General features: G+C 68.1%; 54 protein-coding genes (2 of these 54 only partly in view). 16 read left to right on the top strand and 38 right to left on the bottom strand.

Translation table 11 applies throughout. The annotated features are described in order from the left end of the window. The 4 genes in view from pstB to pstS are tightly spaced (at most 30 nt apart) and all read right to left on the bottom strand, a layout consistent with a single transcriptional unit that may run on beyond the window. Positions 1-251 carry the 5' end (the start) of a phosphate ABC transporter ATP-binding protein PstB gene (pstB, locus tag DMB86_RS03090; protein ID WP_113716500.1) on the bottom strand. 529 nt of this gene lie to the left of the window's left edge, so 251 of the gene's 780 nt are visible here — the first part of the coding sequence; the start codon lies at positions 249-251; its stop codon lies beyond the left edge, outside the window. Between the two features lie 26 nt (positions 252-277). Next, positions 278-1,372, bottom strand: coding sequence for a phosphate ABC transporter permease PstA (pstA, locus tag DMB86_RS03085; protein ID WP_418202299.1), 1,095 nt, complete (start codon positions 1,370-1,372; stop codon positions 278-280). Between the two features lie 11 nt (positions 1,373-1,383). Beyond that, on the bottom strand, positions 1,384-2,331 hold the full coding sequence (pstC, locus tag DMB86_RS03080; protein WP_227878568.1) for a phosphate ABC transporter permease subunit PstC: 948 nt from the start codon (positions 2,329-2,331) through the stop codon (positions 1,384-1,386). A 30-nt stretch (positions 2,332-2,361) separates the two neighbouring features. Beyond that, the gene (gene pstS, locus DMB86_RS03075) at positions 2,362-3,477 is read right to left on the bottom strand and encodes a phosphate ABC transporter substrate-binding protein PstS (RefSeq protein ID WP_113716498.1); all 1,116 of its coding nucleotides are present in this window, start codon (positions 3,475-3,477) and stop codon (positions 2,362-2,364) included. A gap of 291 nt (positions 3,478-3,768) precedes the next feature. Between pstS and DMB86_RS03070 the strand changes: the two genes are divergently transcribed. The 6 genes from DMB86_RS03070 to disA all read left to right on the top strand — a co-directional run bounded on the left by DMB86_RS03070 (position 3,769) and on the right by disA (position 12,423). Beyond that, entirely contained in the window at positions 3,769-5,430 is a 1,662-nt protein-coding gene (locus DMB86_RS03070; protein ID WP_113719304.1) for an MDR family MFS transporter, read from the top strand. Between the two features lie 10 nt (positions 5,431-5,440). After that, positions 5,441-5,917 (top strand): MarR family winged helix-turn-helix transcriptional regulator, encoded by a 477-nt coding sequence (locus tag DMB86_RS03065; RefSeq protein ID WP_171814346.1) that lies wholly within the window; start codon positions 5,441-5,443, stop codon positions 5,915-5,917. Between the two features lie 103 nt (positions 5,918-6,020). Beyond that, positions 6,021-7,148: an FUSC family protein gene (locus DMB86_RS03060; protein ID WP_113716496.1), complete on the top strand. Its 1,128-nt coding sequence runs from the start codon at positions 6,021-6,023 to the stop codon at positions 7,146-7,148. Positions 7,149-7,211: 63 nt separating this feature from the next. Next, positions 7,212-8,609, top strand: coding sequence for a DNA repair protein RadA (gene radA, locus DMB86_RS03055; protein WP_113716495.1), 1,398 nt, complete (start codon positions 7,212-7,214; stop codon positions 8,607-8,609). A 165-nt stretch (positions 8,610-8,774) separates the two neighbouring features. After that, the gene (locus DMB86_RS21415; protein WP_129545451.1) at positions 8,775-11,165 is read left to right on the top strand and encodes a DUF222 domain-containing protein; all 2,391 of its coding nucleotides are present in this window, start codon (positions 8,775-8,777) and stop codon (positions 11,163-11,165) included. A 190-nt stretch (positions 11,166-11,355) separates the two neighbouring features. Next, positions 11,356-12,423 carry a DNA integrity scanning diadenylate cyclase DisA gene (disA, locus tag DMB86_RS03045; RefSeq protein ID WP_113716493.1) on the top strand — a complete coding sequence of 356 codons (1,068 nt, stop codon included), beginning with the start codon at positions 11,356-11,358 and terminating at the stop codon, positions 12,421-12,423. Positions 12,424-12,480: 57 nt separating this feature from the next. Here disA and DMB86_RS03040 read toward each other — a convergent pair whose 3' ends face one another. Then, positions 12,481-13,251: a DUF4232 domain-containing protein gene (locus DMB86_RS03040; RefSeq protein WP_113716492.1), complete on the bottom strand. Its 771-nt coding sequence runs from the start codon at positions 13,249-13,251 to the stop codon at positions 12,481-12,483. Between the two features lie 32 nt (positions 13,252-13,283). Here DMB86_RS03040 and DMB86_RS03035 point away from each other — a divergent pair, with 32 nt between their 5' ends. Further along, positions 13,284-14,273 (top strand): HhH-GPD family protein, encoded by a 990-nt coding sequence (locus tag DMB86_RS03035; protein WP_113716491.1) that lies wholly within the window; start codon positions 13,284-13,286, stop codon positions 14,271-14,273. A gap of 92 nt (positions 14,274-14,365) precedes the next feature. On the opposite strand, the gene dhaM is transcribed toward DMB86_RS03035, so the two are convergent. The 9 genes from dhaM to DMB86_RS02995 form a co-directional block, all read right to left on the bottom strand. Then, the gene (gene dhaM, locus DMB86_RS03030; RefSeq protein ID WP_113716490.1) at positions 14,366-15,118 is read right to left on the bottom strand and encodes a dihydroxyacetone kinase phosphoryl donor subunit DhaM; all 753 of its coding nucleotides are present in this window, start codon (positions 15,116-15,118) and stop codon (positions 14,366-14,368) included. Continuing rightward, positions 15,115-15,822 carry a dihydroxyacetone kinase subunit DhaL gene (gene dhaL, locus DMB86_RS03025; protein WP_227878567.1) on the bottom strand — a complete coding sequence of 236 codons (708 nt, stop codon included), beginning with the start codon at positions 15,820-15,822 and terminating at the stop codon, positions 15,115-15,117. The genes dhaM and dhaL overlap by 4 nt, the downstream gene beginning before the upstream one ends. Then, complete coding sequence (gene dhaK, locus DMB86_RS03020; protein WP_113719302.1) at positions 15,823-16,821, bottom strand: dihydroxyacetone kinase subunit DhaK; 999 nt, start codon at positions 16,819-16,821, stop codon at positions 15,823-15,825. A 138-nt stretch (positions 16,822-16,959) separates the two neighbouring features. Continuing rightward, complete coding sequence (locus tag DMB86_RS03015; protein WP_227878566.1) at positions 16,960-17,481, bottom strand: amino-acid N-acetyltransferase; 522 nt, start codon at positions 17,479-17,481, stop codon at positions 16,960-16,962. Between the two features lie 149 nt (positions 17,482-17,630). Beyond that, positions 17,631-20,120 carry an ATP-dependent Clp protease ATP-binding subunit gene (locus DMB86_RS03010; protein ID WP_113716489.1) on the bottom strand — a complete coding sequence of 830 codons (2,490 nt, stop codon included), beginning with the start codon at positions 20,118-20,120 and terminating at the stop codon, positions 17,631-17,633. A 209-nt stretch (positions 20,121-20,329) separates the two neighbouring features. Continuing rightward, complete coding sequence (locus tag DMB86_RS03005) at positions 20,330-20,665, bottom strand: histone-like nucleoid-structuring protein Lsr2 (protein WP_113716488.1); 336 nt, start codon at positions 20,663-20,665, stop codon at positions 20,330-20,332. A gap of 85 nt (positions 20,666-20,750) precedes the next feature. Then, positions 20,751-20,912, bottom strand: coding sequence for a hypothetical protein (locus tag DMB86_RS20485; RefSeq protein ID WP_171814345.1), 162 nt, complete (start codon positions 20,910-20,912; stop codon positions 20,751-20,753). Positions 20,913-20,925: 13 nt separating this feature from the next. Next, positions 20,926-22,374: a lysine--tRNA ligase gene (gene lysS, locus DMB86_RS03000; protein ID WP_113719300.1), complete on the bottom strand. Its 1,449-nt coding sequence runs from the start codon at positions 22,372-22,374 to the stop codon at positions 20,926-20,928. 129 nt (positions 22,375-22,503) lie between these two features. Next, positions 22,504-23,520: a LacI family DNA-binding transcriptional regulator gene (locus DMB86_RS02995; protein ID WP_113719299.1), complete on the bottom strand. Its 1,017-nt coding sequence runs from the start codon at positions 23,518-23,520 to the stop codon at positions 22,504-22,506. A gap of 234 nt (positions 23,521-23,754) precedes the next feature. On the opposite strand from DMB86_RS02995, the gene uriH reads away from it, so the two are divergent. Genes uriH through DMB86_RS02980 form a run of 3 tightly spaced genes read left to right on the top strand, consistent with a single transcriptional unit; the run spans position 23,755 to position 27,127 of the window. Beyond that, complete coding sequence (uriH, locus tag DMB86_RS02990; protein WP_227878565.1) at positions 23,755-24,738, top strand: uridine-preferring nucleoside hydrolase UriH; 984 nt, start codon at positions 23,755-23,757, stop codon at positions 24,736-24,738. After that, positions 24,735-26,165 carry a uridine transporter UriT gene (uriT, locus tag DMB86_RS02985; RefSeq protein WP_227878564.1) on the top strand — a complete coding sequence of 477 codons (1,431 nt, stop codon included), beginning with the start codon at positions 24,735-24,737 and terminating at the stop codon, positions 26,163-26,165. Before uriH ends, uriT begins: the two co-directional genes overlap by 4 nt. Beyond that, entirely contained in the window at positions 26,162-27,127 is a 966-nt protein-coding gene (locus tag DMB86_RS02980; RefSeq protein ID WP_113716487.1) for a ribokinase, read from the top strand. Before uriT ends, DMB86_RS02980 begins: the two co-directional genes overlap by 4 nt. A gap of 60 nt (positions 27,128-27,187) precedes the next feature. On the opposite strand, the gene panC is transcribed toward DMB86_RS02980, so the two are convergent. From panC to dacB, 14 genes are all read right to left on the bottom strand, one after another. Next, positions 27,188-28,108, bottom strand: a complete 921-nt coding sequence (panC, locus tag DMB86_RS02975) for a pantoate--beta-alanine ligase (protein WP_113716486.1) — start codon at positions 28,106-28,108, stop codon at positions 27,188-27,190. A gap of 94 nt (positions 28,109-28,202) precedes the next feature. Further along, entirely contained in the window at positions 28,203-29,126 is a 924-nt protein-coding gene (locus tag DMB86_RS02970; RefSeq protein ID WP_113716485.1) for a Rossmann-like and DUF2520 domain-containing protein, read from the bottom strand. Then, complete coding sequence (locus DMB86_RS02965) at positions 29,116-30,813, bottom strand: PH domain-containing protein (RefSeq protein WP_113716484.1); 1,698 nt, start codon at positions 30,811-30,813, stop codon at positions 29,116-29,118. Before DMB86_RS02965 ends, DMB86_RS02970 begins: the two co-directional genes overlap by 11 nt. Beyond that, the gene (locus DMB86_RS02960) at positions 30,810-31,307 is read right to left on the bottom strand and encodes a PH domain-containing protein (RefSeq protein ID WP_171814577.1); all 498 of its coding nucleotides are present in this window, start codon (positions 31,305-31,307) and stop codon (positions 30,810-30,812) included. Before DMB86_RS02960 ends, DMB86_RS02965 begins: the two co-directional genes overlap by 4 nt. An 88-nt stretch (positions 31,308-31,395) precedes the next feature. Next, the gene (locus DMB86_RS02955; protein WP_113716482.1) at positions 31,396-31,899 is read right to left on the bottom strand and encodes a DUF3180 domain-containing protein; all 504 of its coding nucleotides are present in this window, start codon (positions 31,897-31,899) and stop codon (positions 31,396-31,398) included. 100 nt (positions 31,900-31,999) lie between these two features. Then, positions 32,000-32,533 (bottom strand): 2-amino-4-hydroxy-6-hydroxymethyldihydropteridine diphosphokinase, encoded by a 534-nt coding sequence (gene folK / locus DMB86_RS02950; protein WP_113716481.1) that lies wholly within the window; start codon positions 32,531-32,533, stop codon positions 32,000-32,002. After that, positions 32,530-32,892 carry a dihydroneopterin aldolase gene (gene folB / locus DMB86_RS02945; protein WP_113719296.1) on the bottom strand — a complete coding sequence of 121 codons (363 nt, stop codon included), beginning with the start codon at positions 32,890-32,892 and terminating at the stop codon, positions 32,530-32,532. Before folB ends, folK begins: the two co-directional genes overlap by 4 nt. 5 nt (positions 32,893-32,897) lie before the next feature. Further along, complete coding sequence (folP, locus tag DMB86_RS02940) at positions 32,898-33,923, bottom strand: dihydropteroate synthase (protein WP_113716480.1); 1,026 nt, start codon at positions 33,921-33,923, stop codon at positions 32,898-32,900. 6 nt (positions 33,924-33,929) lie between these two features. Further along, entirely contained in the window at positions 33,930-34,490 is a 561-nt protein-coding gene (gene folE, locus DMB86_RS02935) for a GTP cyclohydrolase I FolE (RefSeq protein WP_113719295.1), read from the bottom strand. A 110-nt stretch (positions 34,491-34,600) separates the two neighbouring features. Continuing rightward, the gene (gene ftsH / locus DMB86_RS02930; protein WP_113716479.1) at positions 34,601-36,676 is read right to left on the bottom strand and encodes an ATP-dependent zinc metalloprotease FtsH; all 2,076 of its coding nucleotides are present in this window, start codon (positions 36,674-36,676) and stop codon (positions 34,601-34,603) included. Between the two features lie 176 nt (positions 36,677-36,852). After that, on the bottom strand, positions 36,853-37,404 hold the full coding sequence (gene hpt, locus DMB86_RS02925) for a hypoxanthine phosphoribosyltransferase (RefSeq protein WP_113716478.1): 552 nt from the start codon (positions 37,402-37,404) through the stop codon (positions 36,853-36,855). 74 nt (positions 37,405-37,478) lie between these two features. Then, positions 37,479-38,501, bottom strand: a complete 1,023-nt coding sequence (tilS, locus tag DMB86_RS02920) for a tRNA lysidine(34) synthetase TilS (protein WP_113719294.1) — start codon at positions 38,499-38,501, stop codon at positions 37,479-37,481. Positions 38,502-38,564: 63 nt separating this feature from the next. Further along, the gene (locus DMB86_RS02915; protein ID WP_113719293.1) at positions 38,565-39,776 is read right to left on the bottom strand and encodes a zinc-dependent metalloprotease; all 1,212 of its coding nucleotides are present in this window, start codon (positions 39,774-39,776) and stop codon (positions 38,565-38,567) included. A 117-nt stretch (positions 39,777-39,893) separates the two neighbouring features. Then, the gene (gene dacB / locus DMB86_RS02910; protein ID WP_113716477.1) at positions 39,894-41,300 is read right to left on the bottom strand and encodes a D-alanyl-D-alanine carboxypeptidase/D-alanyl-D-alanine endopeptidase; all 1,407 of its coding nucleotides are present in this window, start codon (positions 41,298-41,300) and stop codon (positions 39,894-39,896) included. A 194-nt stretch (positions 41,301-41,494) separates the two neighbouring features. On the opposite strand from dacB, the gene DMB86_RS02905 reads away from it, so the two are divergent. Continuing rightward, positions 41,495-41,983: an inorganic diphosphatase gene (locus tag DMB86_RS02905; RefSeq protein WP_113716476.1), complete on the top strand. Its 489-nt coding sequence runs from the start codon at positions 41,495-41,497 to the stop codon at positions 41,981-41,983. Between the two features lie 157 nt (positions 41,984-42,140). Here DMB86_RS02905 and DMB86_RS02900 read toward each other — a convergent pair whose 3' ends face one another. Together DMB86_RS02900 and serS are read right to left on the bottom strand one after the other, a co-directional pair. Further along, positions 42,141-43,007, bottom strand: a complete 867-nt coding sequence (locus DMB86_RS02900) for an HAD family hydrolase (RefSeq protein WP_113716475.1) — start codon at positions 43,005-43,007, stop codon at positions 42,141-42,143. A gap of 108 nt (positions 43,008-43,115) precedes the next feature. Continuing rightward, complete coding sequence (gene serS, locus DMB86_RS02895) at positions 43,116-44,393, bottom strand: serine--tRNA ligase (RefSeq protein WP_113716474.1); 1,278 nt, start codon at positions 44,391-44,393, stop codon at positions 43,116-43,118. 51 nt (positions 44,394-44,444) lie between these two features. Here serS and DMB86_RS02890 point away from each other — a divergent pair, with 51 nt between their 5' ends. Then, positions 44,445-45,512: a diacylglycerol/lipid kinase family protein gene (locus DMB86_RS02890; protein WP_113716473.1), complete on the top strand. Its 1,068-nt coding sequence runs from the start codon at positions 44,445-44,447 to the stop codon at positions 45,510-45,512. A gap of 75 nt (positions 45,513-45,587) precedes the next feature. On the opposite strand, the gene DMB86_RS20480 is transcribed toward DMB86_RS02890, so the two are convergent. From DMB86_RS20480 to DMB86_RS02880, 3 genes are all read right to left on the bottom strand, one after another. After that, a complete protein-coding gene (locus DMB86_RS20480; protein WP_171814344.1) occupies positions 45,588-45,761 on the bottom strand; it encodes a hypothetical protein in 174 nt (57 codons plus the stop codon). A gap of 107 nt (positions 45,762-45,868) precedes the next feature. Beyond that, entirely contained in the window at positions 45,869-46,810 is a 942-nt protein-coding gene (gene pheA / locus DMB86_RS02885; RefSeq protein ID WP_113716472.1) for a prephenate dehydratase, read from the bottom strand. 43 nt (positions 46,811-46,853) lie between these two features. Further along, positions 46,854-47,180 (bottom strand): rhodanese-like domain-containing protein, encoded by a 327-nt coding sequence (locus DMB86_RS02880; RefSeq protein WP_113716471.1) that lies wholly within the window; start codon positions 47,178-47,180, stop codon positions 46,854-46,856. 182 nt (positions 47,181-47,362) lie between these two features. Here DMB86_RS02880 and DMB86_RS02875 point away from each other — a divergent pair, with 182 nt between their 5' ends. Then, entirely contained in the window at positions 47,363-48,760 is a 1,398-nt protein-coding gene (locus DMB86_RS02875; RefSeq protein WP_113719292.1) for a peptide MFS transporter, read from the top strand. 80 nt (positions 48,761-48,840) lie between these two features. Here DMB86_RS02875 and DMB86_RS02870 read toward each other — a convergent pair whose 3' ends face one another. After that, positions 48,841-49,356: a DUF4190 domain-containing protein gene (locus DMB86_RS02870; RefSeq protein ID WP_113716470.1), complete on the bottom strand. Its 516-nt coding sequence runs from the start codon at positions 49,354-49,356 to the stop codon at positions 48,841-48,843. 186 nt (positions 49,357-49,542) lie between these two features. On the opposite strand from DMB86_RS02870, the gene pgm reads away from it, so the two are divergent. Continuing rightward, positions 49,543-51,186 (top strand): phosphoglucomutase (alpha-D-glucose-1,6-bisphosphate-dependent), encoded by a 1,644-nt coding sequence (pgm, locus tag DMB86_RS02865; RefSeq protein ID WP_113716469.1) that lies wholly within the window; start codon positions 49,543-49,545, stop codon positions 51,184-51,186. 164 nt (positions 51,187-51,350) lie between these two features. On the opposite strand, the gene DMB86_RS02860 is transcribed toward pgm, so the two are convergent. Beyond that, a complete protein-coding gene (locus tag DMB86_RS02860) occupies positions 51,351-52,286 on the bottom strand; it encodes a cation diffusion facilitator family transporter (protein WP_113719291.1) in 936 nt (311 codons plus the stop codon). A 44-nt stretch (positions 52,287-52,330) separates the two neighbouring features. Between DMB86_RS02860 and DMB86_RS02855 the strand changes: the two genes are divergently transcribed. Then, complete coding sequence (locus tag DMB86_RS02855) at positions 52,331-52,651, top strand: ArsR/SmtB family transcription factor (protein WP_418202298.1); 321 nt, start codon at positions 52,331-52,333, stop codon at positions 52,649-52,651. Between the two features lie 102 nt (positions 52,652-52,753). Then, positions 52,754-54,058 carry a uracil-xanthine permease family protein gene (locus tag DMB86_RS02850; protein ID WP_113716467.1) on the top strand — a complete coding sequence of 435 codons (1,305 nt, stop codon included), beginning with the start codon at positions 52,754-52,756 and terminating at the stop codon, positions 54,056-54,058. A 99-nt stretch (positions 54,059-54,157) separates the two neighbouring features. On the opposite strand, the gene DMB86_RS02845 is transcribed toward DMB86_RS02850, so the two are convergent. The 3 genes in view from DMB86_RS02845 to DMB86_RS02835 are tightly spaced (at most 29 nt apart) and all read right to left on the bottom strand, a layout consistent with a single transcriptional unit that may run on beyond the window. Then, on the bottom strand, positions 54,158-55,273 hold the full coding sequence (locus DMB86_RS02845) for a glycerate kinase (protein ID WP_113716466.1): 1,116 nt from the start codon (positions 55,271-55,273) through the stop codon (positions 54,158-54,160). 29 nt (positions 55,274-55,302) lie between these two features. Next, positions 55,303-56,109 carry a glycerophosphodiester phosphodiesterase family protein gene (locus DMB86_RS02840; RefSeq protein WP_113716465.1) on the bottom strand — a complete coding sequence of 269 codons (807 nt, stop codon included), beginning with the start codon at positions 56,107-56,109 and terminating at the stop codon, positions 55,303-55,305. A gap of 9 nt (positions 56,110-56,118) precedes the next feature. Further along, positions 56,119-56,421, bottom strand: partial view of an HAD family hydrolase gene (locus DMB86_RS02835; protein ID WP_113716464.1) — the end only. 507 nt of this gene lie beyond the right edge of the window; only the last 303 of its 810 coding nucleotides appear in the window; its start codon lies off the right edge, out of view — the gene reads right to left on this strand; the stop codon is at positions 56,119-56,121.

Below are 56,421 nucleotides of genomic sequence, written 5' to 3'. Positions count from 1 at the left end.
CGCACGGTCACGGGGTCCACGCCGTCCGCATAGAGGTTGTCGCCGTCCAGCAGCACTTGGCCTTCGACGCGGGCGCCGGGGATGACCTCGTGCATGCGGTTCAGGGTGCGCAGGAAGGTGGACTTGCCACAGCCCGAGGGGCCGATGAAGGCGGTGACGGACTTGGCGTCAAGGGTGATGTTGACGTCTTCCACGGCGAGGAAGTCGCTGTAGTAGACATTCAGCCCGCTGACGTCGATGCGTTTGGACATGTTGGTGAAGTTCCGTTTCTTAGGTTCTAGCGGCCGGTCTTGGGAGCGAAGATGCGCGCCACGAGGCGGGCGCCGAGGTTCAGGAGCATGACGAGCAGGATCAGCAGGAGGGCCGCGGCCCAGGCGCGCTGCGCGGACGGGTCGGGGTTGGACGGCGAGGTGGGGGTCATGATCTGCGTGTAGATGAACGTGGGCAGGGACGCCATCCACCCGGCAAAAACGTTTGAGTTGATTTGGGACGCAAAGCCTGCGGTGACCAGTAGCGGCGCGGTCTCGCCGATGACCCGGGCGATCGCCAAGGTGACGCCGGAGGCTATGCCGGAGATCGCCGTCGGAATGACCACCTTCAGGATGGTGCGCCACTTGCGCACGCCGAGCGCGTAAGCGGCCTCGCGGAGTTCGTTGGGCACGATCTTGAGCATTTCCTCGCTGGAGCGCACCACCACCGGGATCATCAGCACCGAAAGGGCGACGGCGGCAACGAAACCGGTCTTGGTCCCCGGCCCCATGACCAGGCCAAAGAACGCCGCCGCGAACAGGCCGGCCACGATCGAGGGTATGCCGGTCATGACGTCCACCAGGAAGGTGATGACCTTGGAAAACTTGTTGTCCGCACTGTATTCGACCAGGTAGATGGCCGTCAGCAGGCCCACGGGCACGGAAATCACCGACGCCCACAAGGTGATCAGCACAGAGCCCAGCAGCGCGTGGTAGACGCCGCCCAGGACGGGCGTGTGGTTGGCCACCGAGGCGTTGTCAATGGCGCCGGTGACGCCCTTCATGGACGTGCCGAGGAAACCGGGGCTCAACAGACCGGGTATGCCGTTGACCAAAACCGTCCAGATCACGGAGACCAGCGGCAGCAGGGCCACCAGGAACGCGCCCACCACCAGGGAGGTGGCCAGCCTGTCCGTGGCCTTGCGGCGTCCTTCGACGACGGCGGTGCCCGCCACATTGCCCGCGGCAAACAGCACCGCGGAGAGCACAGCCCAGCCAAAGACGTTGAAGCCGACGAGGGCCATGAGGGCTGCGGCCACCACAATGGCTGACCCGGCAATCACGTAGGGCGTGTACTTGGGCAGCCGCCCGCGGGTCAGGGCGGAATGTTTCCGTTCGGTCATGAGCGTCGCCATCAGTTGGCTCCCGAGAATTCTTTGTGGCGGCTGATGATCCAGCGGGCCACCATGTTCACCAGCAGGGTGATGAGGAACAGGACCAGACCCGCTGCGATGAGTTCATGCAGGCGCAGCCCAAACGCCTCGGGGAAATTAAGGGCGATCTCGGCGGCGATGGTCTGGTTGCCGGAGCGGATCAACGACGCGATCAACGGCCCGGAGGAGAGCACCAGGGCCACGGCCATGGTTTCGCCCAGGGCCCGTCCCAGGCCCAGCATGACGGCGCTGATAATGCCGCCGCGGGCAAAGGGAAGCACGGCCATCCGAATCATTTCCCACCGGGTGGCTCCCAGTGCCAACGCCGCTTCCTGGTGCAGCATGGGCGCCTGGAGGAAGATTTCACGGGCCAGGGACGCAATGATGGGCAGGACCATGACTGCCAGCACAATGCCGGCCGTCAGGATGGTCTTGCCCGTGCCGGACGCGGGTCCGGCAAAGATCGGGATCCAGCCAAGGTTGTCCGCCAGCCACTGGTACGGCACCTTCAGCTGGGACGCCAGAAACGTGGCGCCCCACGCACCATAGATGACCGAGGGAATGGCGGCGAGCAGGTCCACCACATAGCCCAGCCCGCGTGCCATCCCGCGCGGTGCGTAGTGCGAGATGAACAACGCCACCGCAATCCCCACCGGCGTGGCGATGACCAGCGCAATGGCCGCTGCAATCAGGGTTCCGACGACTATGGGAAGGATGTAGGAGGCGAACCCCCTGCCTCCGGTGATGTCGGCGGGCGCGGCGCTGAAGGTCGGCAGGGCCTGGATGACCAGGAACATGGCGACGGCAAACAGCACGACGACGATCAGCACGCCGGCGCCGAGCGCAGCGGCGGAGAACACCTTGTCTCCTGTGCGGCCGGAGCCGGCCTGCCGTGTCCTCGCCTTGGGTGCGGGCTTGATGGTGGACAAACTAGTACCTTCTACGTTGCTTGTCGCTGCCTACTTGGCAACGGTGATGGAGTCGATCGAGGCCTTTGCCTTGGCGGCGAGCGCGGCGGACAGCGGGGCGCTCTTGGCGGCGTCGGCGGCAGCCTTCTGTCCGGCGTCGCCGACCACGAAATTGCCGAAGGCCTTCACCAGGTCAACGGTCTTGGCGTCCGGGTAGTGGGCGCAGAACACGCCGTAGGAAACCAGGACGGCCGGGTAGGCGCCGGCCACGGTGGTGGTGCGGTCCAGCTTCAGCGAGAGGTCGTTGGCGGAGCGCCCCGCCACGGGCTTGGCCTGGTCGACCGCCTTGGCTGCGGCCTCGGCGGTGACGGGAACGTACGCGTCGCCAACTTTCAGCTCGGCCTTGCCGAGGTCGCCGGTGACGGCCGAGTCGTCGGCATACGTGACGGCGCCGGCGGTCTCGGCCACTGTCTTGACGACGCCGGAGGTGCCCTTGGCGTTCTCGCCCGGCAGCGCGGAGGGCCAGTCGCCGGACTTGGCGTCGGTCCAGACCGACTTGGCCGCCTGCGCCAGGTAGTCCGTGAAGTTTTCGGTGGTGCCCGAGTTGTCCGAACGGTGCACAGGCGTGATCGCCAGGTCCGGAAGGGCTGCGGACGGGTTCGACGCCTTGATGGCGGGATCGTTCCAGTTCTTGATCTCGCCGCGGAAGATCCTGGCGACGGTGCCGGCGTCGAGCTTGAGGTCCTTCACGCCGGGGACGTTGAACGCAACAGCGATCGGGGAGATGTACCACGGGACGTCGATGGCGCCGTCGGGGCCGCACTTGGCCTTCGCGCTGGCGAGTTCCGCGTCCTTCATGTAGGCGTCCGAACCGGCAAACTGCACCGCACCGGCGATCAACGCCTTCCGGCCCGCACCGGAGCCTTCAGGCGAGTACTGGACCGTGGCACCGGCGTTGGCGGACTCGAAGCCGGCCTTCCAGGCATCCATGGCGGCGGAGATGGAGGTGGCGCCGGTGCCCGTCAGCGTCCCGGTGACGGATGCTCCGGGTCCAGCGGTTGTGCCGCCCGCGCCGGGTGTCACGGCGTTGTCCGTGCCGCAGGCAGTCAGGGCGAGCGCGCCGACGGTGAGAACTGCTGCCACCCGAGCTATGTGTAGTGCCTTCACGCGATTTACCTCTTCGATGGGTATCTGGGGTTCCTTACCCCTTGAAGCTACGGGCGCCAGGTGACGCGACGGTCCACCCCAAATGAACGCAGGGTGAACGCTGATGGGATTCTTGGTTCTGGCATTCCCGACGCCGCCATCGGGAGACACGGCTCACACCGAAACTGGTTGCAATTTGGCAACCATTTCAATATAGTTGTCATTAATCAACCGCTTTCACTATTCCCTGGAGCCCTTTTGTCACAAATAACCAAGCCGACACGGCCGGACCGCGCCCTGTCCGACTCCGGCATGACCCACCGCCAGGTGATCCAGTCGCTGACCGGCCTGCTGATGGGCATGTTCGTCTCCATCCTCGCCGGCACCGTGGTCTCCACCTCGCTTCCCGTCATCCTCTCCGACCTGCACGGAGACCAGGCCGCCTACACGTGGGTCGTGACCGCGACTCTGCTGGCCACCACCATTTCAACCCCGATCTGGGGCAAGCTCGCCGACCTCTCCAACCGCAAGGTGCTGCTGCAGCTTTCGCTGGTGGTCTTTGTCGTGGCCTCCGCCATTGCCGGCTTCTCACAGGACACCTCGATGCTCATCACCATGCGCGTCTTCCAGGGCCTGGGCGCCGGCGGACTGACAGCCTTGAGCCAAATCGTCATGGCGGACATCATCTCCCCGCGTGAACGCGGCAAGTACATGGGCCTGTTCGGTGCCGTCATGGCCCTGGGCACCGTGGGCGGCCCGCTGATCGGCGGCTTCATCACCGACGCCATCAACTGGCGCTGGAACTTCTTCGTGGCGCTGCCCTTCGCGGCCATTGCCATCATCCTGATCCAAAAGACGCTGCACCTGCCTGTGCAGGCAAAGCGCAGGGTCAGCATCGACTACGCCGGGATCATCCTGCTCTCGGCCGGCGTGTCGCTGCTGCTGATCTGGGTGTCCCTGGCCGGAAACCAGTTTGAGTGGGCCAGCACCACCACCGCGCTGATGGTCGCCGCCGCGGCCGCCGCACTGCTTGCCTTCGTCATCGTGGAACTGAAGGCTTCCGAGCCGATCATCCCGCTGACCATGTTCAGGAACCGGACCTTCACCCTCTCCGTCGTCGCCTCAATCTCCGTGGGCGTGTCAATGTTCGGCACCTCCGTCTTCCTGGCCCAATACATGCAGCTGGCGCGCGGCGCCAACGCGACCCAGTCCGGGCTGATGACCATCCCCATGATGGCCGGCCTGCTCATCATCTCCACCATTGCCGGCGCGCTGATCTCCAAGCACGGCAAGTGGAAGACGATCATGGTCGCCGGTTCGATCCTCCAGCTGCTGGGCCTCTACCTCCTGGGCACGATCCACTACGACACCAACTTCGTCCTGGTCTCCGTGTACATGTTCCTCCTTGGCGCCGGCCTGGGCATGGTCATGCAGAACCTGGTCCTTATTGTGCAAAACGCCGTCACCCCGGCCGAGATCGGCGTCGCAAGTTCCGGCATCGCCTTCTTCCGGTCCCTCGGCGGCACCATCGGCGTCTCGGTCCTCGGTGCGCTCATGGCAACCAAGGTCGTGGACCTGCTCGGCGGCAAGGCGGCCGAACTGCAGTCAGCCATTGCGGCACTTGGCACACAGGGCAAGGAACTTGCCTCCGCCCTGGCCAGCGGAAGCATTCCTGCAGTCCACGGCCTGCCGGATTCCGTCCGGACCATCGTTGAATCCAGCTACGGCGATTCGGTGGCCTTCGTTTTCATGGTCGCCGCCCCGCTGAGCATCCTGACAATCCTGGCGGTGGCCTTCCTGCCCAACCTGGAACTGAGCACGCAGACCCGCGACCAGCGCGAGAAGAGCGACGCCGCTGCCACCGGCCACCGGGATCTGGAAAACGCCGAGCACACCCTTGCCGATGTCAGCGAGGCTCTGGTTGCCGTGACGCCGGGCCTTGAGACCGGCGCGCAGCCCGTCGGGCGGAGCTAACATGGATTGCATGAGCGACCCCTTTGCACTGCCGTCCGCGGACGCCGCCGACCCGGCATTGCAGGAGGCCATCCGGGACGTTGAAAAGCAGTTTGGGATCATGATCGTCAAGACCCGCAAAAGCATCCTCAGCCGGGCGGCAGCCATCCACCCCGAGCTGCAGCCGATGGGCTTTAAGGTGCTGACAATCCTCTCCCAGTCCGGACCCATCCAGCAGGTGGCCCTGGCGCACAACGTTGATGCGGACAAGGCGGCAATGAGCCGGACCATCAAGCAGCTTGAGGCCCTCGGCCTGGTCGAGCGCACCCCGGATCCCAGCGACGGGCGCGCCCATCTCGTCGCCATGACAGGGGAGGCCCGAACCCGCTTCGACGATACCCAGTCGCAGGCCCGCAGGGTCCTCTATGACAGGCTCTCGGCGTGGGACGCGGGCGAAGTCCGGCGTTTCGCCGACCTGTTGGACCGGTTAAACACAAGCACCGAGTGATTCGCAGGGGCCACCCACGGCCCTCCGCCCGGGGCGGAGAGCAGTGGGCGGCCCCCCTTGTACTTGCGACACGGGGACCGCCATCCCGCATAGACTGGTTCCCATGCCCGAGCTGGACCGGCCCGCCAGGACCCTCACCTTCGTCAAGACGCGTGCCCGGCTTGGTCTCCGGCGCAGCGCGAATTCCGTCCTTCAGGCGCTGTTGATCACCATCTGCGCAGTGGGCGCCTACTACTTTTCGTCACTGGTCCTGGGCCACCAGGGACCGCTGTTTGCGGCCACCAGCGCCATCATCGCACTGGGCTTCTCCCGGGATCCAAGGCTGCGGCGCGTCATGGAGGTCGGGCTGGGATGCACCATTGGAATCGTGCTTGGCGACACCCTGCTGACCTGGCTGGGCTCGGGCATCTGGCAGGCGGCCCTGGTGGTTTTCCTGTCCATTCTGCTGGCCCGGTTCCTTGATTCGGGCGCCATTTTCACCACCCAGCTCGCCCTCCAGTCCCTGTTGGTGGTTCTGCTCCCCGTCCCCGCCGGCGGGCCATTCACCCGCAGCATCGACGCCGTTGTGGGCGGCTGCTTTGCGCTGGCCGCCACCCTACTGGTGCCGCGCGATCCGCGCAGGGCACCCAAAAGCGACCTGAAGGTCATGCTGGGTGAGCTTTCACTCGTGCTGCGAGAGTGCGCGTCCGCGCTGTCCTACAACGATTCCACCACGGCATGGCATGCCTTGGTCCGGGCCCGCAGCCAGCAGCCCCGCATCGACTCAATGCGCCAGGGCCTGCACGGTGCCGTCGAAATCGCGCGTCTTTCCCCCCTCTACCGGCGCCACCTGGAAGAGGTGGAGGGGATGTCACGACTCATGGAACGTGTGGACTACGCGATGCGCTCCAGCCGGGTGCTGGCGCGCAGGCTGGCAAGCGCCATCACCAATGCCGCACTTTCCGATGCCGGCAGCATGCATCTGGCAGAGGTGCTGGGCGACTCTGCCTCCGCCCTCGACGAGTTGGGAGCGGCGCTTGCCCACCCGCCGTCGGGCCCCAGCAAGGCCTCCCTGAGCCATGCCCGCGACGCCCTCGCCGACATCGCCACCCGGCTGCACCCCGGCACGCTGGAAATCACGCGCATGGAGGGGGAAGCGCTGGTGCTGCTTTTCCGCACGCTCATGGTGGACCTGCTGGAGACGGCAAAAATGGATCCGGCGGACGCCCGCTCACTGCTCCCCAAACTGTAGTTGTCCACACCCCCCACCGCCCCACGGGCGCCGCGTGTCGGTGGCCGGCGCTAGGGTTGTTCCATGGCAACAAAGACAACCAAGGCGCCCAAATCCACCGGTCAAAACTTCCGGTGCACCGAATGTGGTTGGACTGCCGTGAAGTGGGTAGGGCGCTGCGGCGAATGCCAGGAGTGGGGCACGCTTGAGGAGGTCGGCACGGTCATGGTACGCACTACCGCGGCTACCACCGTGGTGCGCCCGGCCCAGCTGATCTCGGAGGTGGACGCGTCCAAGGCGGCACACAACCTGACCGGGGTGCCCGAGCTGGACCGAGTGTTGGGCGGAGGCATGGTGCCCGGTGCCGTCATCCTGCTGGCAGGCGAACCAGGGGTGGGCAAATCCACGCTGCTGCTTGACGTCGCCGCAAAGTTTGCCCGCAATGAACATGGCCGCGAACCGCAAAAGGTGCTGTATCTGACGGGCGAGGAGTCCGCGGCGCAGGTGAAGCTGCGCGCCGAACGCATTGGCGCCGTCGCCGACACCCTCTATTTGGGTGCCGAAACGGACCTGGGCACGGCGCTGGGCCAGGTGGAGGCTGTACAACCGGCGCTGTTAATCGTGGACTCGGTGCAGACGTTTAGCAGCGTCATGGTGGATGGCAGCGCAGGCGGGGTCTCCCAGGTGCGCGAGGTGGCGGCCTCGCTCATTGCCGCGGCCAAGCGCCTGAACATGACCACCCTGCTCGTCGGGCACGTGACCAAGGATGGCTCCATCGCCGGCCCGCGCCTGCTCGAACACCTGGTTGACGTGGTCTGCCAGTTCGACGGCGAACGCCACTCGCGCCTGCGCCTGCTGCGGGCCGTGAAGAACCGCTACGGGCAGACGGACGAGGTCGGCTGTTTTGACCTGACCGACGACGGCATCGAGGGGCTTGCCGATCCCAGCGGGCTGTTTACCAGCCGCACCAGCCAGCCGGTCTCGGGCACTTGCATTTCGGTGACGATGGAAGGCCGGCGGCCCCTGCTGGCTGAAGTCCAGTCCCTGCTGACCACCTCGATGGGATCGCAACCGCGCAGGACCGTCAGCGGGCTCGACTCCTCGCGGGTGGGCATGCTGTTGGCCGTGCTGCAGCAGCGTGCCGGCCTGCACCTGGATGCCGACGACAGTTATGTGGCGACTGTGGGCGGGGCCCGACTGACCGAACCCGCCATGGACCTGGCCGTGGCGTTGGCCATCGCGTCGGCCAAAATCAACCGGCCCGTGCATCACAAGATGGTGGCGTTCGGCGAGGTGGGCCTGGCGGGGGAAGTACGTCCCGTGCCTGGCATCAACCAGCGCATCCAAGAGGCGGCCAGGCTGGGTTTCACGCATGCGCTGGTGCCCCTCAGCCCGGCGGGACCGGGCACCATACCGCCGAACTTCACGGTCAAGCAGATTGAGCACATTGCCGAGGCAACCGAGCTGCTGCTGCATCTCTAGGGTGGTCGAGCTCGGCGGAGCTGGCCGGCGGGCTTTCCCGTGGAGCCGGCCGGATCCGATGCGGTGAGGCTGACCGGATCCGGTAACCGAATCCGAACTGGATATTTTAGTAAATATCTTCTAGACGTACTTATATTTCCCGGTTGTGTGATCTAGACTTGGTTTATGGGCACGATGGATCGGCCCGGCAGCACGGGGGATTCCACCCCCGCCGGACCGCCTCTTTTGGATCAGACCCCCGGCCGCAGGCCGGAGGAGCACAAGCGTGCGCGTCCCGCGTCAGTCCTCGCCGGGCCAGCTTTTCCGGCAGCCGCCGTTGCCGGGGACGTGCCGTCCCGGGGTCCCGGCACCGTTTCGGATGCTGCGGCGGCACAAGCCGCGCAGGCATCCGCCGACACGGCGGGGGCAAGTGCCGCCACGGCAGGCGTGATGGGCGACGCCGTTGGCGTGGTGTCGGAGGCGGCGTTGGCGGCGTTGATCGCCTCGGACCCTGACGCCGGGGAACTGTTCACGGCCACGAGCGGGGCCGCGTGCGCCCGCCAGCCCGCCGTCCCCGACGACCGGGCCGGCTGGCCCAGCGATGAGGACATTGACCGGCTGATTGCCTCCATGCCCGAGGACGGCTGGGCGGACCGGGCTGCTCCCGACGGAACCGGCGGGACCGCGGTGTTTCCGTTCCCGATGGCCGATGCGCCGTGGGCGGTCCCGGACCAGTGCGACCCGGCCGTGTCCCTGCTTCCGGGCCCGGCGGACCTGGGCCGGGTACGGATCCTCCAGGCGTCCGTCCCGGACCTGCCCGAGGCCCCGCGGCCGGCCAACCCGGCCCATGTGGCCTGGTCCCCGGTGGCCGGGGCGGACGCCCTGGCACACCTGGACCCGCACAGGCTCGGGGAGAACGACCTGCTGGACTACATCCACGCCGCCAACCGGCTCTGCGCCTTCGCCTGCGCCATGGAAAACGACGCCCTGGCCGTCTTCGCCACCCGCCGCCCGCCCCTGCCCAGCGAACAACCCGCCACCACCGCCCGCAAGCTCCAAGCAGGAACACTCCACGACACCGGGAAGCTCCAGGACACCGGGGAGCCCGGCCCGGGCGGACTTGGGCCGGACAGAGAGCCCGGCCCGGGCGGACTTGGGCCGGACGGGGAGTTGGAGCGGGCAGGGGAGTTGGGGGAGGCCTGGCGCCGGTCCCGGTACGCGGCCGCGGAGATCATGGCCGTGCACTGCGTGGGGATCGGCACCGCGCACCAGCTCCTCGATGACGCCGAAACCCTGGCGAACAACCTGCCCGCCACCACCGCCCTGTTCCGGGACGGGCTGCTGGACCCGGTACGGATCAAGGCCATCCTGGCCGGGCTGGAAAACGTCCCCGCCGACGTCCAGACACTGATCGAGCCGCTGTTCCTGCCCGGGGCCGCACGGACGAACCCGCGGGCCCTGACCCGCAAGATCCGTGCCCTGGCCCAAAAACACCACCCCGAACCCCTCACCGAACGCCACCAACGCGCCCGGACCCAACGCCGGGTCTGGTTCACCGCACTGCCCGACGGCATGGCCCAACTCAGCGCCGTCCTGGACGCCGCCCCCGCCAAGTCCCTCTACGACACCCTCGACGCCTGGGCCCGCCACGCCCAACACGAAGGCACCCTGCCCGGCGGGGCGCCCAGCACCGCCACGACCCCCACCGGCCGTCCCTCCCGCTCCCTGGACAACTACCGCGCCGACACCCTCCTGGACCTCCTCCACCAAGCCCTCCACCCCACCACCAACCGCGCCGGCCGCAGCAACAGCGGCAACCGCGGCGCCAGAACCCAAGGCGGCGGCGCCAGCCCCCAAGGCGGCAGCACCCCAGGCGGCAGCACCCCAGGCGGCAGCACCCCAGGCGGCGGCGCCAACGGCGGCGGCAGCACCCCAGGCGGCGGCGCCAACGGCGGCGGGCCCGCGGGCAGCGCCGCCCGGGACGCGGCCGGCCCCCCGCTCCCGGTGCCCGTCGCAGTCCCAGAACCGGTGCCGGAGCCGCGGTTCACCTTCGGCATCTCGGCGAAGATCTCCGTCACCGTGCCGGCCCTGACACTGCTGGGCCACTCCGAAGAGCCCGGCTACCTGGACGGCTACGGCCCCATCCCGCCCGAACAGGCCCGCGAACTCGCCGCCGGATCCTACTGGTGGGAACGGCTCCTGACCGACCCCGCCACCACGGCCAGGCTCACCGTCGGCCGGCAACGCTACCACCCACCGGCAGACATCGCCGCCGAAGTACGCCGCCGGGACCCCGTATGCACCGGCATCGGCTGCGACCACCCCGCCGCGAGCTGCGAACTCGACCACACCATCCCCTACTGGATGAACCGCCACCACCCCGACGGCACCCCCCTGCCCAAAGGCGAAACCAGCGTCGAAAACCTCCGCCCCCGCGACACCTACTGCCACCAACTCAAAGACAACCCCGACACCGGCTGGACCGTCGAACCCCACAGCCCCCAACAAACCAAAACCACCACACCCACCGGCCGCACCTACCTCCACACCCAAACCAACGAACCCTGCCCCTTCTAGACCGTCGACAAGACGGCCGGCCCGCGAGGTACATGTGGAGGCGGGCACGCGAGGTCGAACGTCCACAGCCGGTCGCGGACCTGGGATCAATACCTTGAAAACCACATAAAACCGCGCCAGACCACGGTTAACACTATTATGGGCAATGAAACCTGTGCGGAATCCCGCTCATGAATAGAAGGACTCGTTAATGCTTCGCAGCCCCGAAGACGCCTTGAAGGCCACTCTCGCCAGAGTTGCCCCGGGAACGCCTCTCCGCGACGGCCTGGAACGGATTCTTCGGGGACGTACGGGAGCCCTGATTGTGCTCGGTTCCGACAAGGCCATCGACAACCTCTGTTCCGGCGGATTTGAGATTGGAATCGACTTCGCGCCCACCCGCCTGCGTGAATTGGCGAAAATGGACGGCGCCATAATTTGCGACAAGGAAGTCACCAAAATCCTTCGCGCGGCTGTCCAGCTGGTGCCGGATCCCAGCATCGAAACGCAGGAATCCGGCACACGCCACCGTACCGCCGAACGCGTCGCCATTCAGACCGGGGTTCCGGTGGTTTCTGTCAGCCAGTCGATGCAGATCATTGCACTTTACGTGGACGGCTTACGCTATGTTCTGGAAGGTTCAGAAAAGGTGCTGGCCCGCGCCAACCAGGCGCTGGCTACCTTGGAACGCTACCGCGCACGTCTCGACCAGGTGACAAGTTCCCTGTCCGCCCTGGAAATTGAGGCCATGGTTACGGTCCGGGACGTTGCCGTGACACTGCAGCGCCATGAGATGGTGCGGCGCATTTCCGAGGAAATCGCCCAGTACGTGCTTGAACTTGGCGCTGATGGCCGCCTGCTCTCGCTGCAGCTCGATGAGTTGACGGCAACGCGGGGTTCCGGTGCTGAAATGGTGATCCGCGACTATACCGGCCCCGGCCCCACCGATGTGGACGCGGCCATCGCTGCACTGCAGGAGGTCGACCAGGCGGACCTGATCAACCTCAACCTGATAGCCGGCGTCGTGGGCCTCTCCAACCTCGATTCACTCGAAGCCATCATCCAGCCCCGAGGCTACCGCCTTGTCTCCGAGCTCAAAGCGGTCCCCGGCGCCGTCGCCGGCCGCCTTGTGGACCATTTCGGCGGGCTCCAAAACCTGATGGCCGCCACAATTGACGACCTCATGGCCGTTGACGGCATTGGCGAACTTCGCGCCCGCACAGTGCGTGAGGGCCTGTCACGCATCGCCGAGGCCAGCCTGCTGGACCGCTTCCTCTAAAAAAGGAGCTGTCACGCAGTACGCGAGCGGAGGCCCGAATGGGTCGGCAATTTCGGCCTATTGGAGCGCGAACACGGTCTTGCCGCTGGACCATTTCCCCAATGTCGCCATGAACACGTACGTTCCCGGGCCCGGCGTGGCCGTGACCTTGGCGCAGCCGGCGGCGCTGCGGTTCCGCTTCCACGTGAAGCTGGCGGTCTCCGAGGCGCCCGGCTGCAAACCCTTGACCAGGTTCGTCGAATCCGCCTGACAGTCCCTGGAATTGAAAACGATGTCCTCGCCGCTGGTGACCTTGAATTCCATCTGGCTGGTCCCCACGTTGATGTTGCACGGCGCCTTGCCGGTGTTCGTGACACGCAAAGTCAGCTTCGGGTCCACCCCGGCCGCGTACTGCGCCTTGTCCACGGCGGCGCTGACCTTGATGCCCGCTTCGTTGCAGACGCCCGACGGCGCGGCCGCCGGAAGCGGTGCCTGCGCGGCAGGTGCGGTGGACGTTGGGGTGGCGCTGGATGCATCGGTGGACGTTGGGGTGGCGCTGGATGCATCGGTGGACGTTGGGGTGGCGCTGGATGCGTCGGTGGACGTTGGGGTGGCGCTGGATGCGTCGGTGGACGCGGGCGCTGCGGGCGGGGTCCCGGCGTCGGACGTACCCGTGCTGCCGAGGAAGTTGGCCAGACCGATGCCGCCTGCCACGAGTAGGGCCAGGACGATCAGGGCCAGGACGCCGACCACCTGACGCCTGCGCCGGTACACCCTGGCAGAGACCTTGGGTCTCGGGGCAGGGTGCCCCGCACTGCCGCGCTGCCCGTTTTTCCCTGATGTAGCCACGCTTCAACACTAGCGAAACCCGGGCCACCGACATGCCAACCACGCCGCTTTCGCTACAGTTGAACTGCCCACACACGCTTGAAGGAGAAACGTTGCACCAGGAAATTCGGCAATGGTTCCGCCAGACGGCCCGGGAACTGCCATGGCGCGGCGACTGCCCGCCGTGGGGGATCCTGGTCAGCGAAATCATGCTGCAGCAGACCCCCGTGGTCCGCGTTCGGCCCGTCTGGGAAGAGTGGATGGCGCGCTGGCCCACACCTGCGGCGTTCGCCGCGGCCTCCCAGGCGGAGGTGCTGCGCGCATGGGGCCGGCTGGGCTACCCGCGCCGGGCGCTGAGGCTGCACGCTGCCGCCGCGCAAATTGTCCAGAGGCACGACGGCGCCGTGCCGGACACCTTTGACGAACTTTTGGCGCTGCCCGGCATTGGCACATACACGGCCGCCGCTGTGGCCGCGTTTGCTTTTGGCCGCCGGGAAACCGTGGTGGACACCAACATCCGTCGCGTCCATGCCCGGCTGGTCATTGGCCAGGCGCTGCCGGCACCGTCTCTGACCGCGGCGGAGATGGCCCTGGCTGCGGAACTACTGCCGGAAGATCCGGCAGAGTCCGTCGAGTGGAACGCCGGCGTCATGGAGCTGGGCGCCCTGGTGTGCACGGCCCGCAGTCCCAAGTGCGAACTCTGCCCGGTCACGGAGCAGTGCGCATGGGTGGCCGCCGGACAGCCCGAACCGGCCTACGTGCCCAAGGGCCAGCCCTGGGCGGGGACGGACCGCCAGGTGCGCGGGGCCGTCATGGCGGTGCTCAGGGCAGCGGACGCCCCCGTCCACCCGGAATTGTTCTGGGAAGCCCCGGTGGAATTGCTGGGAGGCGCCCACACGGATCATCCGCGCGAAGTCGCCGCAGCCTTGAACAGCCTGCACAGCCTCAACACCCACGCCCCGCAGCTGCAACGCGCCCTGGGCGGCCTCCTCACTGACGGTCTGGCCCAGCTCTCGGAGGACGGCTACCACCTCCCCCACTGACGGCGCGCAGTTTCAGCACGGCGGCGAGAGACGGGAGACCCGTGGCGCGACGCGCGGGGCGAGCCGGCCGACTGGGCCCCGGCCTCAGAAACTCAGAGCTCGCCGAAACCGTTTTCCACTTCCGTCCGCACCAGGTCCACCGCGCGTTGGGCGTCGGGGCCGGTGGCGGTGACATGCAGCTCGGTGCCCTGGCCGGCGCCGAGTGCCATGAGCAGGAATACCGACTGCCCGTCGGCGCCGTTGATGTCAATGTCCACATCCATGGCACCGAGGGCGCCGGCCAGCGTCGCGGCCGGCCGCGCATGGAGGCCGATCGGGTTGATCAGGGTCAGCATCGCCGTGACCGCGCCCTCGGGCGACGCCTGCGCCGTGGGCGTTGCTCCCGCTGGCAGTCCGACCGCTGGGTCTCTCCCCGCTGGGGCGCCTCCAACGGCACCGCCGGCAGCATCGGCGCCCGCTGCCCCGCCGGCAGGGTCGAGCGCGGTTTCGGCAGCCTTTTTCACCACTGCCAGTCCGGCCCCGGACTGGGCGGCGACGGCCGCCGCGACGGCGCCTTCAACGAGGGGCGCGTTGGCCAGGACGACGTTCTCCGGGTCGCCCATGAATTCCAGCGCCGATTCGGCCGTCATGACTGCGGAGCCCAAATCCGTCAGCACCACCACGCCGTCGCCGCCGTCCGCCTTTTCCAGCGCGGACATGACCTTCTCCAGGGAGGTTCCAATGCCGCCGTCGTCCGTGCCGCCGGCCGGGACCAGCACCACGTCCCGCGCCATCTGGGCCGCCAGTTCGGCGACGCCGGCGGCCAGCTGGGCACTGTGGGACACAATGACCAGCCCCACGCTCATGAGGCCGACCCGGCCGGCGCCGACCCGCCCGCAGCCGACCCTGCCGATGCCGCCGCGGCGTCGGCCGCCGCACGCAGGATCAGCGCCGACGACGCGGCGCCGGGGTCCCGGTGCCCGATGGCCCGCTCCCCCAGATAGCTTGCCCGGCCCTTGCGCGCTATGAGCGGGTCGGTCGCGATGGCGCCGGCCTCCGCAGCGTCGGCCGCTGCCGCCAGCACGACGGCGGGCCCGCCATCGGCAGCAGCTTCGGCGGCGGCGGCTTCAACCGCCGGGGTCCATGCGTCGATCATGGTCTTCTCGCCCGAGGCGGCCTTTCCGCGTGCCACCACGCCGTCCCGTGCCGCAGTCAGTGCCGCAACCAGCATGGAGGCGTCCAGCGCGGTGGCATCGCCCACGGCGGTGCCTGCACGCAGGAATGCGGTGCCGTAAAGGGGCCCGGCGGCTCCGCCCACCTTTGACATGAGCGTCATGGCCGCCATCTTGAACGCCGCCCCGGGCGTGGCAGGGGTCTCCTGGTCGAGCTTGGCCACAATGGCGGTGAAACCGCGGTCCAAGTTCTCGCCGTGGTCCCCGTCGCCGATGGCGCGGTCCAGCTCAATCAACGCCACACGGTTTTCCGACACCACGGCCGCGCTGCGCCGCAGCCAGTCGATGGCCCACGCCGCGTCCAGCACCTGTCCGGAGCCGTTGCCGGAGCCCGTCACTTACATCCCCCATCGCAGTGCCGGCGTGTGGACGGGCGCGTCCCACAGAGACGTCATTTCCTGGTCCAGGCGCAGCACCGAAATGGAACAGCCCTGCATTTCCAGTGCCGTGATGTAGTTGCCCACCAGCGAGCGCTCCACCACCAGCCCGGCCCCCTCAAGCACCTTCACCGCATGCCGGTACACGATGTAGAGCTCGCTGGCAGGGGTGCCGCCCATCCCGTTGACAAACAGCAGGACCTTCTCCCCCGGGGCGGGCTTGAGGTCCGCCAGAATGGGCTCCAGCAGCCTGTCCGTGATCCCGTCGGCGTTCTCCATCGGGATCCTGTGCCGGCCGGGCTCCCCGTGGATGCCAATGCCAATTTCAATCTCGTCCTCGCCCAGCTCAAAGCTCGGCACGCCCGCGTGCGGCACCGTGCAGGCTGACAGGGCCACGCCCATGGTGCGCACATTGTCGTTGACCCGCTGGCCGATGGCGGCGACGGCGTCGAGCCCGTCGCCCCTCTCGGCCGCGGCGCCGGCAATCTTCTCCACCAGCACCGTGCCACCCACGCCGCGCCGCCCGGCCGTGTACAGCGAGTCCTCGACGGCGACATCGTCGTTCACCAACACCGTGCGGACCTCGACGCCCTCCGCCTGGGCCATCTCGGCGGCCGTCTCAAAGTTCAGCACGTCCCCGGTGTAGTTCTTCACGATGTGGACGACGCCGGCACCGGAGTCCGCTGCGAGTGTCGCCGGAATGATGGCGTCGGGCGTGGGTGAGGTGAAAACCGCGCCGGGGACGGCGGCGTCGAGCATGCCGAAGCCAACGTAGCCGGCGTGGAGGGGTTCGTGGCCGCTGCCGCCGCCGGAAAGCAGCCCCACCTTGCCGGACTTGGCCTCCTTGCGGGAAACAAACAGCGGATCGGGATGGACCGTGACCAGGTCTGCATGCGCCAGGCCGAATCCCTCCACCGATTCATCCACAACAGCCTTGGGATCATTGATGAGCTTTTTCAAGACGGCACCCTCCAGATCGAACAGCGAGCATAATTGGGTGGCGGCCGCCGCCTTGGCGCGCGTGCCGCCTTCCTTGAACACTACCCGGCCCGCTTGCCGCGTGGTAGGGGTGGCCGGCGCCGCGCGGTTTGGCCCGGATCAGAGCGTGCGGATCATCCGGGTGTTGCCCAGCGTGTTCGGCTTGACGCGCGCCAGGTCCAGGAACTCGGCAATGCCTTCATCCGCGGAGCGCAGCAGTTCCATGTACACGGCCGGGTCCACGACGCTCTGGTCCGCCATGACCTCAAAACGGTGGCGGAGGAAAAAGTCCACCTCAAACGTCAGGCAGAACACGCGGCCGACGCCGACCCGGCGGGCGTGCTCCAGCAGCCGCTCCACCAGGGCATGGCCCACGCCCCTGCCCCGCCACGCGCCGGCGGTGGCCAGGGTGCGGATTTCAGCAAGGTCCTCCCACATGACGTGAAGGGCCCCGCAGCCCACAATGACGCCGTCGATCTCGGCAACGATGAATTCCTGGATGGATTCGTAATAGGTGACCGATTCCTTGGAGATCAGGATTCGCTGCTCCGCCAGGGGCGCCACCAGGTCCTTGATGGCCTGGACGTCGGAGGTCCGGGCCGGCCGGAGGGCAATGTCAAGGGCGGTGGTTTCGGCAGTCACCGCTTCAGTCTACGACGGCGGGCGTCCCGGCACGGTCCCCGGCACCCTCCGGAGGCCCTGCTTCCCAAGGCCCTGCTTCTTAAGGCACGGCTTAAAGCACGACGCCGGTGACCTGCCCCGGGAGGGGGGTCGCCGGCGTCGAACATCAATTACGCGGAAGCGGTGATGGCGTCCGGGATCTTCGGCCTGGCTGTGCCCACAAAGGTGAACTTTGCCTCGTCGCCCTCGCCTTCCACGTCCACCGCGATGATGTCGCCGGACTTGATCTCCCCAAAGAGGATCTTCTCGGAAAGGTGGTCCTCGATCTCGCGCTGGATGGTGCGTCGCAGGGGCCGGGCACCCATGGCGGGGTCGTAGCCGCGGGTGGCCAACAGGACCTTGGCCGCGGGCGTGAGCTCAATGCCCATGCCCTTGTCCGCCAGGCGTCCCTCGAGTCGTGCCACCATGAGGTCAACGATCTCGATGATCTCGTCCTGGGTCAGCTGCGGGAACACCACCACGTCGTCAACGCGGTTGAGGAACTCGGGGCGGAAGTGCTGCTTGAGCTCTTCCGTCACCCGTGCACGCATCCGGTTGTAGCCGGTCTGGGTGTCCGAGCCGGACTGGAAGCCGGTGGCCACGGACTTGGAGATGTCACGTGTGCCCAGGTTGGTGGTCATGATGATGATGGTGTTCTTGAAGTCCACCACCCGGCCCTGGCTGTCCGTCAGGCGGCCGTCCTCGAGGATCTGCAGCAGCGAGTTGAACAGGTCCGCGTGGGCCTTTTCAACCTCGTCGAAGAGGACCACGGAGAACGGGCGGCGGCGCACCTTCTCGGTCAGCTGCCCGCCTTCTTCGTAGCCCACGTAGCCGGGAGGGGCGCCAAACAGGCGGGACACCGTGTGCTTCTCCGAATACTCGGACATGTCCAGCGTGATCAGGGCGTCTTCATCGCCGAACAGGAACTCGGCAAGGGCCTTGGCCAGCTCGGTCTTGCCAACGCCGGTGGGGCCGGCGAAGATGAACGAGCCGCCCGGGCGTTTGGGGTCCTTCAGGCCGGACCGCGTGCGGCGGATGGCCTGGGAGATCGACTTGATGGCCTCGTTCTGGCCGATCACGCGCTTGTGGATCTCGTCTTCCATCTTCAGCAGGCGCGTGGACTCGGCCTCGGTCAGCTTGAACACGGGGATGCCGGTGGAGTTGGCCAGGACCTCAGCGATGAGTTCCTCATCGACCTCGGAGATGTCATCCAGGCCGCCGGACTTCCACTGGCGTTCCTTTTCGGCGCGGGCGCTGATGAGCTTCTGTTCGTCGTCGCGCAGGGACGCGGCACGTTCGAAGTCCTGGGCGTCGATGGCGTCTTCCTTGCGCTTCTTCACGGCCGCGATCTCGCCGTCCATGGCCTTGAGCTCCGGCGGCGCCGTCATGCGGCGGATGCGCAGGCGGGCCCCGGCCTCGTCGATCAGGTCGATGGCCTTGTCCGGCAGGAAGCGGTCGCTGATGTACCGGTCCGCAAGGGTGGCGGCCGCCGTCAGCGCGTCGTCGGTGATGGACACGCGGTGGTGGGCCTCGTAGCGGTCGCGCAGGCCCTTGAGGATTTCAATGGTCAGCGGCACGGACGGTTCCTGCACCTGGATGGGCTGGAAGCGGCGCTCCAGCGCGGCGTCCTTCTCAATGTGCTTGCGGTATTCATCGAGCGTGGTGGCGCCGATGGTCTGCAGTTCGCCGCGTGCCAGCATGGGCTTGAGGATGGAGGCCGCGTCGATGGCGCCCTCGGCCGCACCGGCGCCGACCAGTGTGTGGATCTCGTCGATGAAGAGGATGATGTCCCCGCGCGTGCGGATTTCCTTCAGGACCTTCTTCAGGCGTTCCTCGAAGTCGCCGCGGTAGCGGGAGCCGGCCACCAGCGAGCCCAGGTCAAGCGTGTACAGCTGCTTGTCCTTGATGGTCTCCGGCACGTCGCCGCGCACAATCGCCTGGGCCAGGCCTTCGACGACGGCCGTCTTGCCGACGCCCGGCTCGCCGATGAGGACCGGGTTGTTTTTCGTTCGTCGGGAGAGGACCTGCATGACGCGTTCCATCTCATGCTCGCGCCCGATGACGGGGTCGAGCTTGTTTTCCCGGGCGGCCTGTGTCAGGTTCCGGCCAAACTGGTCCAGCACCACGGACCCCGCCGGGGTGCCTTCCTGCTGCTGGCCGCCGCTGGCCACGGGTTCCTTGCCCTGGTAGCCGGAGAGCAGCTGGATGACCTGCTGGCGCACGCGGCCCAGATCGGCGCCGAGCTTCACCAGCACCTGCGCGGCCACGCCTTCGCCCTCGCGGATCAGTCCCAGGAGGATGTGCTCGGTGCCGATGTAGTTGTGGCCCAGCTGCAGGGCCTCACGCAGCGAGAGCTCCAGCACCTTCTTGGCACGCGGAGTGAACGGGATGTGCCCGCTGGGGGCCTGCTGCCCCTGCCCAATGATCTCCTGGACCTGCTCCCGGACACCGTCCAGGGAGATGTTCAAGGACTCCAGGGCCTTGGCGGCAACACCTTCACCCTCGTGGATGAGGCCGAGCAGGATATGCTCCGTGCCGATGTAATTGTGGTTGAGCATGCGGGCCTCTTCTTGGGCCAGCACGACAACGCGTCGGGCTCGATCAGTGAATCGCTCAAACATTTCGCCACACTCCTTTTACTGCGTACTTTGATGCTACGCAGTGCCGGGCGGCCGTGGGGGCTTGTTCGCCACAGGGGAAATAAGAACCCCTTGCCCGCTGTCGCGCGGAGCCTTCTTAAAGCACGGAGCCTTCTTAAAGCGCGACGGCGGGGCGCCCGGTTGGGAGCCCCGCCGCCGTTCCGGCACGTCGCGCCTGGTAAAAATCAGCCTTAGGCGCCCTGCGCCGCGTAATAGGCGTTGCGGACTTCGGCCTGGATGCGGCCGCGTTCGTGCACTTCGTAGCCGTTGTCCTTGGCCCAGCTGCGAATTTCAGCGACGTCGCTCTTTGATTTGGACGCCGCTGCCGGTCCGCGGCCGCGGGCTGCGCGCCCGCCGGCACGCCGGCCCACCGCAATGTACTTTGCCAGGGCTGTGCGCAATTCCTCCGCATTGTGCGCCGAAAGATCTATCTCGTAGCTAACGCCGTCGAGGCCAAACGTGATGTTTTCATCGGCGGGGCTTTGGTCCAGGTCATCGACAAGCGTTACATGAATCTTCTGTGCCATGGGTGATTATCGCCTCACATATATTTGAAGTATCCGTCACTAACAAATTATGCTGCGTAAATCACGCGGCGTCAAAGAATGCCGTTCAGGAATTTTTTGACGGGAGATCGCCGTTGTGCTCAGCCTCGCGCTCGGCTTGCGCCAAAGCCTCGCGTTCCGACCTGTCGGCATTGAATATCGCCTTCATCGCGAAGTAAAAAAGCACGCCGACGCCCAATGAGGGCACGATAACTGCAATATATTCCATAACCTTGCCGCTTCTACTCTGGTTTCATCAGGGGAAAGAGGATGGCCTCGCGGATTCCCACGCCGGTAAAGAGCATGACCAGCCGGTCGATGCCCAGGCCGAGACCGCCCATGGGCGGCGCGCCATATTCCAGGGCGCGCAGGAAGTCTTCATCCAGCTGCATGGCCTCCGGATCCCCGGAGGCGGCTGCCAGCGACTGCTTGGTCAGCCGCTCGCGCTGGATGACCGGGTCAATAAGTTCGGAAAAGGCCGTGCCGGTTTCCTTGCCGTCAATGACCAGGTCCCACGCCTCGATAAGGCCCGGCTTGTCCCGGTGCGGGCGGGCCAGCGGCTGGGCCGAGGGCGGGTAATCGCAGACGAACGTGGGCTGGATGAGCGTCGGCTCGACAATTTCGCCAAACAATTCAACAACGAGCTTTTCAGCGTCCCAGCCGGCATCAACTTTGACCTCGTGGGCGGCGGCGATGGCACGCAATTCGCCGGCCGTGGTTTCGGGCGTAATTGTCTGCCCCACCGCGTCGCCCAGGCCTTGGTAAACAGGCAGCCAGGGCCATTCGCCGTCGAGGTTGATTTGCCCGCGCTCCGTCTCAATGGTGCGGGAGCCCACGGCGTCGGCGGCGGCGAGAATGATTCGCTGCATGATTTTGGCCATGCTGAATTGGTCGCCGTAGGCCTCATAGGCCTCCAGCATGGTGAATTCCGGGCTGTGGGTTGAATCGACGCCTTCATTCCGGAATATGCGGCCCAGCTCAAACACTTTATCCATGCCACCCACCACCGCGCGCTTTAAGTAAAGCTCAATGGCAATGCGCAGCGTCATCGGCTGGTCAAAGGCGTTCAAGTGGGTGTGGAACGGGCGGGCGGCGGCGCCGCCGTGGATGAGCTGGAGGATGGGGGTCTCCAGCTCGAGGTAGTCCTCGCCGTGGAGGGTGTCGCGGATGGCCTTGACAATGGCCGAGCGCTTCCGGACCTGATCGCGCGCGGCGTCGCGGACAATCAGGTCCACGTAGCGCTGGCGCACCCGCATTTCCTCCGAGAGTTCCGCGTGCAGCACGGGCAGCGGGCGCAGGGCCTTGGACGCCATCCGCCACGAATCCGCCATGACTGACAGCTCGCCGCGCTTGGAGCTGATGACCTCCCCGTGCACAAAGACGTGGTCGCCCAGGTCAACCAGCGACTTCCAGTCGGCCAGGGCGTCCTCGCCCACGTTGGCCAGCGAGAGCATGGCCTGCAGGCGCGTTCCGGCCCCCGACTGCAGCGTGGCGAAGCACAGTTTGCCGGTGTTGCGGACAAAAACCACGCGGCCGGTCACCCCGACGTGTTCGCCGGTACTGGTGTCCGGAGCAAGCTCCGGGAACTTCTCGCGGATTTCCTCCAGCGTGTGGGTCCGGCCCACACCAACCGGGTAGGCCTGGTCACCGCGTTCGAGCAATTTCGCGCGCTTTTCCAAACGCACAAGCATTTGCTCGGAGACGTCGCTGGGCTCGAGGGTCACGGTATTTTCTGCGCTCACAGTTGACCAGTTTAGTTGGTGAATCTGAATGAACCCTCCGCACCCGGCGTGAAGACCGTGGAAGCGGCCCGGCGCCGCCTACGCCCCGCCGGGCCGGACTGCGGCACCCTCCACCGTTGATCCCCGGACCACCAGCGCGCTTCGCAGGGTGACCCGGTGTCCGGCAGGGTCCTCCCCCGCCAGTTCCGCGCCATCCAGGAGGCGCAGCAGCTGTCGTCCGGCCGTCCGGCCCAGTTCGGCCGCGGGGAGCCGGACGGTGGTCAGGCCCGGACTGGAGCTTTCGGAGTAGGGCAGGTCGTCGAAGCCGGTCACGGCCAGCTGCCCCGGCACCGCCAGGCGGGCCACCCGGGCCTCCTGCAATACGCCGTAGGCGTGGGTGTCGGTGCTGCACACCACCGCGGTGACTCCCCGGCGCTGCCACTGCGGCCAGGCCGCGGCAAAGGCGTCGGCCGCAGCGCCGACGTCGATGGTGGTGCGGGCCTGCCCCACCACGTCCATCCCACGACTGAGGGCCTGGCGGCAAAAGGCCTCCCGGCGGACCCGAAACGTGTCCGTGCCGGTGGTCCCGTCAAGGTAGGCGAGCGTGGTGTGGCCCAAGTCCGCCAAATGGTCCGCAAGTTGGATGGCCCCCCCGGCGACGTCCAGGTCAACCGAGGGGACATCGCTCTCCACGCCCGCCGTGTCGAGCAGGACCATGGGCCCGGCCGCCGGCAGCCCGGCCAGGAACCCCGCGCTTGGCGCGTCCACCAGCAGCCCGGCAGGCCGGAGGGACAGCAGGTTCCGCACCAAGGCGGCACTGGGCATCTGCCCGGCCTCGGTGACGGAGATGAGTAGCTGAAAGGAGGCGCCAATCTCGGTCCGGACGCCGTCGACCACCTTGGCAAAGAACGGGTTGGAGACGTCCGGCGCGACCAGGATCACAATGTTGCTGCGCCCGCGGGCCAGCGAGCTGCCGAGTCCGTCCACCACATATCCAAGCTCCCTGACCGCGCGGTCCACCTTGGCGATGTTCTCGACCGAGACCCTTCCGGCCGTCTTCCCGCTGGTCACCAGCGAGACAGTCGCCGTCGACACCCCGGCCCGCGCGGCAACCATGGCGGCCGTGACGCGGGCCGGCCGTGCGCCGTCGGACGGGGGCTGTGTGGCGGGGTGCATGAATCGATGGTACCGGGGAACGGCGGGGCGGCCCGGCAGGTCGTACGTCAAGCGCTTGACGAACATCACGTTAAGCGTTTGACGTGCTTCCTGTCTTGGTGCCACACTTGATTTTTGTAAGCCCGCATTCCCCGGGAACACCGCTTAGACCCGCCCCAAAGACGTGGAGAGAAATTGAACGCGACCCTGCCCCACCAGCCGGCCGGCGCCCCGGCGCGGAAGATCATCCTGGACTGCGACCCGGGCCACGACGACGCAGTGGCACTGCTGCTGGCCCACGGCAGCCCGGACATCGACCTGCTGGCCGTGACCACGGTCGTGGGCAACCAGACCCTGGACAAGGTCACGCGCAACGCGCTGGCCGTCGGCACCATCGCCGGCATCACCGGCGTACCGTTCGCGGCCGGCTGCGACCGTCCACTGGTGCGCAACATTGAAACCGCGCCGGACATCCACGGCGACAGCGGCATGGACGGCCCCGACCAGCCCGAGTCCACGATCGAGCTCGACCCGCGCCACGCCGTCGACCTCATCATTGACACCGTCATGGCCCACGAGCCGGGCACGGTGACGCTGGTCCCCACGGCCGGGCTGACCAACATTGCCATGGCCGCGCGCAAGGAGCCCGGGATCGTCGAACGCGTGAAGGAAGTTGTCCTCATGGGCGGCGGCTACCACGTGGGCAACTGGAGCGCCGTGGCCGAATTCAACATCATCATCGACCCCGAGGCCGCCCACATCGTGTTCAACGCGGGCTGGCCAGTGGTCATGGTGGGCCTGGACCTCACGCACCAGGCACTGGCCACCCCCGAGGTGGTGGCCCGGATCGAAGCCGTGGGCACCAAGCCGGCCAAGTTCGTCATGGAGCTGATGGAGTTCTTTACCAAGACCTACAAGGACGCGCAGGGCTTCGACTACCCGCCCGTCCACGACCCCTGCGCCGTGGCCTACGTCATCGACCCGACAGTCATGACCACCCGCAAGGTGCCCGTGGACATCGAGCTCACCGGTTCCCTGACCCTTGGCATGACCGTGGCCGATTTCCGCGCCCCGGCCCCCGCCGACTGCAAGACCTCCGTGGCCGTCGACCTGGACCACAAGAAGTTCTGGGACCTGGTCACCGACGCACTGGTGCGGATCGGCGAGGTGGACGCATGAGCTACGCCCCCGCCAAGAACGGCATGCCCACCAGGCGCGGCAATGTCACCGCCCTGATGGTGGCGCTGCTGACCGCCTGTGTGGCATTTCAGCTCAACGCCTCCATGCTCAGCCCCGCCCTGGTCACCATGGGCGAGGAACTGCACACCAACCAGGCGGCCATCGGGTTGTCCCAGACCTGGTTCTTCACCGCCGCCGCCGTGTTCTCCCTGTTCCTGCCGCGCCTCAGCGACATCATCGGCCGCAAGAAGGTGCTCATCGGCATGATGGCCCTGATGGGGATCGGTTCCGTCGTCTCGGCCATGGCCCCGGACATCACCTGGCTGTTTGTCGGGCGCATCATCCAGGGCGTGTCCGGGCCCACGGTTCCGCTGTGCCTGATCATGCTGCGCTCCGCGGTCAAGGAGCCGAAGAAATACGGCGCCCTGATGGGCCTGATCACCGCGGTCAACGGCGGAATCGCCGGCATCGACTCGTTTGTGGGCGGCTACTTCGCCGAGCATTTTGGCTTCCGCAGCATCTTCTGGCTCATGGTGGCCATCGCGGCCGTCGCCACGCTGCTGCTGTTCGTGCTGGCCGGGGAAAGCAAGCCCGGCGAGGGCACCAGGATGGACTGGCTGGGCGTGTTCTTCATCGTCATCGCCGTCGGCGCGCTGCTCACGGCGCTCAACGAGGCCACGAAGCTGGTGGGCGGCATCACCGCCGGCCCGCTCCTGACCTCACTGGCCCTGGCCGTCGTCGCCGTTGCCGCGTTCATGGCGTTCTGGGCCGTGGAGAAGCGGTCACGGCAGCCCATGGTGGAAATTGTGCATCTGCGCCAGCGCTCCACCTGGGCTCCCCTGCTGACCACGACACTGACCATGACGGGCATTTTCGCCGTCATCAACGGCATTGTGCCCGCCTACGTCCAGGCCGCGGATCCCGGCTTCAACATCGGCGCCACCGAGATGAGCCTGCTGATCCTGACCCCCTACGCCTTGCTGGGCTGGATTTTCGGGCCGATCACCGGCCGCCTGGCGCCCGTGCTCGGCTACACGAAGATGCTGCGGATCGGTCTGGCGGGCAGCGTCTCGGCCCTCGCCGTCATCGGCTTCCTGGGCCTGCACAGCCTGCCCCTGATGATCACCGGCACCATCTTGCTGGGCGTCATGTACGCCGGTACGGTGAACATCATGCTTAACGGCCTTGGCGTGGTGCTCTCCCCCGAAGGAAACCCCGGCTTTCTGCCCGGCATGAACGCCGGAGCCTTCAACCTCGGCGCCGGGCTGAGCTTCCTGGTCCTGCCGGCCATTCTGGTCGCCACGGCGCCGCTGGGCGGACAGGGTTCCTATCTGACCGTCGTCGTGGTGGCACTTGCCATCACCGTAGCCGCCTTCGCCACCTCCCTGCTGGTGCCCAAGCCCGTTGACGCGGAGGTCGCCGAGTGACCGGCTCCAGGATTGTGGTGGCGGGATCGCTCAACGCCGACCTCACCATTTACTGCGAACGCCTGCCCCGTCCCGGCGAGACGCTGCACGGCAGCGGCTTCGCCGTGAACCCGGGCGGCAAGAGCGCCAACCAGGCCGTGGCCGCCGGCAGGCTGGGCGGCCGTGTCACGCTGATCGGCGCCGTGGGCCGGGACGCCAACGGCGACATGCTGGTGGCTTCCACCGCGGGCGCCGGCGTGGACGTCAGCCACGTGCGGCGCGTGGACGGGCCCACCGGCGTCGCCGTCATCTCCGTGGAGGACAGCGGGGAAAACAGCATCATCATCTCCGCCGGCGCCAACGGCACGCTGTCCCCCGAGGCGATGGACCCGGCCCTGTTCGACGGCGCCGGCGTCGTGTGCCTTTGCCTGGAAGTGCCGCTGGAAACCGTGCGGGCCGCCGCGCAGGCCGGGCACGACGCCGGGGCAACGGTCCTGCTGAACCTCTCCCCTTACGCCCCGGTCGGGGACGGGCTGGCCCGGCTCACCGACGTGCTGCTGGTCAACGCGCACGAGGCCTCCCAGTTTCTGGACGGGCTCGCCATGCCCGCGGCCGACGCCCCTGTGTCTGACTGGCTGGCGGCCGCCGGGCAGTTTGGCGGCCGCGGCCTGGACAAGGTCCTTGTGACGCTGGGCGCGGCCGGTTCCGTGGTGCTGGATGCGGCCAATGCGGCCGAACCGGTGGTGTGCATTGCCCCGACGCGCGTGGACGCCGTGGACACCACCGGCGCGGGGGATGCCTTCACCGGCGCCGTCGCGGCGCGGCTGGCCGCCGGCGATGCCCTGGCCGATGCCGCCCGCTACGCCTCGGTGGCGGCGGCGCTGGCCGCCACCAAAAAGGGCACCCAGGCCGCGTACCCGTCCGCCGAGGAAGTGTCCGCGGCGGTGGCCGCCGGGACCCCGGATGACGGAACGGAGAATTGATCCCGATATATCGACCTCAAATGTCCGTTTCATCATCCTGCGTGGGCCCAAGGCGCCCCGCTACCCGAGCGTGACGTTGTCGATGAGGCGGACGGGGCCGACCCGGGCGGCGATAAGTGCCAGTGCGCGGCCGGTGAAGGGAGTGTCCTGGCAGTTTTCGGCCCGGACCACCAGCGTGTCCGGGTCCACGACCTCCAGATAGTCCAGTTCCACGCCGCGCGTCATGCGCACCAGTTCCTCGGCCGAGGGGATGTCCAGGGGCTCGTGCGCGTCGGCACGCCTGCGCAGCAGCCGCAGCGCGCGGGAAAGCACCAGGGCGGCGTTGCGTTCCTCGGCTGACAGGAAGCGGTTCCGGCTGGAGAGGGCCAAGCCGTCGCCGTCGCGCACAATGGGCACGGGCACAATGTCCACGGGGAAATTCAGGTCCGCCACCATGCGCCGCACCAGGGCCAGCTGCTGGGCGTCCTTTTGGCCGAAGTAGGCGCGGTAGGACTGGCGCCCGGCTTCGTCCGCCGGAGCCAGTCCGGTGTCCGGACGGCCCGCGTGGAGGAGCTTGGCCACCACCGTCAGGGCGCCGTCAAAGTGCCCGGGCCGGGACGCGCCCTCGTACAGTTCCCCCAGTTTCCCGGCCGTGACCCGCACGGCAGGTTCCCCGTCCGGATACATCTCCTGAACCGGAGGGGCAAACATGATGTCCACGCCGACGGCGTCGAGCACGGCCAGGTCGGCCTCCGCGGTGCGCGGGTAGCGCTCCAGGTCCACGGGGTCGCCGAACTGCAGCGGATTGACAAAGACACTGGCCACCACGACGTCGTTCGCCGCCACGGCGGCCTTGGCCAGTTCGGCGTGGCCAGGGTGGAGCGCGCCCATGGTCGGCACCAGTCCCAGCGTCCCGCCGCTGGTGGCGCCGCCTCGGGCCGCCAGCAGACTGGCGCTGCGTGCCTTCAGTTCGGCAATGGTGGAAACGACGGTGATGCCCATGTCGATCTCTTTCATCGGTTGTTTGCGGCAAGTGTTTACGGCACGTTGATTGAATCGGGCCCCGGCGCCCCGGGCCGGGGACGGCGGGGAAGGGTCAGCCGCCCGGCCCGGTGGAGGGCCCGGAGTCGTCCGCGGTCAGGGCGGCCTGGACGCCCAGGAACGACTCGGCGGACAGCAGCCCGCGGCGTGCCGCCCGGGCGGCCGTGGCGGAGGAGAGTGCCACGTAGGCGTCGAGGATGTCGGCGGACCCGGTGTCCAGGGCGTGTTCGCGGAGGGCCTGCGTATGCGCGGCGACGGTGCCGGAATCGCCCCGCGCCACCGGCCCGGTCAGCGCCGATTCCCCCGACGCCAGGGCATTCTCCAGCGCGGCGCGCAACAGCGGGCCGAGCACCTGGTTGGGGGCCTCCACCCCGATGTCGCCGAGGACCTGCGCTGCCTGGGCCACGATGGTGACCAGGTGGTTGGCCGAATGCGCCAGCGATGCGTGGTACAGGACGCGGTCGGCCTCGGCAATGACCACCGGCTCCGCTCCCATCTCCACGACCAGCGCCTGGGCGATGGGCAGCATGGCCGGCTCCGCCGTGATGCCAAAGCAGCAGTCGGCCAGGCGCGCGAGGTCCAGGGTCATGCCGGTGAACGTCATGGCCGGGTGCAGTGCCAGGGGAATGGCGCCGGCCGCCTTGGCCGGCGCCAGCACGCCGGTGCCATACCTGCCGGAGGTATGCGCCACTAGCTGCCCGGTCTGCCACGCGCCGGTCGCCGCCAGCCCGGAGACCAGCCCGGGCAGGGAATCGTCCGGCACGGCGAGCAGGACCAGCTCCGAGCGCTCCACGATGTCCGCGATCTCCAGCACCGGCACCCCGGGCAGCAGCAGCTCCGCCCGTTCCAGGGACGCCTCCGAGACGCCGGAAACCCCGACGACGGCGTGCCCCGCCGCGCGCAGGGCGGCCCCCAGCACGGCGCCGACCTTGCCGGCGCCGATGATTCCAATGCCAAGGCGGCCGGGCTTAATTGGCATGGTCGTTCTCCTGCGCGTTGTCCAACTGATGCCGGGAACGGCCGCCGGCCGGACCGGGGTTTCCGTAGGCGGCGTCAGGGAGGCCGAGGCCGCCCGCGGCCGATTGGCCGGAAAGCCGCCGAGGGAACTCCGGTCCGCCGGCGGGACCGGGGTTTCCGTAGGCGGCGTCAGGGAGGCCGAGGCCGCCCGCGGCCGATTGGCCGGAAAGCCGCCGAGGGAACTCCGGGCTGCCGGGGGCTCCCGGGGGCTGCGCCACGGGCGCCAGCCAATGTTCGGAGCTGTGGATGCGGCGGGCCGTGGCGGCACGGGCGGCCTGTTCATCGAAAAGGCGGCGTCCGGCGGCGAGCGCCACGTGGTGCACCAGCGGCTTGACGGGGCCCGCGGTGGAGTGGAGTTCAAAATCCACCAGGCCCAGGGCCGCCATGAGGGGTCCCTGGCGCAGGCTCAGCGACTGGGTCCGCTCGTGCGGCACCACCTCGAGGCGCCGGAAGACCACCCCGTGGCGGCACAGCAGGGCCGTGGAGGTGGCCCGGTAGGCGTTGTAGCGCCACGCGAGCGGGTCGATCCACCGCGCGGACCGCGGCGAGTGGACAAAGCCGTGCCGGTTCCCGGGGCCGCGCAGGCCGGCGGCGAAGACGTCGAAGGGGTTGTCCACGCCGGGGTCCGGGAACACCAGGGCCAGCACCGCCATGACCTCCTCCATCGTGCCGGCGGGCAGCAGCACGGTCCGGTTGCCGTGGTCGGAGCGGTCGGTCCCGTAACCGGCGACGTTGACGTGGACCCGGTACCAGCCGAAGGGCCGCCAGACGGGACCCTGGCTGATGCCCACCGCCTGGACGCGGCCGGGCGGTATGGTCTGCGCCCGGGTCTCGAGCATGCCGTAGTGGAGGCGGACGCCGTCGGGCGAGAGCGCCACGCGGAAGTTGAAGTCGCCCGTGATGGCCTTCCAGTAGGACGCGCCGAGGCCGATGAAGATGGGGATAAAGCCGACGAACACCCCGATTTCCCCGCTCCAGACGGACAGGGACACGGCCCCGGCCAAGCCCAGCACGGTCACGATGCTGAGGCTGCTGAAAACGGTGGCGCCGATGATCCGTCCGGGCCCCAGCGCCAGCACGTGCCGTTCGGGCGCCTCGGTGACCTGGTCCGGCTGCTCCGGGTCCACGGCGACGCCGGCCGCGCGGGCCAGGATGGCGGCGCGGAGCCGCTTGGCCTCGTCAAGCTTGAGGAAGGAGAGCCGGAACGCAGACTTCCCGCCGTCGGCCACGTCAAATTTCAGTTCGGCCAGCCCAAACGCGCGGGCCAGCAGCGGCTGGACGACGTCGATGGACTGGACCCGGTCGATCCGGGCGCGGCGCTGCTGGCGGAAGATGATGCCCGAGTTGATGTGGACGTGGTCGTCGGTCACCTGATAGCGGGTGAAGCGCCACGACAGGAAGAAGCCGGTGCCGAAGACGACGACGGCGGCCCCTACCACGGCGGCGATGACCGCGGGCGGCGCGCCGGTGGAAAGCCCTGAACTTCCCGGCCTTCCCGTGAACAGGGAATCGAGGGCGTTGCGGCCAAAAATGAACAGCACGGCCGCCACGGCCACCCATCCGCGCACCAGCGGCGAGACGGGGTGGACGCGGTGCCAGGTCGCGGGGCTGTCGGTGTGGAAGGTGCCGGCGGGGGTGGTCCCGGTCACAGCCCCGCCAGTTTCGCCTCACCGCGGGCGGAGAGCTGTTCGCGGAGCCGTGCGGCCTCGGCCGCCGGCACGCCGAAAAGGACCGCGTTGGTCCCCGGGGAGGCCGTGTGAAGGTGGACGCTGCTCAGGCCCAGCGCCCGCTCCAGCGGGCCCATGGTGACGTCCACATACTGCATGCGCCCGTAGGGAACCACCATGATGCGGTGGAACATGATGCCGTGGCGGATCAGCAGGTCGTCGTTGCGTTCGGCATAGCCGATGGCACGCACCTGGCGCGGCACCAGGGCCAGCACCCACAACACCAGGGCCAGGACGGCGGCCGGCAGTCCCCAGGCCAGCCATGCCGGGTATGCGTCCCACACGCCGGCCAGCGTGAGGATCAGCGGGAGCGAGAAAATGGCCACAAGGACCAGCCCGCCGAGGCCGCGCTCGATCAGCCGCAAGGTGGTGAGCCTGTCCGAGACCCGCCGGAACGCCACACCCTCGGGATCGATGGCACTGGCGTGGGCGGGCGGGACCGGCGCGGGCGGGACCGCGACGGCGGGCGCAGCCGCGCTGGCCTGGCCTGCCGGGCCCGATTGCCTAGGCAAATTCTTCCTTCCCGCGGCCTTCGGGCTTTTCGCGCGGCGGCGCTGCGGAGTCGGTGTCTTCGGGCGGCAGCTTGCAGAAGCGTTCCACCACCAGGCCGACCACGATCATGACGATGCCTCCGCCGCCCAGGGCAGCGATGTTCCAGATGGGGCCCAGGTCCCCGCGCAGGGGGATCGTGTCCAGCTGGTCCACCAGGATGCCCAGGTGCCAGCCGAGCAGCACGGCGCCGGCGAAGGCGCAGGCTTGGGCCAGGACCAGGGTGCGGGCGGCCACCAGGGGGTCCAGGACGCGGTCGCGGTGCCCGTCGCGCCAGTGGCGGACCTTGAACCCCAGGATCAGGCAGACAACCACGATCAGGCCCATGGTCGCCAGTGAGCTGAAGGGCAGCACGGGAAGCGGCAGGCTGGCGCGCGAGGTGAGCTCCGTGGTGGTCCAGCCGGCCACGCCCAGGACTACCGTTGCCACCACCAGCCATGCAGGCCGGATGGTCCGCATTGTGCTCCTCATTTGTGCCTCACCCGTTTCTCGCTCCGTGTGCTTTCCTCAACCGTACAGTTTATTCCGCACGACGGCGCGGGGCATGCGCCCGGCAGATTTACACCGGCTGGCCGTCGCCACCCAGGGGCTCCAGCTCGGCGTGCCCAAGGCCGGGCATGTCCGCCGCCGCGGCGGCAAGTTCCGCTACGGAACGGCCGTCCAAGGTCGCGCCGGGGTCCATGAGCGCCCACGGGTACAGCACGAACGCCCGTTCGGCCGCCCGGGGGTGCGGCAGGGTCAGTTCCGGGTCCCTGCTGTGCACGTCCCCGTAGCTGATGATGTCAATGTCCAGGGTGCGGGGGCCCCAGCGCACCTTCCGCTCCCGGTGGTGCGCACTTTCGACGGCGTGGCAGTGCGCGAGCAGTTCCAGCGGTTCCAGCGTGGTGTCCACGGCGATCACCATGTTCAAGAAGTCCGGCTGCCCCTCGGGGCCGCCCACGGGCTTGGTGGACACCACGGGCGACACGTCGACGAGGCGCACCTCGGGGCGGTCCACCAGGTCGCCGACCGCGGCGGAGAGCGTGCCCTGGCGCTCGCCAAGGTTGCTGCCGAGGGCCAGGACCGCGCGCGTCAGGGCGCGGGCGGCTGTCATGCACGGCTCCGGAAGACGTTGATTCCCACATCGCCAAACGGGACCTGGATGGGCGCCTTGGGCTTGTGGACGGTGACTTCCACGGCCTCCACGGCCGTGAACCCGGCCAGGATCGCCTCGGCGGTGCGCACCGCCAGCGTCTCAATCAAGTCGAACGACTTGCCCCGGATGAGCCCGGCAATGGTCTCGGCCACGGCACCGTAGTCGGCGGTCTTCGTGAGGTCGTCCGCAGCGGCGGCGGCGGATACGTCCGTGTGCAGGACGGCGTCCACAACGAACGGCTGGCCGTCCCGTTTTTCATGCCCAAAAACTCCGTGGTAGCCAATGGCGGTGATGCCCGTCAGCGTGATGGTGTCCAGCCGGCTCACAGGGCGGCCCGTACGGGTTCCGGCTGCGCCTGGGCGGCCTGCGACGGCTCGGCGTGTGCCTGCCCCGCCCGCGCCGGCTGTCCCTGCTCCGTGAGGCGGGCCTCGCGGTTCCGCCTGCCCACCAGCATCCGGGCGGCGACCTTTGCGGCGTCGACGCTCGCGCCGACGTCGTGCACGCGGACCCCCCAGATGCCCTGGGCTGCGGCCAGCGCGGTGGTGGCGGAGGTCGCGTCGTCGCGCTCCTTGGGCGCCGCGGCCTTGCCGGCGGTGGTCAGCAGCGAGCCGAGGAAGCGCTTGCGGGAGGTGCCGACCAGGACCCTGTTGCCCAGCTCGGCCACGCGGTCCAGGTTGGCCAGCAGCTCCCAGTTTTGCTCGGCGTTCTTGGAAAAGCCGATCCCCGGGTCCAGGATGAGCTTCTCCGGCGCGACCCCGGCGGCGTAGAAGCGTTCCCGGACCTCGGCGAGCTCGCGCACCACGTCCTCGACGACGTCGTGGTACTGCGTCAGCGTGTCCATGGAGCGGGAGTCGCCGCGGCTGTGCATGAGCACATACGGGACCTGGCGCTCGGCGATCAGCGCGATCATGTCCGGGTGGACATGCGTGCCGGAGACGTCGTTGATCAGGCCGGCGCCGGCGTCGAGTGCCAGGGCCGCGGTGGAGGCGTGGCGGGTGTCGACGCTGACCAGGGCGCCCGCCTTGGTCAGGGCCTCGATCACCGGCATGATGCGCCGTTGTTCCTCGGCCGCGGCCACGTCCTCGGCTCCGGGGCGCGTTGATTCGCCGCCGACGTCGATGATGTCCGCGCCACCGTAAAACATGCGCAGCCCGTGGGAGATGGCCGTGTCCAAGGAGTTGTACTCCCCGCCGTCGCTGAAGGAGTCCGGGGTGCAGTTCAGGATGCCCATGACCACGGTGCGGTCGGAGGGCAGGCGGTCAAACGATGCCATGGCGGTGCGTGCACGGAGAACGGGCAGGGGCGAGGTGGCCGGGCCCGTGCCCGGGGCGGCTGCGAGGGAATCCATAGGGTGTTACCTTCCGAGAATCAGGCTCATGGCCTCGGCCCGGGTTGCGGGCTCGTGGAGCAGGCCGCGGACCGCGCTGGTGACGGTCTTGGCCCCTGGTTTACGCACGCCCCGCATGGACATGCACATGTGTTCACATTCAATGACGACAATGGCGCCACGTGGCTTGAGGTGTTGCACCAGCGAGTCCGCGATCTGGCTGGTCAGGCGTTCCTGGACCTGCGGTCGTCTGGCATAGATGTCCACCAGCCGGGCCAGCTTGCTCAGCCCGGTCACCCGCCCGTCCGACGACGGAATGTAGCCGACGTGGGCGCTGCCGTGGAACGGCACCAGGTGGTGCTCGCAGGTGGAGTAGAACGGGATGTCCTTGACCAGCACCATCTCCTCGTGGGAGATGTCAAAGGTGGTGCCCAGGACCTCCCCTGGATCCTGGTGCAGGCCCGCAAACATTTCGGCGTAGGCCTTGGCAACACGTTTGGGCGTGTCCACCAGGCCGCTGCGGCCGGGGTCCTCCCCGACCGCCAGCAGGATTTCGCGGACCGCCGCCTCAATGCGCGGCAGGTCCATGCTCCCGCCGTAGCCGTCGGAGGTTGCTCCCGGCCCGGCACCCGGGGTGCCGGGCGCTGCGGAGTCCGGTTCGTCGTCGAAATTGGTCACGGGTGAGATCTTATCCGCAATCAGCGCCGGCCGGGCAGCTGCTCGCCGTCGCCCTTGCCCAAATCGATGCCCGGCATGCGGCCCGGCGCGTCCACGTCACCCTGCAGATGGGCGCCGGCCAGCTGCTCCTGCGGGGACAGCGAATCCGGTGCCGGTTCGCCGGCGGCCAGGGCGTCGCGGCGCTCCTTGTCCGTGATCACAGGGGGCACGTCGGAGACCGGCCGGGTGGCCTTGGACAGCCACACCTCGCGCTGGACGGGCCGGCGGAGGTCGGAGAAGATCGCGGCGATTTCGGCCTGGTTCAGCGTCTCGCGCTCCAACAGTTCCAGGGCCAGCCGGTCCAGGACGTCCCGGTTCTCAATCAGGACCTCGTACGCGTCGTCGTGGGCCCGGTCGATGAGCTTGCGGACCTCGTCGTCGATGACCGCGGCGACCGACTCGGAATAGTCGCGGTCGTGGCCGGCGCTGGCGCCCAGGAACGGCTCTCCGCCCCCCGTGCCCAGCTTGACCGCGCCAATGCGCTCGCTCATGCCGTACTGCGTGACCATGGCGCGGGCGGTGCCGGTGGCCTTCTCGATGTCGTTGGAGGCGCCGGTGGAGGGGTCGTGGAACACGATTTCCTCCGCCACGCGTCCGCCCATGGCGTAGGCCATGTTGTCCAGCAGCTCGTTGCGGGTGATCGAGTATTTGTCGTCCTCGGGGACCACCATCGTGTAGCCCAGGGCGCGCCCGCGGGGCAGGATGGTGATCTTGGTGACGGGGGCCGTGTTGTGCATGGCCGCCGCCACCAGCGCGTGGCCGCCTTCGTGGTAGGCGGTGATCTTGCGCTCGAGTTCCTTCATGACGCGCGTGCGTTTCTGCGGCCCGGCCATGACGCGGTCGATCGACTCGTCCAGGGCCCGGTCGTCGATGAGCTGGGCGTTGGATCGGGCCGTCAGGAGGGCCGCCTCGTTCAGGACGTTGGCCAGGTCCGCGCCGGTGTAACCTGGCGTCTTTTTTGCCACGGCGTTAAGGTCGACGCCGGGCGCCATCGGCTTGCCCTTGGCGTGGACCTTCAGGATCTGCTCGCGGCCCAGGCGGTCCGGTGCCTCCACGGGAATCTGCCGGTCGAAGCGTCCCGGGCGCAGCAGTGCGGGGTCCAGGACATCGGGGCGGTTGGTGGCGGCGATGAGGATGACGTTGGTCTTGACGTCAAAGCCGTCCATTTCGACGAGCAGCTGGTTGAGGGTCTGCTCACGTTCGTCGTTGCCTCCGCCAATGCCGGCGCCGCGGTGGCGGCCCACGGCGTCGATCTCGTCGACAAAGATGATGGCCGGGGAGTTGGTCTTGGCCTGTTCGAAGAGGTCGCGGACACGGGAGGCGCCCACGCCGACGAACATTTCCACAAAGTCCGAGCCCGAGATCGAATAGAACGGCACCCCGGATTCACCGGCCACGGCGCGCGCCAGCAGGGTCTTGCCCGTCCCGGGAGGACCGTAGAGCAGCACGCCCTTGGGGATCTTCGCGCCCACCGCGGCAAACTTGCCCGGGTCCTGCAGGAATTCCTTGATTTCGTGAAGTTCCTCCACGGCCTCGTCGGCACCGGCCACGTCGTTGAACGTGACCTGCGGGTGGTCCTTGGTGATGAGCTTGGCCTTGGACTTGCCGAACTGCATGACCTTGGAACCACCGCCCTGCATGCGGGAGAACAGGAACCAGAAGATCAGCCCGATCAGGACAAAGGGGATGAGCAGCGAGAGGATGCTGGACCAGAAGTTGTTCGAGGCCGGCTGGTCGTCAAAGGACTTCAGTCCCGCGTTGTCGATGGCATCCACGAGCGTCGAGGCACGGTAGGCGCCGTAGTAGAACTGCACGTCCTTGCCGGCCTTGGTGCCGCTGTCGGTGGTGTAGTCGTTCTTCAGCACCATGTCCACACGGCCCTCGGACCCAAAGACCTTGGCGGAGACCACCTGGTCGTTCTTGAGCAGTGTCAGGGCCTCGGAGGTGTCGATCTTGCTCTGTCCGCCCCCGGTCAGCGTGGCCAGGGCAGCGCCGATGAGCACCACCACCACAATGATCCAGATGAAGGGACCCTTGAAGAGTTTCTTGACATTCATGTGTTCTGAGGCTGCGCCCCGTCCCTCCCGCTCAACCAATGTGTGTAAAGACTTTCAAGCACGGCCACATTCCCGCGCTACAAGCATTACACCGTTCGTATGTCAACACGCACGGGAGCGCTTATTAGTTCCCTCTGGGCATAAAGAATTGCGGAGGGGCGGCACGGAAAAGGGAATTACTCGTAAATGTGCGGGGCCAGTGTCCCGATGAAGTCCAGGTTGCGGTACTTCTCGGCAAAGTCCAGGCCGTAGCCGACCACGAACTCGCTGGGGATCTCATAGCCGACGTACTTGACGTCGATCTCCACCTTGGCGGCATCCGGCTTGCGCAGCAGGGTGCAGATCTCCACCGACGCGGGGCCGCGCGAAATCAGGTTTGCCTTGAGCCAGGACAGCGTCAGCCCGGAGTCGATGATGTCCTCGACGATCAGCACGTGCTTGCCCATCAGGTCCGTTTCCAGGTCCTTGAGGATGCGCACCACTCCGGAGGACTGCGTGCCGGAACCGTAGGAGGACACCGCCATCCAGTCCATGGTGACGTGGCTGTGGAGGGCCCGGGAAAGATCGGCCATGACCATCACGGCACCCTTGAGCACCCCCACCAGCAAGACGTCGCGGCCCTCGTAGTCAGCGTCGATCAGTGCGGCCAGTTCGGCCACACGGCTTTGGATTTGTTCCTTGGTGTAAAGAACATGCTTGAGATCGGCCTGGACGTCTTGTGAATCCACCAATGTCTCCTGAAAGTAAAGGACTGTGTGACTGGTTGGGTGCAGCGGCGGCAGCGCCACTGCGCCGCGCCAGGTTACATGCTGCGTCTAAAGACTAGCTTCCCATAGCCCGGCCCGTCATGGGGAACGGCCTGGCTGCGGGAAATTCGCCAGGCGCCGACTTTCCCGGCCATTTGCACCGGCCCGGCGGAGCCCTTTCGCTCCAGCAGCGCCTCCGCCGCGCCCAGCCTCTCCTGGCTGGGCTGATACCCCCCAAGCACGACGACGGCCCTCGCCAACACCCTCATCCTCAGGGCCGGGGCGAGTGCCCGGAGCGCATCCTCGGGCAGGCTGACCTCGTCCGGCGTCTCCGCGCCGGGCGGCCCGGGCTGGGCGATCCGGGCAAATTCCTGGTCGGCGAGCCCGTCCAGGAAGTCGGCGTCGTGTCCGAGGATGCCTGCCGTGCGGGCCAGCGACTCGGTGACGCCGGGTCCCAGCTCGGCGGCCAGGAACGGCAGCACCGTGTGCCGGACCCGCACGCGCAGGTATGCGTCGTCGGAGTTGGCCGGGTCGTGCCAGGGTTCCAGGTCGAGCGCCCGGCATATGGCCAACGTCTCATCGCGGCGCAGCTGCAGGAACGGGCGGGCATACATCCCGCGGCGGGGGCGCATGCCGGCGAGCGAGCGGGTGCCCGAGCCACGGGCCAGGCCCAGGAGCACCGATTCGGCCTGGTCGTCCAGGGTGTGGCCCAGCAGCACCGTCTCCGCGCCCAGCTCCCGGGCCGCGGCGTCCAAGGCGGCAAAGCGGGCGGAGCGGGCGGCAGCCTCGGGCCCGCCGCCGTCGTGCGCAACATCCACCGTGCGTACCTGGACGGGCTCCAGGCCCAGGGCGCGCAGCTGTTCCGCGGTCCGTGCGGCCACGTCCGCGCTGCCCGGCTGCATCTGGTGGTCCACCACCACGGCGCCCGCGCGGATTTCCCCGCGGCCGGCAAAGAAGGCGGTGACGGCGGCCAGGGCCAGCGAGTCCGGGCCGCCGCTGCAGCCCACGAGCACCAGCGGCGGATGCTCCACCGGCCGGTGCCTGCCCGCGGTGGCCAGCCCGAGGAGCCCGGCCACCATGGCGCGCGCCTTGCCCACGGTGGGGTCCAGGCGCCGGCGCGGACGGGTGCTGCCGTCCGACACTTACAGGCCCATCCGCTCGACCCAGAGGCGGGCGTTGTGGATCTCCGGTTCGGTGGGCAGGTTTTCCGCGTGCGTCCAGACGGTGTTGAAGCCGTCCATGCCAGCGATGGCCACCACCTCGCGCACAAATTTGGCGCCGTCGCTGTATTGCCGCATTTTGGCGTCGAGCCCCAGAAGGTTCCGAATGAACTTCTCCATGGCGCCGCGGTCCTTGCCGCGGTTGTTGAAGCGCTGGCGGATGGTGCGCACCGTGGGCACGATCGAGGCGTCCACGCCGTCCATGACCACGTTGGCATGGCCCTCCAGGAGGCTCATGACGGCGGTGACATGGGAGAGCGCCGCCTTTTGTTCGGGGGTTTGAAGCAGGTCCAGGACGGCGCCCCGGCCGGGCGTGTCCGGCCCCGCTTCCTTCTTGCTGCCCAGCGACCTGACGGCCTGCAGCAGCCGCTCGCCGAGATGGTCGCTGTTCCCCACCAAAAGGCCGCCGAGCTTTTCAATCTCGGCCAGCATGTGGAGGCGCAGCCACGGCGCGGCAGCAAACTGCACGCGGTGGGTTTGTTCGTGCAGGCACACCCAGAGCCGGAAGTCGTCCGGGTCGACCTTGAGGTCGCGCTCCACCGTGAGGATGTTCGGCGCCACCAGCAGCAGCCGGCCGCCGCTGGCAGGCCGCGGCGCCGCGGCGTCGGACATTGCCGTGGGCACCGCCAGGGCGGCGAAGGGATCGTACTGGCCCAGGACCTTGCTGGAGAGAAAGGCCAGGACGGCGCCCAGCTGGGCGCCGGTGACCGTGGCTCCGGCGGCGGCGGCGTTCTTGCCGGCTGCGGCCTGCTTGGCGGCGAGCGCGGACATGATCGGATCCATCATGACGGCAAAGCTTTGCGTGTTGGCCTTGGCCCAGGAGGCCCGGTCCACCACCAGCACCTCGGAGTCGCGCAGGTCCCGGGCCGCTTCGAGCCTGCTGATCTCATGGACGTGCGGCACCGACTTCTCCGCCATGAGGCGCAGGTTTTCCACGGCGCGGCCAATTTCGGCGCCGTTGAGTGCGGGGCCGGCCGGGGCCAGGCCGGCCGCGGTCCTGGCGGCCAGCTCCCAGTTGACCAGGCTCGGGCGGTCGGCGGCCGGGGCGGGCGTGGCAGCCGGGCTGGGGGTGGCGGCCGGGTTGGGTGCGGCAGGTGCGGGTGTGCTTGGCTGTGCGCTGCGGTGCGGGCTCATGTCCACCATGAGATCACACTTCCCTGAGTCGAGGTTCGAGATAAACACCGCTCCGCTCGTCGAGGTTCGAGATAATCCCCACGCCCTCCCACCGCTCGCAGGCTCGCGGCGGGGCGGTCAGCTGTTGGCCAGGGCCGCCGCGGCGGCGTCGATGGCGGGCATGGCCGAGGCCGGGCCGCCGGCGAGCTTGTTGCCCATGATGGAAAATGCCAGCAGGCGCCCGTGGTGGTTGACCACGTAGCCGGACAGGGTGGACACCTGGTTCAAGGTGCCCGTCTTGGCGCGCACCAGGCCGGCCGCCTCCACCGTGCCGGGCTCGCCAAAGCGGCCGCCAAGGGTGCCCGTCAGTCCGGCGATGGGCAGGCCCTCCAACGCCTGCCCCGCGTCCGTACCCGCATGGTCCAGGAGATGGGAGACCACCTGCACCAGCTGGTGTGCGCTGATGAGGTCGGCCCCGGCCAGCCCGCAGTTGTCCACCGTGACGGCGCCCTGCAGCGGCAGGCCGAGGCGGGCCAGGACGCTGCGCACGGCCGCCACGGACCCCGCATTGTCCGCCTCCATCCCTTCCTTGACGGCCACGAGCCGGCCCATGACCTCGGCCAGATAGTTGTCCGATTCGGCCAGCAGATACTGCACCTGCCGGGCCAGGGTGGCGGAGCTGACGGACGCCAGGATGTGCGGTGTCGTGGCGGGGGCGGCGGTCCTGGTGATGGGACCGGCAACGTCGACCCCGGCATCCTTGAGGGCGGAGGCAAAGGAGAGGCCCACGGCCAGGGCGGGATCCTGCGGTCGCGGCCCGGGGGCATCGGCGGTGCTGGCGGAGAAACGCCCGGCATACAGTGCCATGGCCTGGATGGGCGCGATTTCCCCGGCGTCGACGTCCCCGGCGTCCCACTGCGGGTTCAGCGCGGAACCGGTGAACAGGTGGTCGTCGATGCGCAGGGACACCGGGCCCTTGACGCCGCCCGCGGCGAGGGCGGCCGCTGTCTGTGCCGCCAAGGTGGCGAGCCCCGCGTGGCCCATGACGGCGGAGGAGTCGCTGCTGCCAGCGGACAGCATGGCATCGCCGCCGCCCTTCAGCACCAGTTCGTTCGGCGTCTGACCCGCAACCACCGACGTTTTCAGCCGCGTGCCGGCACCCAGCGCCGTCAACGCGGCCGTGGCGGTGAGCAGCTTCAGGTTCGACGCAGGCGTGCGGGGGCTGTCGCCGTCGTTGCTGTACAGCACCCTGCCGCTCGAGGGGTCGGTGACGTAGGCGCTGAACTGACCGCCGGCCGCGAGTGCCAGGGCCCCGTCAAGGGCCGCACCGAGCTTTGCCACGTCCGGAAGCGGCGCCGAGGCGGACAGCGGGGTGATGCCGGTGACGGCGGAAAGCGCGGTGGGCGCCAGCTGCGCGGCAGGGGCCGCTGCCACCGTCTCCCCGGGCAGCAGGGCCGGAACCAGGTGCATGCCCGCGGGGACCGTCACCGCGGCGAGCGCCACAATGAGCAGGCCGCCCGTCAGAATTTTTGACGTGCGTCCCATATGGTGGCGTTTCCTTCATGGCTGTGCGGCCCGGCATTCAAGGCGCGCGGGCTGGTCTCGGGCCGCGCCGGATGGCACGGGCGGGAGGGGTCGGGGTTTCGAGAGCACGAAAACCGCCTATATCCTCATAGTAGATGTAATTTTACGCGATCGGCCGCGTCCGGCCGCGCCGTCCACATGATGAGGAGCACCCTATGAAGCACGACGTCACCATTGAGATCCCGCGCGGGTCCCGCGTGAAGTACGAGGTCGACCACGAGACCGGCCGCGTCCGCCTGGACCGTGTCCTGTTCACCTCCATGCAGTACCCCACCCACTACGGCTTCTTCGACAACACCCTGGGCGAGGACGGCGATCCGCTGGACGCCCTGGTGCTGCTGCAGGATTACGACCTGCACCCCGGCGTCGTGGTGGATGCCCGCCCCATCGCCGTGTTTAACATGACGGACGAGTCCGGCGGCGACGCCAAGGTCCTGTGCGTTGTTGACGACAAGAGGTTCGACCACATCCAGGAAATCTCCGACCTCGACGAGTTCCTGGTCAAGGAGATCGAGCACTTCTTCACCCGCTACAAGGACCTGGAGCCCGGCAAGTGGGTCAAGGCCGAGGGCTGGGCGGACCGCGCCGCGGCCGAGGCCGAGCTGGAAGCCTCGATCAAGCGCTTCGAGGCCGAGGGCCACTAGGAAGTTCGACGGCGGCGCCCGGTGGTTGAGCCTGTCGAAATCGAGGTCCCGACGCGCTCGCAAGGCTCGCTGCCCGAGCACCGGTTGCCTGGGTCTCGACAGGCCCGAGCACCGGTTGCCTGGGTCTCGACAGGCCCGAGCACCGCGGCCCGCCTCGCTACAAAAGGCTGCGCAGGACGGCGGCGGCGCCGTCCTCGTACACGGAGGCCGCGATCTCGTTGGCCGCGGCCAGGACGTCCGCGGCAGCCTGCCCCATGGCGACTCCCCGGCCGGCCCAGCGCAGCATTTCAATGTCGTTGGAGCCGTCGCCCACGGCGACCGTGCGTGCCGGCTCAATGCCCATCCCGGCGCGCAACTTTTCCAGCGCCGTGGCCTTGGTGACGCCGGCCGCGGCAATGTCCAGCCAGGCGCTCCACCCCACGGCGTACGTGACCCCGTGCAGCCCCGCGGCGGCGATGGCTGCGGAAAACTCCTCCGTGCTGGCCTCGGCACTGTTGACCACTACACGCACAGCGCGGGCATCCAGCAGGTGGTGGAAGTCCACGCCGCGGGCCTCGATGCCGAAGCTGGCGTCCTGGAAGCGGGACGTGGAGAGGAAATTCCCGTCCGCGTCCTCCAGGGCAAACCGGGCGCCCGGAATTTTGTCGCGCAGCGTGGTCAGCGCAGTCCGCGGGCTGAATGTGACCCGCTCAACGACCTCAAAGCCGTGTTCCAGGGAGGGGTCCAGACGGACGGTCACGCCGCCGTTGGAGCAGACCCCGTAGCCGCGGAGCAGGCCAATCCGCTCCACGACGGGGAGCATGGCGCCTAGGGACCGGCCGGTGGCGATCACTATCTCATGGCCGGCGTCCACCACGGCCGCGGCGGCGTCGCGGACGCTGCCGGTCATGTTTCCGTCATGGTCCACCAGGGTTCCGTCAACGTCCAGGGCCACCAGGTAGCGGTCCGTGTTTGCTGCAGGGGCCGGGGCTGCGATTTCCTGGTCATCGATGCCAGGTGCGGCTGTATGTGCTGTCATGGTCATGCTTCCAGTGAACCAGACGGTCCTGTCAGGCACCTAGGAACGGGCCCAGGTGGGCGGTGAACGCCGGGTGAACATTGAGTGAGCATGCCCGGCATTCGCGTCCAGGAGCTACAGGACCGGGAACACTTCCATGCCGCCCAGGTAAGGACGCAGCGCCGCGGGAACGGTGACGGAGCCGTCGGCGTTCTGGTGGTGTTCCAGGATGGCCACGATCCAGCGCGTCGTCGCCAGGGTGCCGTTCAGCGTTGCGACCGCGCGCGTCCCACCCTTGGTGCCGTCGTCGTTCGTGACACGCTCGCGGATGTTCAGGCGGCGCGCCTGGAAGGTGGTGCAGTTGGAAGTGGAGGTCAGCTCGCGGTAGCTGCTTTGCGTGGGAACCCAGGCCTCGCAGTCGAACTTGCGCGCGGCGGACATGCCCAAGTCGCCGGCCGCCGTGTCGATGACGCGGTACGGCAGCTCCACCTTCGCGAGCATTTCCTCTTCCCAGGCGAGCAGGCGCTGGTGTTCCTCGTCGGCCTTTTCCACCGTGGTGTAGACAAACATCTCCACCTTGTTGAACTGGTGGACGCGGATGATCCCGCGCGTGTCCTTGCCGTGCGATCCTGCCTCGCGGCGGTAGCAGGAGGACCAGCCCGCATAGCGGACGGGCTCGTTGACGTCGATGATCTCGTTGCCGTGGTAACCGGCCAGGGCCACCTCCGAGGTGCCCACCAGGTAAAGGTCATCGTCGGCCAGGCGGTAGATTTCGGCGTCGTGCTGGACGTCGAAGCCGGTGCCGGCCATGGTTTCGGGCAGCACCAGGGTGGGCGTGATCATGGGGACGAAGCCGGCCGCGATGGCCTGGTCCATGGCCATCTGCAGCAACGCCATCTCCAGCCGTGCCCCCACGCCCTTCAGGAAGTAAAAGCGGGATCCGGAGACCTTCGCGCCGCGTTCCATGTCAATGGCGCCTATCAACTCGCCGATCTCCAGGTGGTCGCGGGGCTCGAAGTCGGCGAATTCGCGTGGGGTGCCGACGGTCTTGACCGTGACAAAGTCGTCCTCGCCGCCTTCCGGGACGCCCTCGGCGACGAGGTTCGGCATGGCACGCACCAGGCGGTCAGCCTCCGCCGCCGCCGCATCCGCGGCGGCCGAGGCTGCCTTGACCCGCGCGGCCAGGTCCTTGACCTCGGCCAGCAGTGCCTGCTTCTCCTCGCCCTTGGCCTGGGCCACCTTCCTGCCGTACAGGTTTTGCTCGGCCCGCAGGCCCTCAAAGGAGCTGATCGAGGACTTGCGGGCTGCGTCGGCGGCAATGATGGAATCCACCACGGACGGCTCGGCTCCGCGGGCCGATTGGCTGGCACGGTATTTGGCGGGATTTTCGCAGAGGTCTCTAACATCGATCACGCCCTAAGCCTATCCAATCAAGACAAACCAAACGGCTAAGGTTAGAGAATCATGCCAACTGAAGTCCTCATCACCATCATCGCGGCCGCCGTGCTGCTCGCCGCCGGCTTCAGCTGGCTGGGGGTCCGCAAGCTCGCACAGAACCACACGCGCAGCGCCGTTGCCGAGTCCCCCCACAAGATCCATGCCGCCGCGCAGAAAGTGGCGTTCATCTACAACCCGACCAAGAGCGGGGCCGCCGCGGCCAAGACGCTGCTGCTGCGCTCCACCACGCTGGCAGGCTGGCCGGAGCCGCTGTTCCTGGAAACCACCGCCGCGGATCCCGGCCACGCCATGGCGCGCCAGGCGCTGGCTGCCAAGTCCGACGTCGTCGTCGTGGGCGGCGGGGACGGCACCGTGCGCGCTGTGGGCCAGGAAATGCGCCGCACCGAGGTGCCGCTGGCGGTGATCCCGCTGGGAACGGGGAACCTGCTGGCCAGGAACCTGGACCTGGACGTCAATGACGTGGCCGCGAACGTGCAGGTCGCCTTGTTTGGTCACCAGCGGCACATCGACGCCGGCCTGATGGAGATCGAGGACGCCGTCACCGGCGCCGCGTCGCAGCATTCGTTCATGGTCATCGCGGGGCTGGGAATGGATGCCGAGGTCATGAATGACACCAACTCCAAGCTCAAGGAATCGGTCGGCTGGCTGGCTTACAGCGAGGCGGGCCTGCGGCACATGGCCGGGCGGCGCAAGAAGGTCAGCATCGCCCTTGACAACCAGCCGGCCCAGCAGCGCAAAATCCGCTCCGTGCTGTTTGCCAACTGCGGGCTGCTGCCCGGCGGCATCGACTTTGTGCCGGCGGCGCTCATTGACGACGGCGTGCTGGACGTGGTGGTCATCAGCCCCCGGAGCGCGCTCGGATGGCTGGCCATGGCCGGCAAGATCCTGTTTCAGCACAAAAACCGGCTCCCCGTCATTGACTTTTACCGGTCCAAGAACCTGGTGATCCGCACCGTCATGCCCGTGGAGACCCAGGTGGACGGGGATCCATCCGGCACGGCCACGATGGTCAAGGTCAGCGTTGAACACAAGGCCGTGCTGGTCCGCGTGGCCGCGCCCAACAACCCGGCATAGGATTCGCCTGCCTCGGCGGTCGCGCCGGGCGCCGCGCCGGTCGCCGGCCTGGCACGCATGGCGCCCGGCCGGGCCCTAGTCGACGTCGTGGTGGTGCGACTGCTCCCTGATCAGCCGCTGTTCCTCGTCAAAGCGGAGCTCGTTCGCGTTGTCGCCTTCGTCCCCCACTGAGGTGTCGCGGCCTTCGTCCTTGCCGGGGTTGACGATCATGCCGTCCTCACTGCTGTCCTTGGTACCGTGCTTTTCCATGGCCGCCGGCCCCTTCCCGTTTTACTCTGGCCCCGCATGCTTGCCGGGTACCCACAGCATAGGCTTGCCGGGACCCGTCGGGAAGAACTCCGCGAGGGAGCAGCGGGTCACCCCAGCAGCATGTCAACCCAGGCCGCCGCTTCGTCGAAGGCGGTGTCGGCGTTGTACGGCCGGATGAGCGGCGGCTGCTGGTCCGCACGCGGATACGACCCCAGGAAGCGCATGTCCGGGCTGACACGGTGCAGGCCGCGCAGGGCGTCGGCCACACGGGCGTCGCGGATGTGGCCGTCCACGTCCACGCTGAAGATGTAGTGGCCCAGGAATTGGCCGGTGGGCCGCGACTCGATGCGGCTGAGGTTCACGCCGCGGCTGGCGAACTGCTCCAGGATCTCCATCAGGGCGCCGGGCCGGTCTTCCGGCAGCGGGATGGCCAGGGTGGTCTTGTCGGCCCCCGTGGGCGCGGGCAGCTCCCCCGGCTGGCCGATCAGGATGAAGCGGGTCACGGCGCCGATGTTGTCCTCGATGCCGGCCGCGAGGATGGACAGGCCGGTCTGTTCCGCCACGAGCGGCGCGCACACGGCCGCCTGGAAGGCGGCACCGCTGTCCAGAAGTTCATGGGCGGCGGCCGCCGTGGAGTTCGCCGGCACATGGACGGCGTCGGGCAGGTGGTCCTGGAACCAGTTCCGCGTCTGGGCCCAGGCGTGCGGGTGCGTCCCGACATGGGTGACGTCCGCCAGCGCCACGCCGGCCCGCGCGACCAGGACAAAGCTGACCGGCACCACCACCTCGTGCAGGATCCGCAGTTCGACGCCGTTGGAGATGGCGTCCAGCGTGGCCGGCACACCCCCCTCGATGGAATTTTCAATGGGCAGCATGGCCGCCCGGGCCCGGCCCGCCCGCACCTTGGCCAGCGCGTCGGCGGCATTGGTGGACGGCACCCGTTCCGCCGCCGCGGCCCCGGGCACCATCAGGAGCGCGGATTCCGTAAAGGTGCCGGCCGGCCCCAGAAAGGTGTAGGGCAGGCGGGAGGAGCCGGTCGCTGTGTTCATCGGGACATTCTGTTCATGGCTTGCCTGTCAGTTTCGGCAGATGTCAAAGGACGCGGGGCGTTTCGCCGTTTTCACTGGTCATGGGCCGGCCGGCCTCAAACCAGGCCCCCATGCCGCCCACCACGTTGAAGGCGCTGTACCCGTTCTCGGTCAGCCAGGTGGTGGCCCTGAAGGACCGCCCGCCGGTGCGGCAGATGACGTTCACGTCCTGATCGGGGTCAAGGTCCCCGAGGCGCTCGGGAAGCTGCTCCAGGGGGATGTGCAGGGCGCCGTCAATGTGCCCGGCCTGCCACTCATAATCCTCGCGGACATCCAAAATCACTGCGTCGCCGGGAAGCTCGTCCACGGTGACGTTCATGATGTCTGACATGGTCGTTACTCCTGAACCTAGGGTGCAATGCGTTTAAGCTTAATGGTCCGGGGCACGCCGCAATGTGACGGGAGCACGTCACAAATGCAAAAATTGGGCAAGTGAGCTTAAACAAGAGCCCGGCACCCGCTGCCGAGGCACCCCTGGACCACCGCGACAAATCGTTCCTTGGACAGCCCAAAATGCTGCTCAACCTCTTCAGCGTGGAGCTGTGGGAACGGTTCTCCTTCTACGGCATGCAGGGCATCCTCGCCTACTACATGTACTACTCCGTCACGAAGGGCGGACTAGGCATCGACGAGGGCACGGCGCTGGGCATTGTGGGCGCCTACGGCGGCGGCGTCTACCTCTCCACGATCCTCGGGGCCTGGGTGGCCGACCGCCTCATGGGATCCGAACGCGTCCTGTTCTACAGCGCCCTGACCATCATGGCCGGGCACCTGTCCCTGGCCTTGCTGCCCGGCGCCGCGGGACTGGCCACGGGTCTGATCCTCGTGGGCGTGGGCTCCGGCGGGCTGAAGGCCAACGCCACGTCGCTGGTGGGGACCCTGTACGCCAAGGAGGACGACCGCCGCGACGCCGGCTTCTCCATCTTCTACATGGGCATCAACATCGGCGGGCTGGTCGGTCCGCTCGTCACCGGCTGGCTGCAGGTCACGTGGGGCTTCCACGTCGGCTTCGCCGCCGCCGCCGTCGGCATGGCGCTGGGCCTGCTGCAGTACGGGCTGACGCGCAAAAACCTGCCGGACTCGGCGCACCGTGTGGCCAACCCGCTCCCGGCCACGAGCTATGGCAAGGCCGGCGCCCTGGCGGGGGCCGCCGTCGTGCTCATCATTGCCGCCGTGGCGCTGAAGCTGATCACCGCGGAGAACCTGAAGTGGGTGATCGTGGCGGTGGTCATCCTGGCCACCGTGGCCTACTTCGCCGTGATCCTGGCGAACAAGTCGCTGACCGGCACGGAGCGCAGCCGCGTGTATTCGTTCATGCCGCTGTTCCTGGCCAGCGCCGTGTTCTGGTCCCTGTTCCAGCAGCAGTTCACGGTGGTGGCCCTGTATGCGGACAAGCGCCTGGACCGGATGGTGTTTGGCTGGGAAATGCCGCCGAGCTGGGTCACCTCAATCAACCCGGTGTTCATCATTGTCTTTGCCGGCGTCTTTGCCGCCCTCTGGACCAAGTGGGGGGACCGCCAGCCCGGCACGCCCGTGAAGTTCGCCGTCGCCCTGGTGGTGATGGGCGCCGCCTACCTGGCGTTCATCCCGTTCGCCGGCATGGCGGCCGTGCCGATGCTGGCGATCGTGTTCATCCTGCTGCTGTTCACCGTTGCGGAGCTCATGCTCTCCCCCGTGGGCCTTTCCCTGGCCACGAAGCTGGCCCCGGCGGCGTACCGGACGCAGATGGTGGCCCTGTTCTTCCTGTCCGTCTCGCTCGGCACGGCCATGTCGGGCGTCCTCGCCCAGTGGTACGACCCGTCCAACGAATCCCCGTATTTCCTGGTCGTCGGCCTGGTGGCGATCGGCTTTGGCGTGCTGCTGCTCCTGGCCCACAAGCCGGTCAAGCGGCTCATGGCCGGCGTGCTGTAGGCGGACCTTAAGGCACGACGGCGGCACCTCCCCTGCGCGGATGCGTTGGGGAGGTGCCGCCGGACGTTAAGGGTCGGCGGCTACACCTTGGACAGCACCGACGCCCAGGCATTTGCCGTTCCCGTGGAGGTCTCGCTGAACGTGGCGGCGACGTATATGAAGAATGCGTAGATGCCCAGGTAGATCAGCAGGGCCAGATAGTTGGTGATCAGGCCCGTGATGGAGAAGGGCCGTCCCTGCGGGCTTTCCTTGGACAGGCCAATGTGGCCCAGGACCACCCCGACGACCTGGGGAACGATGAACCAGCCCACAACGAACAGGGACGACAGGCCGACGATCATGCTCGCCAGGCTCAGGCCCCGTGGTCCGCTGGAGTCCATGTAGCCGGGGCCGCCGGCGTACTCGATCGGCGCGCCGTACCGGCCGTACTGGGGCGCGCCGTACCGGCCGTACTGGGGCTGGCCATACCGGCCGGCTCCATAGTGAAGGTGCGCGGGGTCCGGCTGCTGCCCGGCGGGCGGGGCCACGTAGTCTGGTGGCGCAAATCCCGGGGGCGTTCCGGGATACGGCTGCGGATGGTCCGGCTGGTTCGACACGGCGGGCTCCTGCCATCTTGCGGCCCCCGTGGAGACGCATAAACTTATGGATTCTTGCTTTCCATCGTAGTCCAGCGGGCGCTCCCGGCCGTCGTGCGCCGGCTTTTACCGGCGTGCAGGGGGCGGCTGCGTCCATTCTGTGACAAATGGATGCGCCGGGACGGTCCGCTCTGTCATGCTGGGACCATGGCTAGCCGCGCGGGCACAGTTGCCCTTCCCCAGGACCTTGTTGACCTCACGGCGTTGTTGGACGCCTACTATGACATTTCGCCGGATCTGGCCGATCCGGGGCAGCGCGTGGCGTTCGGCACCTCCGGGCACCGCGGTTCGTCGTTGAAGGCCTCCTTCAACGAGGGCCACATCGCCGCCATCACCCAGGCCATCGTCGAGTACCGCGCGGGCCAGGGAATCACCGGTCCGCTGTTCATGGGCAAGGACACCCACGCGCTCAGCGAGCCGGCACAAAACACGGCCCTTGAGGTTCTGGCCGGCAACGGCGTCGAGGTGCTCATCGACGCCCGCCACGGCTTCACGCCCACGCCCGCCGTGTCCCACGCGATCCTCAGCTACAACGTGGGGCGCCGTGACGCCGTCGCGGACGGCATCGTGGTGACGCCTTCCCACAACCCGCCCGGCGACGGCGGCTTCAAGTACAACCCGCCGCATGGCGGGCCGGCCGATTCGGACGCGACAGGCTGGATCGCCAACCGGGCGAACCAGCTCCTGGAGGAGGGCCTGCGCGGCGTCCGGCGCGTGCCGCTGGCCGACGCCCTCGGCGCCGCCACCACAGGCAAGTTTGACTTCCTCTCCGGCTATGTCGACGACCTTCCCTCCGTCCTCGACCTGGACGCCATCCGCAGCGCGGGCGTGCGCATCGGCGCCGACCCCATGGGCGGGGCCTCCGTGGACTACTGGGGCGAGATCGGCGAGCGGCACCACCTCGACCTGACAGTGGTCAATCCCACCGTGGACCCGCAATGGGCGTTCATGACGCTGGACTGGGACGAGAAGATCCGCATGGACTGCTCCTCCCCCTCCGCCATGGCGTCGCTGATCAACAAGCTGCAGTCGGGCGCCCCGTATGACATCGCCACTGGGAACGACGCCGACGCCGACCGCCATGGCATCGTCACCCCGGACGCGGGGCTGATGAACCCAAACCACTATCTGGCGGTGGCCATCCAGTACCTGTACACGCACCGCCCGCAGTGGCCTGCCTCCGCCGGGGTTGGCAAGACGCTTGTCTCTTCCTCCATCATCGACCGGGTGGCCGCCGATCTTGGCCGCCAGCTGGTTGAGGTGCCCGTGGGCTTCAAGTGGTTTGTGCCCGGCCTGCTCTCCGGCGAGGGCGTCTTCGGCGGGGAGGAATCGGCGGGGGCCTCCTTCGTCAAGAAGGATGGCTCGGTCTGGACCACGGACAAGGACGGTATCCTGCTGGCCCTGCTGGCCTCGGAAATCACGGGCGTCACCGGCAAGTCGCCCTCCGAGCACTACGGGGAGCTGACCGCCCGCTTTGGGGCGCCGTCGTACGCGCGCATCGACGCGGCTGCCACCCGGGAGCAAAAGGCCGCGCTCGGCAAGCTTTCCGCCGCCGACGTCACCGCCACCACCCTGGCCGGCGAGGACATCACGGCGAAGCTGACGGAGGCCCCCGGCAACGGCGCGGCCATCGGCGGGCTGAAGGTCACCACGGACAGCGCCTGGTTCGCCGCCCGACCCTCCGGCACCGAGGACGTCTACAAGATCTACGCCGAATCCTTCAAGGGCCCGGAACACCTGGCGCAGGTCCAGGCCGAGGCGAAGGCCCTGGTCGACGGCGTCATCTCCTGACGCCGCTGTCGAGCCTGGCGGGTCCGGTGACAGCCGCCGGGTCCGCCGCCCGGCCTCCACATCGGAAATTGATGGTGCAGTTAATGCGAGCTGGCCGGTCCGGAACCCGCATGATCTGCACCATCAATCCGGCGCCCGGTCCGGAACCCTGCAGGCGACGGAGCCTAGTGATGCGCGCCGGGCTCGTGTTCGGCGTGGCCCACGGGCTCCACCTGGAACGTGGAGTGCTCGACGCTGACATCGAAGTGGCCGGCGACGCAGTGCTGGAGGGCGTCGAGCATGGAGGCGGCGTGGCCGTCGTGGAAGCATTCCTCGTCGACCACCACGTGCGCGGACAGCACCGGCAGGCCCGTGGCGATCTGGCTGGCGTGCAGGTCGTGGACCTCGCGGACGTGCTCGAGTTCCAGGATGTGCTCGCGCACCTTGGCCAGGTCCAGCCCGGCCGGCGTCGATTCGAGCAGGACACCGATGGTTTCCAGCAGCAGCTTGAGGGTGCGCGGCAGGATCAGCACGCCGATGAGCATGGCCACGACGGCATCTGCCTGCCTCCAGCCCGTGGCGGTAATGACGATTGCGGCCACGATGACGGCCACGGAGCCGAGGGCGTCGTTGAGCACCTCAAGGAAGGCCGCGCGCATGTTGAAGTTCCCGTTGCGCCCGCCCATCAGCACAAAAAGCGAGACCAGGTTGCCGGCCAGGCCGATGGCGCCGAACACCAGCATCTCCCGCGAGGCGATGTCCGCCGGATGGAACAGGCGCTGCACGCCTTCCACCAGGACCACCAGGCCAACGGCGAGGAGCACTGCGGCCTGCGCCGTTGCGGCCAGCACCTCCGCGCGGGCAAAGCCCCAGGTGCGCCGGTTCGTTGACGGCCGGGCCATCAGGCGCGCCGCAAGCAGGGCCATGGCGAGGCCGCCGGCGTCCGTCAGCACATGGGCGGAGTCGAAGAGCAGGGCCAGCGAGCCGGTCAGCATGGCGCCGACGACCTGAAAGACAAACACGGCCAGGGTCACGCCCAGTGCGACGGCGATGCGGCCCTGATGGGTTTGCCCGGGCGTCCCGCCGTGGCTGTGTCCGTGCGAGTGGTTGTGGCCTGACATGCCCCCATAGTACATCTGATTGTGAATCCATCATAAGGTGTACCATGTTGAGAATGAAGCCCATTAGCAACGCCGCGGTGCTGGCCAGGTTCGGCTATGCCATTTCCGATCCCACCAGGGCGCAGATCCTCATGGAGCTGGCCCACGCGCCGAACTACCCGGCGGCGCTGGCGGACAAGCTGGAAGTCTCCCGCCAGAGCATGTCCAACCACCTCTCCTGCCTGCGCGACTGCGGGCTGGCCGTGGCCGTCCAGGAGGGCCGCCGGTCCCGCTACGAGCTTGCCCACCCGGCGCTCGCCCACGCACTCAACGACCTGCTCGGCGTCGTGCTTCAAGCCAGCGAAGGACACCTGCCGCACCCCTGACCGGGCGCCCCCGGTCCCGCCACGGCCGTCCGGGCCGATATTCTTGTCCTTGGCCGGGCGCAGCGCCGGCGCACACATCACATGAATTCGGAAGGCACCGCCATGAGCCTGTTGGGCACCAAATGGACCATCCACGGAGATGGCAAGACCATCAAGCCGGGGCAGGTCGTCTCGCCGGGCGAGCGGCTGGCCTGGCCGCTCACCATCGGCATCGGCCTCCAGCACGTGGTGGCCATGTTCGGTGCCACCTTCCTGGTGCCCATCCTGACGGGCATGCCGCCCGCCACCACGCTCTTCTTCTCGGGCATCGGCACGCTGTTCTTCCTGCTCCTCACCCGTGGCCGCGTCCCCAGCTACCTGGGCTCCAGCTTTGCGTTCATCGCGCCGATCATGGCGTCACAAAAGGAATTCGGCGTGGGAGGGGCGCTGGGCGGGGTGGTGATGGCCGGCGTCGTGCTGGCCGTGATTGGGGTTCTGGTGCAGAAGTTCGGCGCCACCTGGATCAACCGGCTCATGCCCGCGCCCGTGACCGGCACCATTGTGGCGTTGATCGGGCTCAACCTGGCGCCGTCCGCCCAGGACAACTTCCTCAAGGCCCCCATCACGGCCCTGGTCACGCTGCTGGTGATCATCCTGGTGAGCGTGCTGTTCCGCGGCATCCTGGGCCGGCTGTCCATCCTGGTGGGGGTGGTGGCGGGATATGCCGTGGCGGTGCTGCGCGGCGAAGTGGACTTTTCCAAGATCCACGACGCCGGGTGGATCGGGCTGCCGTTCTTCCAGACGCCCACTTTCCACGTCGGCGTGATCGGGCTGTTCGTGCCGGTGGTGCTGGTGCTGGTGGCGGAAAACATCGGCCACGTGAAATCGGTGGCCCTGATGACCGGCAAGGACCTGGACCCCTATGCCGGGCGGGCGATTGTGGCCGACGGCATCGCCACAACCCTCGCCGGCCTCGGCGGCGGCTCCGGCACCACCACGTACGCGGAAAACATCGGCGTCATGGCGGCCACCAAGGTGTATTCCACGGCCGCCTACTACGTTGCGGCCTGCACGGCGCTGCTGTTGAGCTTCTTCCCGAAGTTCGGCGCACTGATCGCCACCGTGCCCGCGGGAGTCCTGGGAGGGGCCGCCACGCTGCTGTACGGCATGATCGGCGTTTTGGGCGTGCGGATCTGGGTGCAGAACAAGGTGGACTTCTCCAATACCATCAACCTGACAACGGCCGCCGTCGCGCTCATTGTGGGCGTGGCCGACTACACCTGGGCGGTGGGCAACCTCCAATTTGCCGGGATCGCGCTCGGCACGGCGGCGGCCCTGGTGGTCTACCACGGCATGACCGCGCTGGCGAAGTGGCGCGGCACCGCCGCCGACCCGCTGGAGCCCGAACGGGAACCCGCCGCGCACTGACCCCCTCGGTGAGGTTGGAGATAATCCCCGACTATGGTTGGTGGTTATCTCCAACCTCGACGGCGGCGGAGGGCGTCATCTCCAACCTCGACGGGGTGCTCAGATGCCGTTGAGCGCTTCCGAGGTTGCCCTGACGGTGTGCCGGGCCGCGTCGGCGAGGGCGGCTTCAGGGGATCCCGCCACGTCGGTGGCGCTCACCGCCGCCACCACGCCGTGCGCGGCCAGTTCGGCCACTCCGACGCTGATCCGCCCGGCCACCACGACGACGGGCAGTCCCCGCGCGTGGGCGGCGTCGGCCACGCCGATGGGCGCCTTCCCGGACAGGGACTGCTGGTCCATGGAGCCTTCGCCGGTGATGACCAGGTCCGCGTCCGCCAGCGCCGCGTCCAGGCCCACCAGCTCCGCGACCAGGTCAAAGCCGCGCTCGATGGACGCATTGGCGTAGGCCACGAACAGCGACGGGAAGCCTCCCGCCGCCCCCGCTCCGGGAATGTCGATGTCCACGCCCGTGCTTTCCCGGACCAGCGACGCAAGGTGGCGCAGGCCGGCGTCGAGCTTCTCCACGGCATCCTCATCGGCGCCCTTTTGCGGGCCGAAGATGTGGGCCGCGCCGTTGTGGCCGAAGAGGGGGTTGTCGACGTCGACGGCCATGCGGATCCTGGCCGCGGCCAGGCGCGGGTCCAGGCCGGAGGCATCGACGGCGGCCACGTCCAGCAGTGACCCCCCGCCCAGGGGAACCAGGTTGCCGCGGGCGTCCAGCAGCTTCAGGCCCAGCGCGCGCAGGGCGCCCGAACCGGCGTCGGTCATGGCGGAGCCGCCCAGCCCGATGATGATCTCGGTGGCTCCGGCCTCCAACGCCGCGGCAATGAGCTGCCCGGAACCGTAGGAGTGGGCGCGCAAGGCGTTCTCCACGGTGGGCTCGGAGAGCAGGTAGCCGCTGGCCTGGGCGGTTTCGATGACGGCCACGTGGGTGTCCGGGTGGATGGCCCAGGCCGCGCCGACGGGCTTGATGATCGGGCCCACCACGGGGTTGACGTGCTCCTCGAACCCGGCCGCGACGGCCGCCTCCAGGGTGCCCTCGCCGCCGTCGGCCACGGGCAGGGTGGTCACCACGGCGTCCGGGTAGACACGGAGAGCGCCTTCGCTCATGGCGGCGGCCGCTTCGACGCCGGTCAGGGTGCCCTTGAACTTGTCAGGTGCAATCAGGATTCGCATGGCACCATCCTGCCAGCACGCGGCGCATGTTACGCAGTCGGGGCCGCCGCCTGGGTCCCGTCGGCGGGCCAGTAGCCGCGCTCCCGCATGACGCCGGCCAGCACGTCCGCCCGGTCAGTCATGATCCCGTCCACGCCCAGGTCAAGGAGACGGTGCATCTCGGCCGGCTCGTTGATGGTCCACACATGCACCTTCAGCCCCGCCCGGTGCGCCCTCGCCACGGAACGGCGCGTCACCAGTTCCAGGTTTTTATGGCGTGTCGGGATCTGCAGCACGTCCACTGCGCGCATCAGGGCCCGGAGGACGGGGGCGGGCGTCCACGCCTGCAGCGCAAAATAGGCCACCAGCAGCTTCTTGCCGGGCGAACAGGCAACGGGGCGGCTGAGCCGGTGCAGGACCTCCCGGCGCCGCGTGTCCGAAAACGAGGCCACGCAGACGCGGTCATGCAGGGCAAATTCCTCGATGAGGGCGGCGAGGTTTGCCGCGGAACGGGCGTCCTTGACGTCGATGTTGAAGTTCGCGCCCGGCAGGGCCTGGAAGAGTTCCCGGAGGGTGGGGACGGGCTCCCGCCCGCCAATGCGCGCCCGGCTGACGACGGCGTACGGCAGCTCCGCGATGGCCCCGCTCTGGTCCGTGACCCTGTCCAAGGTGGCGTCGTGGAAGACCAGCGTGACGCCGTCGGCAGTGGTGTTGAGATCGGTTTCCAGGTACTGGTAGCCGAGGTCCAGCGCGGCACGGAACGCCGGAAGCGTGTTTTCGTGCCCGTCGGGGGAGAATCCGCGGTGGGCGATGGCCAGCGGGACGGGCGTTTCCAGATAGGGGTTGGGAGTCTTCATGTCCGCCGCCTAGGCCAGGTGCAGGGCGGCCAGGCGCGATTCGATGACCTGGGCCACGCCGTCGTCGTCAAAGCTGGGTGCCTGCAGCGGCGCCGCGGCGAGGGCATCCGGGTGACCGCTGGCCATGGCATAGCCGGCCCCGGCCCAGCCGAGCATTTCGATGTCGTTGGGCATGTCCCCAAAGGCCACCACGTCCGCGGCGTCGATGCCCTTGGACGAGGCATATTCGGCAAGCGTCACGGCCTTGTTGACGCCCAGCGGGCCCATTTCCAGCAGGGCGACCTCAGGGGCGGAATGGGTCACGGCGATCAG

Source organism: Arthrobacter dokdonellae, from assembly GCF_003268655.1.
In the GTDB taxonomy this organism is placed as follows: domain Bacteria; phylum Actinomycetota; class Actinomycetes; order Actinomycetales; family Micrococcaceae; genus Specibacter; species Specibacter dokdonellae.
Note: the sequence above shows the minus strand (reverse complement) of the source record. Positions and strands in the feature narration are given on the sequence as shown.

Bases quoted from the DNA above. Each gene is read 5' to 3' on its own strand.
- DMB86_RS02970 (WP_113716485.1), bottom strand. From the start codon at position 29,126: ATGCCAATTAAGCCCGGCCGCCTTGGCATTGGAATCATCGGCGCCGGC.
- pheA (WP_113716472.1), bottom strand. From the start codon at position 46,810: ATGAACACAGCGACCGGCTCCTCCCGCCTGCCCTACACCTTTCTGGGG.
- DMB86_RS21415 (WP_129545451.1), top strand. From the start codon at position 8,775: ATGGGCACGATGGATCGGCCCGGCAGCACGGGGGATTCCACCCCCGCC.
- DMB86_RS02845 (WP_113716466.1), bottom strand. From the start codon at position 55,273: ATGCGAATCCTGATTGCACCTGACAAGTTCAAGGGCACCCTGACCGGC.
- uriT (WP_227878564.1), top strand. From the start codon at position 24,735: ATGAGCTACGCCCCCGCCAAGAACGGCATGCCCACCAGGCGCGGCAAT.
- DMB86_RS20485 (WP_171814345.1), bottom strand. From the start codon at position 20,912: ATGGAATATATTGCAGTTATCGTGCCCTCATTGGGCGTCGGCGTGCTT.
- folE (WP_113719295.1), bottom strand. From the start codon at position 34,490: ATGGACCTGCCGCGCATTGAGGCGGCGGTCCGCGAAATCCTGCTGGCG.
- dhaM (WP_113716490.1), bottom strand. From the start codon at position 15,118: ATGAGCGTGGGGCTGGTCATTGTGTCCCACAGTGCCCAGCTGGCCGCC.
- DMB86_RS02905 (WP_113716476.1), top strand. From the start codon at position 41,495: ATGAAGCACGACGTCACCATTGAGATCCCGCGCGGGTCCCGCGTGAAG.
- DMB86_RS02915 (WP_113719293.1), bottom strand. From the start codon at position 39,776: ATGAGCCCGCACCGCAGCGCACAGCCAAGCACACCCGCACCTGCCGCA.
- panC (WP_113716486.1), bottom strand. From the start codon at position 28,108: ATGGGCATCACCGTCGTTTCCACCATTGCCGAACTGAAGGCACGCAGC.
- DMB86_RS02890 (WP_113716473.1), top strand. From the start codon at position 44,445: ATGCCAACTGAAGTCCTCATCACCATCATCGCGGCCGCCGTGCTGCTC.
- DMB86_RS02880 (WP_113716471.1), bottom strand. From the start codon at position 47,180: ATGTCAGACATCATGAACGTCACCGTGGACGAGCTTCCCGGCGACGCA.
- DMB86_RS03005 (WP_113716488.1), bottom strand. From the start codon at position 20,665: ATGGCACAGAAGATTCATGTAACGCTTGTCGATGACCTGGACCAAAGC.
- DMB86_RS03060 (WP_113716496.1), top strand. From the start codon at position 6,021: ATGCCCGAGCTGGACCGGCCCGCCAGGACCCTCACCTTCGTCAAGACG.
- DMB86_RS02955 (WP_113716482.1), bottom strand. From the start codon at position 31,899: ATGCGGACCATCCGGCCTGCATGGCTGGTGGTGGCAACGGTAGTCCTG.
- pstA (WP_418202299.1), bottom strand. From the start codon at position 1,372: ATGACCGAACGGAAACATTCCGCCCTGACCCGCGGGCGGCTGCCCAAG.
- lysS (WP_113719300.1), bottom strand. From the start codon at position 22,374: ATGCTTGTGCGTTTGGAAAAGCGCGCGAAATTGCTCGAACGCGGTGAC.
- DMB86_RS02855 (WP_418202298.1), top strand. From the start codon at position 52,331: ATGTTGAGAATGAAGCCCATTAGCAACGCCGCGGTGCTGGCCAGGTTC.
- disA (WP_113716493.1), top strand. From the start codon at position 11,356: ATGCTTCGCAGCCCCGAAGACGCCTTGAAGGCCACTCTCGCCAGAGTT.
- DMB86_RS02900 (WP_113716475.1), bottom strand. From the start codon at position 43,007: ATGACCATGACAGCACATACAGCCGCACCTGGCATCGATGACCAGGAA.
- DMB86_RS02860 (WP_113719291.1), bottom strand. From the start codon at position 52,286: ATGTCAGGCCACAACCACTCGCACGGACACAGCCACGGCGGGACGCCC.
- folP (WP_113716480.1), bottom strand. From the start codon at position 33,923: ATGGATTCCCTCGCAGCCGCCCCGGGCACGGGCCCGGCCACCTCGCCC.
- DMB86_RS02995 (WP_113719299.1), bottom strand. From the start codon at position 23,520: ATGGTTGCCGCGCGGGCCGGGGTGTCGACGGCGACTGTCTCGCTGGTG.
- pgm (WP_113716469.1), top strand. From the start codon at position 49,543: ATGGCTAGCCGCGCGGGCACAGTTGCCCTTCCCCAGGACCTTGTTGAC.
- DMB86_RS03070 (WP_113719304.1), top strand. From the start codon at position 3,769: ATGACCCACCGCCAGGTGATCCAGTCGCTGACCGGCCTGCTGATGGGC.
- DMB86_RS03065 (WP_171814346.1), top strand. From the start codon at position 5,441: ATGAGCGACCCCTTTGCACTGCCGTCCGCGGACGCCGCCGACCCGGCA.
- tilS (WP_113719294.1), bottom strand. From the start codon at position 38,501: ATGGTGGCCGGGCTCCTCGGGCTGGCCACCGCGGGCAGGCACCGGCCG.
- DMB86_RS02875 (WP_113719292.1), top strand. From the start codon at position 47,363: ATGCTGCTCAACCTCTTCAGCGTGGAGCTGTGGGAACGGTTCTCCTTC.
- DMB86_RS20480 (WP_171814344.1), bottom strand. From the start codon at position 45,761: ATGGAAAAGCACGGTACCAAGGACAGCAGTGAGGACGGCATGATCGTC.
- DMB86_RS03010 (WP_113716489.1), bottom strand. From the start codon at position 20,120: ATGTTTGAGCGATTCACTGATCGAGCCCGACGCGTTGTCGTGCTGGCC.
- DMB86_RS03035 (WP_113716491.1), top strand. From the start codon at position 13,284: ATGCCAACCACGCCGCTTTCGCTACAGTTGAACTGCCCACACACGCTT.
- ftsH (WP_113716479.1), bottom strand. From the start codon at position 36,676: ATGAATGTCAAGAAACTCTTCAAGGGTCCCTTCATCTGGATCATTGTG.
- DMB86_RS02850 (WP_113716467.1), top strand. From the start codon at position 52,754: ATGAGCCTGTTGGGCACCAAATGGACCATCCACGGAGATGGCAAGACC.
- DMB86_RS02840 (WP_113716465.1), bottom strand. From the start codon at position 56,109: ATGAAGACTCCCAACCCCTATCTGGAAACGCCCGTCCCGCTGGCCATC.
- dacB (WP_113716477.1), bottom strand. From the start codon at position 41,300: ATGGGACGCACGTCAAAAATTCTGACGGGCGGCCTGCTCATTGTGGCG.
- folK (WP_113716481.1), bottom strand. From the start codon at position 32,533: ATGACAGCCGCCCGCGCCCTGACGCGCGCGGTCCTGGCCCTCGGCAGC.
- radA (WP_113716495.1), top strand. From the start codon at position 7,212: ATGGCAACAAAGACAACCAAGGCGCCCAAATCCACCGGTCAAAACTTC.